This window comes from Micrococcus sp. 140720015-1 (genome assembly GCF_053627595.1).
On record NZ_JBSEYC010000003.1, the window covers coordinates 280,795 to 337,239 of the forward strand.

The window sequence follows — 56,445 nt, forward strand, 5'->3', positions numbered from 1 at the left end:
CGGGCGTCGGCTCTCGGTGGACCGGGAGACGTACGAGTCCGAGATGGCGGTCTCGGACCGCAACCTCTCCCTGGGGCACATGCTCCGCAGCTACGGGGTGCTGCAGGACTCCGCCGAGGAGATCGTGGCCGGGTACGTGGCGCAGTGCGCCGTGCTCGTCACCGCCAAGGACCTCGCCGTGATGGGCGCGTGCCTGGCCACCGGGGGCATCCACCCGATGACGGGCGAGCGCGTGCTGCCGTCCATCGTGGCGCGGCGCGTGGTGTCCGTGATGACCTCCTCCGGCATGTACGACGCCGCCGGCCAGTGGCTCGCCGACGTCGGGATCCCGGCCAAGTCCGGCGTGGCGGGCGGCGTGCTCGGCGCGCTGCCGGGCCGCGTGGGGATCGGCGTGTTCTCGCCGCGCCTGGACGAGGTGGGCAACTCGGCGCGCGGCGTGCTGGCGTGTCGCCGCCTCTCCGAGGACTTCCGGCTGCACCTCATGGACGGCGACAGCCTGGGCGGCACCGCCGTGCGCTTCGTGGAGCGCGAGGGGGACCGCGTGTTCCTGCACCTGCAGGGCGTGATCCGGTTCGGCGGTGCGGAGGCGGTGCTGGACGCGCTCACGGACCTGCACACCGGTGCGGAGAAGCCCGGCACCGGGTGGGACGCCGCCGTCTACCCGCGGTGGCAGGAGGCCGCGGCGGACAGCGCGGCGCTCTCGGCCGCGACCGGCGGTGGGGCGGTGCACGAGGCCGCCGCCGTGGCCGCCCGAGACGAGAACGACGGGCCCATCCGCACCGTGGTGCTCAACCTCGCGCGGGTGGACCGGATCGAGGATGTCGGCCGGCGGCTGATCGCCGAGGGCGTGCGCCGGCTGCAGGCCGACGGCGTGCGCGTGGAGGTCGAGGATCCGGAGCGCATCCTGCCGCTGGAGGAGGCCGCCGCCCCCTGAGGCGGCGGGGCGGGCAGGAGGGGACGCGGCGGTGTTCTCCGTCTCGCCCCCTTTCGTTCATCTGCTGTTCATGTGAGAATGGGCGGTCTGATCCCTTGACCCCCGTTCGAGGACGACCCCCATGCCCCTTTCCACCCTCCGCGTCAGCCTGCCCTCCGTCCGCCGCACCCGCCCCGCCCCGCAGGGGGTCCGGGGGCGGATCGTGCACGCCGTCGTGTCCCGGCTGCGCCCGCGTCCCGTGCCGCCGGTGGACCGTCGGACCCGTCTGGCGTGGCATGTCTCGGGGGCTCTGCCGCTGATCGGGTGCCTGACCTCGTTCCCCATCGGGATGTCCAAGGACTCCATGGTGATCCCGGGCGTCGGCTATCAGGGCGGTTTCCCCGCGGGCTGGTCGCACGCCCTCAACCAGCCGGCGTACTTCACGTGGCTGTCCAACGCGCTGGTCGCGGGCACGTCGCTGACGCTGGCCGCGCGTCGGGAGGCGCCCACGTCGGACACGTTCTGGGCCGTGCGCACCGCCGGCCTCGGCTCGGTGATGGTCACGGGGATCGTCTACAACGCGGTGCTGCGCGGCCGCGAACAGGACACCTTCCTCTACCGGTTCAACGACACGCTGCAGCACATCGTCAACCCCGTGCTCGCCCCAGCGGTGTGGGCGCTGTTCGACCCGCGCGGGCAGATCACGCCGCGGCGCGCCGGCCTGGCCGCGGTCATCCCGCTGATGTGGGCGGCGGTGACCATGGCGCGCGGGCCCCGCATCGACTGGTACCCGTACCCGTTCCTCGACGTGCCGCGGCTCGGCCGCCGCAGCGTGGGCGTCGTGCTCGCCGGGATCCTGGCCGGCTTCACCGGGCTCATGGGCGTGCTCGGCACCGTGGACCGCCGCCTCGGCCTGGCCTGAGCAGGGACGGCGCCCGGCGCTGGTAGCTGGCGCCCGGCGCTTTCGAACGTGAGAGAGGGCCTATCTCACGTTCGAAAGCCCCCATTCGCCCCCTTTCACGTTCGAAAGCGCGGGTGGGGAGGGCCGGCGACGACGGCGGCGCGTCAGTCGCCGCGGACGGCCTCGGCCACGGGCACGTCGCCGTCCACGAAGTCGATCTTCCGGCCCACCGTGCCCGGCTCGTTGAGCACGGCCACGATCGCCCGGGCGACGTTGCCGCGGCTGACCTCACGCTGCGGGGCGTCGGAGCCGGAGAGGTCCGGGTCCACGGTGATGCGGCCCGACGGCTCCTCCTCGGTCAGGGCGCCGGGGCCGAGGATGGTCCAGGCCAGCCCGGAGTCCCGCAGCGCCTCGTCCGCCTCGGCCTTGGCCTGCGCGTAGGTGTAGAAGGGGTCGTCCTCGGGCACGTCGTGGTGCAGGGACGCGCCGAGGTAGGACACCATCACGTAGCGCCGCACGCCCGCGGCCTCGGCGGCGCGCATGCTGGCGACGGCGGCGTCGTGGTCCACGGCCCGGGTGCGCTGGGCGTCTCCGCCGCCCGCGCCCGCGGAGAACACGACGTTGTCCGCGTCGCGCAGCGCGTGGAGCAGCTCCTCCTGGTCTGCCTTCTCGATGTCCAGGACGAGCGGTTCGGCGCCGGCGGCGCGGACGTCCTCGGCGTGGTCGGGGTTGCGGATGAGGGAGACGACGTCGTGGCCGGCCTCCGCCAGCAGGGGTGCGGCGAGCAGGGCCACCTTGCCGTGGCCGCCGATGATCACGGTGCGGGTCATGGGATCTCTCCTTCGGTTCGATCGGGTGCTGGACTTCCACAGTAGGGAGAGCCCGACGCCGGTGCGAGGGTGGAGCGGCGCGCGACCGCCGCCCCACTCCTCAGCTCTCCGCCTGGCCCTCCCGCCAGTAGCCCATGAAGGAGACGTGCTTCTTCGGCACGCCGCCGGGGCCCACGCTGAGCCGGCGCAGGGCGCGCACCATCGCGGACTCCCCGGCGAGGAACACGTAGGCCTCGGGCCGTTCGTCGGCCTCGAGGGCGGCGACGGTCCACTCGCGCTCGACGGAGGCCGCGGGCGGCGCGACCGGCCCGCCGGCGTCGTCGGGGTCCACGCCCAGCAGGGCGGCGAGGCGGGCGTGCGCCCAGGACCCCGACGGCGCCCCCGGCGCCCGGCGGCCGACGTGCAGGCGCACGCGGCCCCGGTCCGCCAGCTCCGTCACGGCCCGCCAGTCCCACGGCTCGGGGACGGCCAGGCGCTCGGCGATGAGGTCGGCGGCCTGCCCGTCGTGGGGCAGCTCGAGCACGAGGTCCGCCTCGCCGTCGAACCCGCCGAACGGGTCGGCGAGCTCCTCCGCCACGGACACCAGGGCGGGGACGGCGGTCTCGTCGCCCACGGCCAGCACACGGCGCGCCCCCGTCTGCCGCCACCCGGACCACGCCGGCGCCTCCGCCGAGGGCACCAGCACGTTCACCGCGTCCCCCGCCTGGACGGCGCGCGCCCAGCGCAGGCCCGGCCCCTGATGCGGGTCGGCGGGGTCGTCCGGGTCGCCGTGCAGCACCACGTCCACGGTCAGCGAGGGCACCTGCCGCCCGTCGAGCCGCACGAGCCCGGCTAAGCGCACCGTGTACGTCCGCATCCAGCCGCGCTCCTCCTCGGGGATGGCCAGGAACCCGGCGCGGAACCCGGCGGACAGGTCCGGGTCCGCCGACGTCCCGCCCGGCGGGGGGATCAGCAGCTTCACATAGGCGTCCCGGCGCGGCCGCGCGCCCCGGTACAGGGCATGCAGGTCGGCGACGCCGGGCGGCAGCAGTCCCAGCAGGTCCCCGCTGGCGGCCTCCAGGTCCGGCCCCGCCAAAACGATCCGCCGGAACCCGCGGCACGGCTGCTCCACGGACACCACGCGCGTGTGCGCCACGAACATGCCGTCGGCGCTCATCGGCGGTCCTCGTTCCCGCGCGGCAGCACCACGGGGTGGCCCAGCAGCGGGTCGGCCACCACGTCCGCGTCCAGGCCGAACACCTCGGCCAGCACCTCCGGCACGATCACCTCGCCCGGCGTGCCCTGCGCCACCACCCGGCCCGCGGCCATCGCCACGATGTGGTCCGCGCTGCGCGCCGCCAGGTTCAGCTCGTGCAGCACCGCGACGACGGTCGCCCGGCCCCCGCCACGCGGGTCCGGGAGCGCCCGCACCAGGTCGAGCACCTCCACCTGATGGCTGAGGTCGAGGTAGCTCGTGGGCTCGTCGAGGAGCACCACCGGGGTCTGCTGGGCGAGCACGAGGGCGAGCCACGCCCGCTGCCTCTGCCCGCCGGAGAGCGTGCCGGCCTCGCGCTCGGCGAGCTCCACGAGGTCGGTGCGCTCGAGCGCCGAGGCGATCGCGGCGCCGTCGCCGGCGGCCCGGCCGCCCAGGAGCCTGCGGTGCGGGTGACGGCCGCGCGCCACGAGCTGCGCCACCGTCATGCCCTCGGGCGCCACGGGATGCTGGGGCAGCAGCGCCACGGTGCGGGCGTAGTCGCGCGCGGACACGCGCGCGGCGTCCCGGCCGAGCACCTCGATGCTCCCGGCGCGCGGGGCGAGCTGGCGGGTCAGGCCGCGCAGCAGTGTGGACTTGCCGCAGCCGTTGGCGCCGATGATCGCGGTGACGCGCTCGGCGGGCACGTCCAGGTCGAGGTCCTCGACGATCGGCGGTGCCGAGGCCGGGCCGTAGCCGAGCGTCAGGCCGCGCAGGCGGATCGCGACGTCGTCGGCGGCCCCGGCGCGCGGTGCGGCGGGGGACGGGACGGTGAGCGGGGGAGCGGTCATGCGGAGCGCACGCCTCCTGGGGTCCGGCCCTGGCGCAGCAGCAGCCAGAGCATGAGCGGGGCGCCGGCGGCGCCGGTGAGCACACCGGTGGGCAGGGCGGCGCCGGTGAGCAGGGGGACGGCCTCGCCGGCCACGAGGTCCGCGAGCAGCACGAGCGCGGCGCCCGTGAGCGCCGCCGCGGGCAGGGAGGGCAGGCCGCGGGTGAGCCCGCGCGCCACCGGGGTGGCCAGCAGCGCCACGAACGCCAGCGGCCCCACGACGGCGGTCGCCACGGCGGCCAGCACCGCGCCGAGCCCCAGCGCCGCGGCCGAGGTGGGGCGCGGCCGGGCGCCGAGGGCGTGTGCGAGGTCCGGGCCGACGTCGGCGGGAGCCAGCCGCGCGTGGAGCACCCCCGCCAGCGGCAGGGCGGCCACGAGCACGCCCGCGAGCAGCGCGATGCGGCCCCACGTGACGCCGTTGAGCGAGCCGGCGATCCAGACGGTGGCCGACTGCAGGTCGTGCTGGGCCAGCGAGAGCATGGCCCCGGCCACCACGGCCTGGCCCGCCGCCGCCACCGCGATGCCGGCCACCACGAACCGTTCGCCGCCCACCGAGCGGGCCGTGGCGAACACGGCGACCACCGCCGCGAGGCCGCCGATCAGTGCCGTGGCGGCGCGCGTCAGGTCCGATCCGCCGCCGGTCTGCCCGGCGGTCGCCAGCATCCCCAGCACGACCGCCGCCGCGGCGCCCTGGGTGACGCCCAGGATGTCCGGCGAGGCCAGGGGGTTGCGCAGGGTGCGCCGGTAGAGCGCGCCGGCCGCGCCCAAGGCGGCGCCGGTGAGCACCGCGGCCACGGCGCGGGGCAGCTTCTCCTCCAGCACAATGAAGCTCGCTCCCGGGATCGTCTCTCCGCCCAGGATCCGCACGAGGTCCGGGACGGTCACCTGGTACGTGCCCCACACCACGCGCAGCAGGGCGAGGACCAGCACGGCCACGGCGAGGCCCGCGCAGGCCCCTCCGAGGCGGCGCCGGTCGGAACGGCGCAGGCGGGCGACGACGTCGTCCGAGGCGGTGCGCTGGAGGCTCATGCGGCCACCCCCGGGCGGCGCAGCAGCGCCAGCAGCACGGGCACGCCGAGCAGGACGGTGGTCACCCCGAGGTGGATCTCCCCGGGCGCCACGACGAGCCGCCCGGCGAGGTCCGCGAGGATCACGAGGACGGCGCCCCACAGGGCGCAGCCGACCATCAGGGCCCGCGTGCTCGGCGGTCGCAGACGGCGCAGCGCGTGGGGCACGAGCAGCCCCACGAACCCGACCGGCCCGGCCAGCGCCACCGCCGCGGCCGTGAGCAGCACGACCGCGCCCAGCAGCACCGCGCGCACCCGCTCCGGGCGCCCGCCCAGGCCGTGCGCGAGGTCGTCGCCGAGGGCGAGGGCGTCGAGCCCGGAGGCCACCGCGACGGCGGCGAGCAGCCCGACGGCGATCACGGGCGCCAGGGCGAGCGCCTCGCCGAGGTCGGCGCGGGCCACCGTGCCCACGGCCCAGAACCGCAGTCGGTCCTGGACCGTGGGGGAGAGCACGAGCAGCGCCGTGGTGCCGGCGGTGGCGCCGGCGGTGAGCGCCGCGCCGGCCAGCACGAGCGCCATGGGGGAGGGGGCGCCGGGCGTCCGGCCCCTCCGCGTGGCGGCCGCCGCCACCGCGTAGCCGAGCGCCGCCGCGACCAGCGTCCCGACGGCGGCCAGCGCCAGCACCCCGAACGTGGAGCCGGCGACGCCGAGCGCCATGCCCGCCGCCACGGCCAGCCCCGCGCCGGCGGAGAGCCCGAGCAGTCCCGGGTCGCCGAGCGGGTTGCGGGTGGCCCCCTGCAGGGCGGCACCGGCCACGGCCAGCGCCGCCCCCACCAGCGCCCCCGTCACCACGCGGGGCACGCGGGAGGCCACGGCCGCCGCCTCGATGCCCTCCGGCACGGGGTGCCCGGTGAGGACCGCGCCCAGGGTGTCGAGCGCCGTCGTCGTCGGCACGGTGCGCGCGCCGAGGGCGACGCCGGCCACGAGCGCCGCCAGCAGCAGCGCCGCGGGCAGGGCGCCCATCAGCACACCCGCGCGAGCGCGGGCCGGGGAGGAGAGGGCCGTGGACGGCATGGGGAGGGATCAGCCCTGAGCGGTCTTCGCGGCCTCGGCGATCGGCGGGACGACCTTCTCGAGCGCGAACGGGATGGACAGCGGAGAGATCGCGGAGACGGAGAGGACCTCCTGCTCGTCCGACTGCAGGACGAGGGCGCCGGCCTCCACGGCCGGGATCGAGCCCAGCAGGGGGTCGGACTCGATGGCCTCGCGGACCGAGTCCTGGGCGGCCCAGGAGACGAACACGTCCGACTCCAGCTCGTCCGCGCGCTCGGGCGACCACGTGAAGAAGAACGCCTGGTCCTCCGGGGAGTTCTCCGTCACCACCGGCGCCTGCTCCATGCCGAGCAGCTCGAGGAACTTCGGGCGGTTATCCACGTCCGTGTAGATGCTGATCTGGTCTGCGGCGGCGGGGTCGATGGTGCCGTAGATGAAGGAGGCGCCCTGGAGGCCCGCGTGCTTCTCGCCGGCGTCCTTGATCTGCTGCTCGAGGTCCGCGATGAGCTCCTCCGCCTCCTGCTCCTTGCCGAGCACGCGGCCGATGACCTCCGTGGACTGCTGCCACGAGGTGCCGTAGGCGGGGACGTCCTTCGGGTAGGCCACGGTGGGGGCGATCTTCGAGAGGCGGTCGTAGTCCTCCTGCGTGATGCCGGAGTAGACGGCGAGGATGACGTCCGGCTTCACGGCGGCGATCGCCTCGGCGTCGATGCCGGAGGCCTCGGACCACTGCACGGGCTTCTGGGCGCCCTCGGTCTCGGCGAGCTTCGCGTCGAACCAGTCGGTGGACTTCTCCGCGTTCCCGCCGAACTCCACGGCGGCCATGCCCACCGGCACCACCCCGAGGGCGAGGGCCACGTCCTGGTTCACCCAGGACACGGTGGCCACGCGGGTCGGGCGCTGCGGGATCTCGGTGGTGCCGTAGACGTGCTCGATGCTGCGGGGGAACGCGGCGTCCGCGCCCGCGGCGTCCGACGACGACGCACCGGCCGACGAGGACGAGGCCGAGCCGCCGGCAGGGCCGGTGGAGCACGCGGCGAGCAGGAGGGTGAGGCCGACTCCCCCGCCGGCGAGGAGGGAGCGGCGGGACAGGGAGGACGGTGCCATGGTGGTGGCCTTTCACGGTCGCGACGCGCGGGCGCCGGGCGGAGGGGGTCGGGTCTGCGGTCGGGGGATGCGTCGGCCCTGCCGGGCCGGCATTAGCAAACACCGACGTGAGGTAACTCCGGAAGGTTAGGGCAACCTAACGCTCCTGTGCAATCCCGGTGAGGGGCGTCGTCGGGGGAGGTGGGCGGGATACGGTGGCCTGGTGAGCCAGAACCCCCTCCCCGCCCCGCGTGGCGACGCGCAGCGCGGCGCCGCCGACCACCACGACCGGGTCTCCGCGATGTTCGACGCCATCGCCAGCCGCTACGACCTGATGAACGCTGTCATGACGTGGGGTCAGGAGCCGCGTCTGGTGCGCCACACGGTGGCGCGGGCCAACATCCCCGCGCAGGCCCGCGTGCTCGACCTGGCCACCGGCACCGGCGACCTCGCGTTCGAGGTGCTCAAGCAGCACCCCGACGCGCAGGTGGTGGGCGCCGACATCGCCGCCGAGATGATGGAGGTCGGCCGTGCCCGCGCGGGCGGGGACCGCATCGAGTGGGTCGTCGCAGACGCGACGGACCTGCCGTTCGAGGCCGGCTCGTTCGACTCCGTGACCCACGGTTACCTGCTGCGCAACGTCGCGGACATCCCGGCGACCCTCGCCGAGCAGTTCCGCGTGCTGCGCCCCGGCGGCTGGGTCGCGGCCCTCGAGACGTCGCCGGCGCCGGACAACGTGCTCAAGCCGTTCTCCTCCTTCTACATCCACCGGGTGATGCCGCAGCTCGCGAAGCTGATCGCCGACCGGCCCGAGGCCTACGCGTACCTGTCCTCCTCGACGAAGGCGTTCCACACGCCGGACGAGGTCGCGGACCTCTTCGCCGAGGCCGGCTTCGTGAACATCGGCCATGAGACCCACATGTTCGGCACCCTGGCCACGCACTGGGCCATGAAGCCGGTCGACTGACGCGGGACACACGGCGCGGTGTCGGCGCAGGGCGGCCCCGGTGGCGCCGCCGGTTGTGTCAGGGCTGTGAGGTGTCACGCTGATGTCCGCAATCCGAGAAGACTCTGGGCCGACCCAGCTGATCCGCGTAGCATGGGGCCCCGTCGAGGGGGGCATCCGCGCACCCCCCGGCCTCCGGTCGCCGCCCGTCCGCCATCCCCCGGAACGGCGTCGCCCCTCCGTCGCGAGGCGCTCGTCCCCCGCAGCCCGCGACGTCCGCGTGGGCACCGTGAACCGTCTCCCGAACGTAGAGGAACTTTGTGAGCCCCATCCAGAGCACCACCGGCCCGTCATCCATGGCAGAGCTGAAGGAGGTCCTGCCCGAGCTCTCGCACCCGGACGGCGCACCGGTGCGGGTGCTCATCGTGGACGACGAACCGATGATCGCCGACCTGCTCTCCATGGGCTTCACCCTCTGCGGCTGGGAGGTGATCGTGGCCCACGACGGCGCGACCGCCGTCGAGCTGGGCACGGCCGGCCGGCCGGACCTGGCGATCCTCGACGTCATGCTCCCGGACCTGGGCGGCGTGGAGGTCCTGGAGCGCCTGCGCGCCCACTGGTCGGAGATGCCCGCCATGTTCCTCACCGCCAAGGACGCGACCGAGGACCGCGTGGCGGGCCTGGCCGCCGGCGGCGACGACTACGTGACCAAGCCCTTCTCCATGGAAGAGGTGCTCATCCGCGCGCACCGGCTCGTGCAGCGCTCCGGCGTGGTCTCGGGCGGCTCCGAGGTGCTCGTGGTCGGTGACCTGGTGATGAACACCCGCACCCACGAGGTGACCCGCGGCGGCGACGAGATCGAGCTGACGGCCACGCAGTACAACCTGCTGAAGTTCCTCATGGTCAACGTCCGCACGGTGCTCTCCAAGGAGCGCATCCTGCAGGACGTCTGGGGCTACGACTTCGGCGGCCGCGCGAACATCGTCGAGCTGTACATCTCCTACCTGCGGAAGAAGATCGACGCGGATCGGGATCCCATGATCCACACCATCCGCGGCGCCGGATATGTCATCCGCCCTGCCTGAGACCGTCGCGGTCCCGTCGGGGCACGGCAGCACCCGCCGCAGGCGGCCCACGTCGCTGGCCCGACGCATCGGCGCCGGCGTCCTTCTGATCCTGATGGCCACCATCCTGGCCTACTCGTTCTACGCGGCCGGCATCACGAAGGCCCTGCTGACCGAATCCGCCACCCGGGACGCCTCCGAAGCGTGGCTCCGCGCCTCGGAGCAGCTGACGGTCCCCTCGCCGGGCGGAGGGGGCGCCGCCGGCCCGGGGGAGGGGGACCTGCGCGCGCCGGGCACCCTCGGCCAGCCCGAGGGCACGGTGGTCGCGCTCGTCCCGCTCTCCGGTCTGGAGACGCATCAGCAGGGCGCCCTCACCGGGCACCGGGTCGGTGACGCCGGGGAGTCGGTGCCGCTCACGGCGCAGGAGGCCCACGACCTCCTCCACGCCCTCCGGGACCGGCCGGGCGGGCCGATCATGGACGCCGTTGTCGACGACGTCTCCTATCGCGTCCAGGCGCAGACCCTGACCGCGCCGGGCCCCTGGGTGGCCGCTGACCAGGTGCTCGTGGTGGGGGCGCCGACGGGTGCCATGTCCGACGTCGCGCGCCAGGCGCTGGTCGCGGTCGCCGTCGGGCTGTCCGTCACCGTCCTCACCACCGCGATCCTGGTGACCCTGTGGCTGCGTCGGGGCCTGGCCCCGCTGCGCGAGGTCGCCGCCGTCGCCGAGCGGGTCGCCCAGGTGGACATGGCCCGGGCCGGGCTCGATCCGGAGGACTCCCGCATGCCGCCTCGGCTCCTGCAGGGGCCGGACGAGGTGGCCGTCGTCGCCCAGGCGCTCGACCGGTTCACCGGCTCGGTCGAGGCGGCCCTGGAGCAGCGCCGCGTGCAGGAGCGGCAGATGCGCCGGTTCATGGCGGACGCCTCCCACGAGCTGCGCACGCCGCTCGCCTCGGTGCGCGGCTACGCCGAGATGATCGCGATGACGGAGGAGCTCTCCGCGACCGGCCGGCGGTCGCTCGGCCGGGTGCTGTTCCAGGCCGACCGGATGGCCGCCCTCGTGGACGACATGCTCCTGCTCGAACGGCTCGAATCCGTCTCGCGCGGCCGGGCCATGGGCCTGAAGCCCTCCGGGGAGGTGGCGCTGGCCGAACAGGTGGACCTGTCCGAGGTGGTCCTCGAGGGCGTGATGGACGCCCGCGCGGCGTGGCCGGACCACACATGGGTGGTGGACCTGCCCGAAGGGGTGGAGCCGGGCACCCAGCGGTCCGTCACCGGCGACCGGTCGCAGCTGGCCCGCGTGGTCGGCAACCTGCTCTCCAACGCGGCCAAGCACACCCCCGTCGGGACCACCGTCACGGCCTCCGTGCGGCCGGACCAGCCCCGGCCCGGCTTCATGCTCGTCAGCGTCCACGACGACGGCGGCGGCATCCCGGCCGACCGACACGCCACCCTCTTCCACCGCTTCGTCCGCGGCCCCGGGAAGGGCCGGACGGACATCCCGGGCACGGAGCCGTCCACGGGTCTGGGCCTGGCCATCGTGCGCTCGATCGCGCGCAGCCACGGCGGGGACGTGACCGTGGCGTCCGAGGACGGGTGGACGCGCTTCGACGTCGTCGTGCCCTGCACCCCGGGGCGCGCCGGGCCGGGGGCTGCGGGCTCCTGCTGCGGCTCCGCCCGGGGCGGCCGGCCCTGACCCCGGGTCGGCAACCGTTGACGGACCCCCACCCTCCTGTGCGTACGGTGCTCGTGCATGACCCAGAAAGGGTCGTCCGGGACCGCCGGGCGATCCCCCCGACGCCGGTCGGCGCAGGCCGCCGGTGAGAGGAGCACGATCATGACTGACATCCGCCGCACCGCCACCGCCCTGACCCTCGGCGCCGCCGTCGTCACCGGCCTCGGTGCCCCCGCCGCCGTCGCGCAGACCACGGCACCGGCCACCGAGACCGCCACCACGGCACCGGCCTCCCAGTCGCCCGCCCCTCAGGAGGAGGAGAAGGACGACAACGGCAACTGGGGCCTGTGGGGCCTGGCCGGTCTGCTGGGCCTGGCGGGCCTGGCCGGTCGCCGCAAGCGTGAGGTGCACGCCGAGCCCGTGCGCCGCGACCACCACGTGGCCGGCGCGCACCGTGACCATGACGTGCACCGCGTGGACGACCGCGCCGGCGACGTGCGCACCGAGGGCGTGGACGCCCGCCGCCGCGAGGCCGACGGCACCCTGGGCGACGCCACCCGCCGCCCGGGCACCGGCGACGGCCGCTGACCCGACCCCGGCCGCCCCGAGCGGCCCGTGACCGCGACCCCCGCCCCTGAGGCGGGGGTCGCGGCGCGTCCGGGGCGGGTCTCGAATGCGCCCGTCAGTCCGCGGTGTCCCCCGCCGAGGGCGCGGCGCGCAGCACCGCGTCCGTGAGGCGGTCCAGAGCCGCGGTCCCGGCCGTCCAGCGTTGCCAATGCAGGTGCACGTCGGCCGCGCCGAGGGCCGGGATCGGCTCGAGGTCGGGGTGCCGGCCCTCGAGCACGCCCGGCGGGATCTGCACCGAGGGGAGCATGCCCCAGCCCAGCCCGAGCTCCACCGCCCGCAGATATGCGTGCACGGAGGGCACGAGGTGGGTCGGCGGGTCGGCCACGGGCCGGCCGCGGGTGACGCGGCGCAGCACCGTGTGCTGCAGGCCGTCGCGGGGGCCGTAGTCCACGATCGGCAGCGTGCCGAAGTCCACCCGGCCCCGCGCGTCGCGATGCAGCTCCAGCAGGAAGGACGCGCACACCGCGTGATAGCGCATCGTGCCCAGCGGGGTGGAGGTGCACCCGGCCACGGGCGTGGGGTCGTCCGTCACGGCGGCCACCACCGCGCCGTCCCGCAGCAGGACGGCGGTGTGCTCCTGGTCCTCGGACTGCATCTGCAGGACGACGTCGTCCCACGTCGCCGCCTCGCGCAGCACGGGCTCCCACCACGTGTCGAGGGAGTCCGCGTTGAGGGCCACGCGCAGCGGCACGCGGCCGCCGTCGCCCCGGCCGAGCGCGGCGAGCGCCTCGTCCTCGAGCGCGAGGGCCTGCCGGGCGAGACGGAGCATGCGCTCTCCGGCCGCGGTCGGCCGGACGGGGACGGTGCGGGCCACGAGCACCTGGCCCACCTGCCGCTCGAGGGCCTTGATCCGCTGCGAGAAGGCCGAGCCGGAGATCCGCAGGGAGTCCGCGGCGGCGTCGAAGGTGCCGTGGTCGACGGCCGCGACGAGGGCGCGCAGGTGGTCGGAGTTCATGCGGTCCAGGGTAGGGGCGGCCATGAAGGATGTCTTCAGATCCTGAAGAAGATCGCGATGGCACGGACGTGGGGCGACTCCTATCCTCGCTCGGTGACCATCTTCGCCACCGGATTCCTGACCTACCTCGCCCTCATCGTCGCCATCGGCGCGCAGACCCTGTTCCTGCTGCGTCAGATCGTCCGACGCGACCGCGTGTGGACCGTCCTGACCGTGTGCTTCGTGGCCGATGTGGCGCTGCTCGTGCTCGGCGCCGGCGGCGTGGGCGTGGTGGCCGAACGCTGGCCGTGGCTCGTGCCCGCGCTGACCGTGGCCGGCGTGGTCTACCTCCTCGCGTTCGCCGTGGGCGCGCTGCGCTCCGCCTGGCGCGGGGACCGGACCCTCACCACCGCGGCCGCGGACGTCGAGGGGACCGGGCACGGCCCCGACCGCATCGACCTGGCGGTCCTCACCGGCGAGCTGCCGCTGATCGACCCGTCGACAGGGCGCCTGGCCGAGCGCGACCGCGAGCCGGCCAGGGCCGGCGTCGGGCAGCACGACGACGGCGCGCCCGGTGTCGGCGCCCCCTCGGGCGGCGGGTCGGTGGTGGTGCGGCAGCGCGTGCAGCCGCGCCGCGTGGCGCTGGACCGCCCGCAGACGCCGCTGCCGCGGATCATCCTGCTGGCGCTGTCCGTCTCCCTGGTGAACCCGCACGCCATCCTCGACACCGTGGTCATGATGGGCACCTTCGCGCAGACGTTCGGGGCGGCGAAGTGGGCGTACGTGGGCGGCGCGGTGGCGGCCTCGCTCGTGTGGTTCACCGCGCTCGGCTGGGGCGGCACGAAGCTCGCCCCGTCCATGGACTCGGCGCGGACGTGGCGGATCGTGGACGCCGTGGTGGGCGTGCTCATGCTGGGAATCGCCGTGAAGGTGGGGCTCACGCTCCTCTGAGCCGCCCGGGGGAGGATGATGGGGGCATGAGTCCTTCCCCCTCCGACTCCGCCCGCACGCCGACCGTCGCGGCCGGGGAGGTCATCCGCGTCTCCGCCGTCGTGCTGGCCCGCCCGGACCGCCGGGTGCTGACCGTCCGCAAGGCCGGCACCGCCATGTTCATGTTCCCCGGCGGCAAGCACCTGCCCGGCGAGGCCCCCGTGGACACCGCCGTCCGCGAGGTGGCCGAGGAGACCGGGCTGCGCCTGCGCCCGGACGAGCTGACCCGCCTGGGCGCGTGGGACACCGCCGCCGCCAACGAGCCCGGCGCCGCCCTGCACTCGGAGGTGTTCGCGCTGTGGCGGCCCGTCGCCCGGCACGAGGTCCCCGAGCCGACGGACGAGATCGTCGAGCTGCACTGGATGGACCCCGCCGCCCCGGCCGCACCCGGCGGGCACGGCGTGGCCCCGCTGCTGCACCCCGTGCTGGCCGCCGTCGCCGCAGCGCCCCCGTTCTGACCTCCTGGCGGGCCGGCCGGCCGCGCTGATGTCCGCCCCGGCCACTAGCCTGGCCCGGTGACGTCGCTGCTCCGCATCCTGCGCTTCGCGCCCCAGCTCCACCGCCTCTACCTCGGCATCGCCGTCAGCTCCGTGCTGGCCGCGGTGCTGGCCCTGGCCACCCCGTTCCTCATCGGCGCGGCCACGGACCGGATCGTCGCCGCCGTCGCGGGGGAGACCGACGTGGCCGAGGCCGTCACCGCGGTGACCTGGCTGGCGGTCGCGTTCCTCGCCGTCGAGGTGGCGATCACCGTGGTGGTGAGCGTGGGCGGCTACTGGGGCGACGTGATGGCCGCGCGCATGCGCACCATCCTCTCCACGCGGTACTTCGAGCAGCTGCTGCACCTGCCCCAGCGGTACTTCGACACCGCGATCACCGGGCGGGTCGTCAACCGGTTGAACCGCACCATCAACGAGCTCACCCAGTTCCTGCAGTTCTTCGCGAACAACGCGTTCACCATGCTCATCACCACCGCCGCGGTGCTCGTGATCACGGCGTTCTACTGGTGGCCGCTGGCGATCCTGCTGGCCGTCGTCTTCCCCGTGTACATGTGGCTGACCGCGCGGACCTCCGCGAAGTGGCAGGTGTGGGAGGGGGAGAAGAACACGGAGGTGGACATCGCCTCGGGGCGGTTCGCCGAGGTGGTCTCGCAGATGCCCGTGGTGCGGGCCTACAACCGGCAGGACCACGAGCTCACCGGGTTCCGCGACCGGTTCCTGCGGACCGTGGGGATCACCCGGCAGCAGTCCCGGTTCTGGCACGGCATGGACGCCGGGCGCCGGCTCGCCCTGAACGTGGCCTTCGGCGCGATGTACCTGATCGTGTTCGTCCGCACCGCGCAGGGCCTGTTCTCCGTGGGCGACATGGTGATCCTCCTGCAGCTGATGAACATGGCCCGGCAGCCGATCTTCTCCATGAGCTTCCTCGTGGACTCCGCCCAGCGGGCCGTCGCCGGGTCGAAGGACTACTTCGAGGTGCTCGCCGAGGAGCGCGAGCGGGCCGGCGGGGCGGCACTCGCGGTGGCGAGTGCGGAGGCGCCGCGCGCGCCGGCGGAGCCGCGGGCCGACGTCGTTCCGGGTGCGCCGGACCTCCCCGCGGACGTGCCGGCCGTGCGCTTCGACGAGGTCTCCTTCGCCTACGACGCCGCCGCCTCCCGCCCCGTGCTGGACCGCGTGTCCTTCGACATCCCGCGGGGCGCCAGGGTGGCGCTCGTGGGCGAGTCGGGCGGCGGGAAGTCGACCATCGCGCACCTGCTGCTGGGTCTGTACCCGGTGACGAGCGGACGCATCGAGGTGTTCGGACAGGACGTCGCCGGGCTGGACCTGGCCGCGCTGCGCGGGCGGATCGCCACCGTGTTCCAGGAGCCGAGCCTGTTCTCCGGGACGGTGCGCGAGAACATCGCCTACGCGGACCCCGACGCCTCCGACGAACGCGTCCGGGCCGCCGCCGAGGCCGCGTACGCGCACCGGTTCGTGGCGGCGTTCGACGACGGCTACGACCAGGTGATCGGCGAGCGCGGGCTGCGGCTGTCCGGCGGGCAGAAGCAGCGGATCGCGGTGGCGCGGGCCGTGCTGAAGGACGCGCCGATCCTCGTGCTGGACGAGGCCACCTCCGCGCTGGACACGAAGTCCGAACGGCTCGTGCAGGCGGCCCTCGAGGACCTCATGGTGGGGCGGTCGAGCCTGATCGTGGCGCACCGGCTGAGCACGATCGCGTCCGTCGACCGGATCGTCACGCTGCGCGGCGGGCAGGTGCAGGAGATCGGGACCCCGGCCGAGCTGGCCGAGTCCGGCGGGATCTACGCGCAGCTGCTCGAGCTGCAGAGGGCCGGCACCCAGGAGGCCCGGAAGATGCTGAAGGAGTACGGGCTGAGCGGCTGATCCCGGAATCTTCTGCGGATCCGACCCTTCTGGATGCATCGCGGTGGCCCATAAGGGTCGGATCCGCAACGGATTCCCCGCGCCGCCGCCCGCAGGACAAGGAGGTGCGGTCAGCGGGCTGTGAGGGCCTCCCGCCACGTCATCGCGCGGCCCGTGTGCAGGATGGAGCGTTCGTAGATCCGCGCGGCGAACGCGATCACCAGGGCGGTCGCCGCCAGCAGGATCCCGAAGCTCAGGACGTGCTCCCACAGCTCGCCCTGCCCGAGGTACACGCGCAGCGGCACGGCCACCGGCGCGGAGAACGGGATCCAGGACATGATCCGCAAGGCCTCCGGGTTGTCGTTGAGGAAGATCACCGCGAAGTACGGGAGCATGATCAGCATCATCACGGGCATGGACGTCGAGCCGATGTCCTCCTGCCGCGACACCAGCGAGGCCGCCGCCGCGTACAGCGCCGCGACAATCACGAACCCCACCGCGAACAGCACCACGAACCACAGGATCGGCACGCCCAGGCCGTCCAGCGGCAGCACGGCGCCGTTGATCTGCATGCCCAGCAGCAGTGCCGTGGCGATCAGCGCCACCTGGAACAGCGCCATCGCGGAGTTGCCGAGCACCTTGCCGGCCATCATGGCCTTCGCGGGCACGGCCGCCAGCAGGATCTCCACCACGCGGGACTGCTTCTCCTCGATCACCGACACCGCGATCTGCTGCCCGTACGTGATCGCCACCATGAAGAACACCAGGCCGAAGCCCAGCGCGATGAAGTACCGCAGCATCGGGTTCGGCGCGTTCGGGTCCAGCAGCTCCACGGCGGGGTTCGTGGACAGCAGGCCCACCAGGTCCTGCGGCGCGTCGTGCATCCCCACGACGGCGATCCCCGCCGGGCTCTCCCCGCTCGGCACGACGGCGGCGCTGGCCGTGCCGGAGCGCACGGCCTCCCGGGCGGCGTCGGCGGAGGCGGCCAGCGTGGGGGCGTAGTCGTCCCCGAGCGCGCGGACGGCCTGCTCGGTCTGTGCGGTGACGGCCACCGTCGTGGCCTCATCGGAGGCGAGCATCTCGCCCAGACGCGGACCCAGCAGCACCGCGGCAACCACGAAGCCCAGGGTGATGAGCGTGGTCACCACGAACGCCTTGGAGCGCATCTTCACGGCCATCTCGCGGCCCGCCACCAGCCCGACGGCGGCCCAGAACGGGGTGCGGCGGCCGGACCGGGGGTGCGGCGTGGGCGCGGGGGGAGCGGGCGGGCGGGCGCCGTCGTCCTCGTGGGTGAGGGGGGTGGGAGCGGCGGTGCTCATCGGGTGACCTCCGTGAAGATCTCGTGCAGGGAATGGCGGACGGGGCCGTAGCTGAGGACGGTGCCGCGGCGCTGGGACTCCGCGAGGACGCGGCCGGCGGCGGCGACGTCGGGGGCCCGGAAGCGCGCGTACCCGCCGTCGAAGGTGGTGACCTCGATGCCGGGTTCGGCACGGACCCAGCCGAGGTCGGTGCCCGCGACGAGCTCCCACTCGGGCTCGGCGTGGGCCGCGAGGATCTGCTCGCGGGTGCCGGAGGCCCGGACCTGACCGTCGGCGAGGATGATCAGTTCGTCGCAGAGACGCTCCACCACGTCGAGCTGATGCGAGGAGAAGAGCACGGGGACGCCGGTGTCCGCGGTCTCGCGCAGGACCTGCAGGGTGGTCTCCACGGCGTGCGGGTCGAGACCGGAGAAGGGCTCGTCCAGCACGAGCGCGACGGGGTCGTGGACGAGGGCCGCCGCGATCTGCGCACGCTGCTGGTTGCCGAGCGAGAGCTCCTCCAGGCGGCTGTCCGCGCGGGCATCGAGCTCGAGGCGGGCGAGCAGGTCCATGGCGCGGGCCCGCGCGTCGGCCGCGGAGAGCGAGCGCAGGCGGCCGAGGTAGACCAGCTGGTCGACGACGGACATCTTCGGGTAGAGCCCGCGCTCCTCGGGCATGTAGCCGATGCCCGCGCGGTAGTCGGCGGTGATGGGGGCACCGTCCACGAGGATCTCGCCGTCGTCCGCTTCGAGCACCCCCAGCAGGATGCGCATCGTGGTGGTCTTGCCGGCGCCGTTGCCGCCGACGAACCCGGTCATCAGGCCCGGGGTGATGTCGAAGTTCAGGCCCTTGAGCACCCGGGCCGTGCCGTAGGACTTGTCGAGGTCTCTGACGCTGATCATGCGCCCAGGCTAGAACGCAGGGGTGGAACGGCGACTCCGTCCGTCGGGGGATCTTCCGGGCCTCCTCCGACAGGGGGACGGCGTGGAGGCGGGTGGGCGACGAGCCGCCGGGCGCGGGGGCACAGCGGCCCAGGCGTCAGCCAGCCAGGCCGTGTTCGAATGCCCAGATCACGGCGTGCACGCGGTCACGGGCCTGCAGCTTCATGAGCACGTTGGACACGTGCGTCTTCACGGTCGACTCGCCCACGAACAGCTCCGCCGCGATCTCCGCGTTCGAGAGCCCGCGGGCCATGAGGGCGAGGATCTCGCTCTCGCGCGGGGTCAGGCCGGCTCCGGCGGCGGCGCTGCTGCCGGCGGTCACGCCGGACCCGGCAGCGTCGTGGGTGGCCGGCGTCGTCGTGGCCCCCGCCTGCCGCGGTTTCGGGTCACTTCCGCCGGACGCACCCATGTCGGGGTCACTTTGCCCGGATTCCGATCCCGCAGATCCAGGCGAAGTGACCTCGAACGGCGGGGCGGCCAGCCGCGCGAGCACGCGACGGGTGACCTGGGGGTCGAGGAGCGCGTCGCCGCGACCGAGCACCCGGACGGCCTCGATGAGCTCTTCCGGGCCGGCCGACTTGAGCAGGAAGCCCGAGGCGCCGGCGGCGAGGGTCTCGAAGAGGAAGTCGTCGCGGTCGAAGGTCGTGAGGATGAGGATCGCCGCCCGGGTGCCTGCCGCCACGAGCGCGCGGGTCGCCTCGATCCCGTCCATGTGCGGCATCTGGACGTCCATGCAGATCACGTCCGGATCCAGTGCGGCAGCGAGCTCGACGGCGGCCCGGCCGTCCGCCGCCTCGCCGACCACCTCGATCTCGTCCTCCGAGCCGAGGATCGCGCCGAAGCCGAGACGGATGAGCGGCTGGTCGTCCACGAGCAGCACGCGGATCATGAGGGAACCCCCGGGGTGGTCGTCGATGTCCTGTCCGTCTCAGCAGTGACATGCTCGGTGCGGGCCGGCGCCTGAGCGGCGGGCACCGTCGTTCGGACGAGCCAGCCGCCGTGCGGCTTCGGACCCACCTCGAGGGTGCCGCCCACGGAGTCGACCCGCTCGCGCATCCCGGTCAGACCCATGCGGGTGCCCAGGGTGCGGGCCGTGCCTGCGGTGCCCCCGGCGGCGCCGGTGCCCGAGCCGCGCCCGTCGTCAGAGACCTCCAGCTCCACCCGGTCCGCCTCGGTCCGCAGCCGCACCTCCACGCGGGCCCGGGGGCCGGCGTGCTTGCGGGCGTTCGTCAGCCCCTCCTGGGCCACGCGGAACAGCACGAGCTCGGTGGCGGGTGGCAGCTTCGGGGCCCCTCCGATCCGCACGAGCTCCACCGTCTGCCCACCCGCCGTTCGGGCCTGCGTCACGAGTGACTCGAGGTCGGCGAGCCGGGGCAGGGAGTCGGCCCCGGCGTCGTCGTCACGGAGGGTGTGCACCAGGGTCTGCAGCTCACGGACCGCCTGCCGCGCGGACTCCTCGACCCCCTTGAGGTGGCCCTCCGCGGCGGTGGGGTCCCGGTGCAGGAGCAGACGGCCGGCGCCGGCCTGCACGCCCATCGCGGTCACGTGGTGGGCGACGACGTCGTGCAGCTCCCGCCCGATCCGCAGGCGCTCTCGGGTGACGGCCTGCTGGGCGAGCTCCTCCTGCTGCGCGCGGATCTCGGCGTGCGCGCGGAGGAGCTCCTCCTGCTCGAGCGCCTGCGCCCACGCGCGATTGCCGAACAGCCACGCCCCCGTGAAGTACGCGGCGTTCACGAGCACCTGGATGATCAGGAACGCGAAGTACGCGTTGACGCCGCGCTCGCCCGTCTCGGGGTCGGTGAACCCCCGCACGGACGCGGCCACCAGCCAGGCCGCCATCGCCACCACGATGATCAGCCGCACATGCCGGGCGCGGCGCCGGTCGGGGGTCCACGCGCCGACCGAGTAGAAGGACATGAAGAGCACCACCTGGGAGGCGTAGAACTCGACCGCGCCCAGGGACCCGAGGGTGATGTAGGACGCGGACACGAGCATCGCCACGACGAGCGGGGCCCGCCGCCGCCACGCCAGCAGTCCGCCGAGGAGCGCCGCCCCGAGGGCCACCAGGTGCACCGGGACGTCGCTCTCCGGGTTCACGCCCGCGAAGTCGCTCAGGTAGGCGAGCTCGACGCCGGCCAGCGCCAGCACCCCCGCGATGATCGCGTCCGTGCGGAACCAGTGCGGCGGCAGCGCGCGACGCAGGGGCTGGCCGCCACTGCCGTGGGGGGTCACGTCGTCCGGACGGACCGGTCCCCGGGCAGGCGACGACGGGCGGTCCTGAGGGTTCATCCCGCCAGACTAAGCGCGCTCCGGCAGCTGCCGGATCCCCCGCGCGGGGGAGATCGCACGCCGGGCTCAGCGGCTGAGGCCGGAATCTTCTGCGGATCCGACCCTTCTGGGCGCTGCGCGGAGGGCCAGAAGGGTCGGATCCGCAACGGATACCCCGCGCGCGGCAGGACGTCCACGACGACGTCGGCCCGACGCCTCCGCAGGGCCTGTGGACAACCGGGCCCGCCGGCGTCGGAAGCGAGCAGGATCGGGGCCATGCGCGTGCCCGGACCCTTCCCCGCCCACCTCCAGGACGCCCCGTTCACGCGAGCGCAGGCGCTGGCCGCAGGCGTGTCCGGGTCGCGGCTGCGCAGCCGGGACGTCGAACGCGTCGCGCACGGCCACTACCGCTGGATCGGCCCCGTCACCGGGGCGACGCCGCCCGCGCGTCCCCTCGCCACCGAGCTGTCCCGGCTGCAGGACCTGGCGGCGATGCGTCCCGACGTCGTGGTGACCGGAGAGTCCGTGGCCCGGCTGCTGGGCTGGCCCCTCCCGGACGACGTCCAGGCCCGGGTGCGCCCCACCGTCCTGCGGTCCCGCACCCGCCGGGTGCTGCGGGAGCCCGGCGTGCGCACCCGGCTCGTGGACCTGGACCGCCTCATCGTGCGGCGGGACCGGCTGCACGGGCTGCGGTGGACCTCGCACGCCGACACCTGGTTCCACCTGGCCACCGTCCTGGACCGAGACGCGCTCGTGGCGGTCGGAGATCGGCTGGCACGGGAGGACGAGCGGCGGGGGAAGGTCGCGCTGGCCACCCGCCGTGAGCTCGGCGCCGCGCTCGAGCGGCACACCGGCGAGGCCGGGATCGTGCGGGCGCGGGAGGCATTGGCGCTCGTGCGCACCGGCTCCGACTCCCCGGCTGAGACCGAGCTGCGCCTGGCGCTGATGGCCGCGGGGCTGCCTGAACCGGACCTGCAGATCGAGCTCTGGGACCCCGACTACTCGCTGTGGCACCCCGCGAGCGCGGACCTCGGCTACCGGCGGTGGCGGATCGCGATCCACTACGAGGGCAAGACCCACGACGGCGCCGCGCAGGTCGGCAAGGACACCCGCCGGGACGCGGTGTTCCTGCGTCAGCGCTGGCTCAACATCCGGGTGGCGGGGACAGACCGGTGGCGGGGATTCGTCGAGACGGCGGCGCTGGTGCGGGCCGCGATAGTGGAGCGAGGCGGTCTCGACGCCGGTGGCGCGGAGGATCGTCTGCGGAACTGACCCTTCTGGGGCGGGAACGGACGCCCAGAAGGGTTGGATGTGCAGCGGATTCCGGAAGGCCGACGACGGCGCCGCGGCCCCGCTCTTACCATGACGGGATGACCGCACCGGATCCCGCCCCCACCGACGCCCGCCGCGCGGAAGACCGCTCCGCGCGCATCGCCGTCACCGTCTTCCCGCTGCTGGTGCTCGCCGCCGCGCTCGTCGGCTTCCTCGCCCCGACCGCCGCGAAGACGCTGCTGCCCCAGGTGAACCTGTTCCTCGGGATCATCATGTTCGGCATGGGCCTGACGCTGACCCTTCCGGACTTCGGCCTCGTCGCCCGCCGGCCGCTGCCCGTGTTGCTGGGCGTGGTGGCGCAGTACGCGATCATGCCGCTGCTGGGGCTCGGCGTCGCCGTCGTGCTCCAGCTGCCACCCGAGCTCGCGGCGGGCGTGATCCTCGTGGGCTCGGCCCCGGGCGGCACGTCCTCGAACGTGGTCAGCTACCTCGCGCGCGCCGACACAGCCCTGTCCGTGGCCATGACCTCCGTGTCCACGCTCCTGGCTCCGCTGCTCACGCCGCTGCTCACCCTGTGGCTGGCAGGCCAGTACATGGCCGTCGACGGCGGCGCCATGGCGAAGTCCATCGTGAACATCGTGCTCCTGCCGGTCCTGGGCGGACTCGTCGTGCGCCTGCTGCTGCGCCGCGTCGTCGACCGCGTGCTGCCCGCCCTGCCGTGGGTCTCGGTGGTGTTCATCGCGCTGGTGGTGGCCGCCGTCGTCGGGAACAGCGCCTCGCGCGTGCTGTCGGCGGGCCTGCTGGTGTTCGCTGCGGTGGTGCTGCACAACGGGCTCGGCTACCTGCTCGGCTACGGTGCGGCGAAGCTGTTCCGGCTGCCCACGCCCGTGGCGCGCACGGTCTCGATCGAGGTCGGCATGCAGAACTCGGGCCTCGCCGCAGGCCTCGCGGCGCAGTACATCTCGCCGGCGGCGGCCCTGCCGGGCGCCGTGTTCTCGATCTGGCACAACCTCTCCGGGGCCGTGCTCGCCATGGCCTACCGCCGTTCCGACGGCCGCAGGGCCGCCGGCGTTCCCGGCTCGGCCCCGGCGAATCGTCCGCGGAACTGACCCTTCCGAGGCGGGACCGGACGTCCAGAAGGGTCAGTTCCGCAGACGATTCCGGACGGTCGACGGTCGACGGTCGACGACGGCGGCCGTCAGCCCTCGGCCGGCGGCTCGTTGATCTGGAACGTGGCCCCGGCGGGGTCCTGCACGGTGGTGACGCGGCCGAACGGGGAGTCCTGGGGGCCGTCCAGAACCGTGCCGCCGTGCTCGCGGATCACCTCGAGCGCGCGGTCCGTGTCCGCCACGGCGATGTACATGCGCCAGTACCCCACGGCGTTCGGCGGCAGCCAGGCCCGAGCGTCGCACAGGCCCGCGGTCGCGCGGTCGAACGGGTGGTTCGTCGCGTAGCGGGGGCCGTCGTGGGCCGCGTCCTCGGCGTCGGCCGCGGTCTGCGTGTCCTCCGGGGCGTCGTCGTCCCCCATCAGGGTGGGCTGCCAGCCGGCCACGGCGCGGTAGAACTCGGCGGACTCGTCGAAGCGGGTGGTCATGAGCTCGAACCACACGGAGGTGCCGGGGGTGAGCGGCAGATCGTGGCCGGGGAAGGTGCCGGACTGCCAGAAGCCCACGACCTCGTGGCCCGGGCCCTCGGCCATGGCCATCACGCCGAGGTCACCGACGGGCATCGCGTCCACGAGCACGGCGCCGCCGTTCTCCCGCACCGCGGTGAGGGTGGCGTCCATGTCCTGCGTGCGCAGGTAGACGGTCCACGCGGCGGGCGGGGCGTCCTCGCCGGTCATCTGCGAAAGCTGGTCGGCGTCCATGGCGCCGCCCACGGAGGCGCCATCCTTGGTGATCATCCGGTAGTGGCCGAACTCCTCGCCGGAGTCGGTGAAGGTCCAACCGAAGAGGGCCTCGTAGAAGGCCCGCTGGCGGGCGAAGTCGGGGGCGGTGTAGTCGATCCAGGCGGGGGACCCGGCGGGGGCGGGCGGGGTGGCGCAGGTGCTCTCGCTCATGCGGCTCAGCGTAGGCCCGGGAGTGGGCGCCGTCACAGGTCGGGGCGTGTCGCGCGTGGGATCCTGGGAGGCGTGCCCACCCCCTCCGCCACGCCCGATCCCGCGTCCGCCCGCAGCGCGTCCGGCGCCCGCCCCGCGGACGCCCTGCCCGACGACGGCGCCCCGGTCCGCGTCCGGCTCGGCGTCCTCCTGGCCCGGCCGGCCGACCCCGCCGTCCTGGACACCGCGGCCCTCGCCGCGCAGCTCGACGCCGCCTACCCCGGCCTGACCTGGGACGTCACCGCCCGGCAGGAGGAGCTCGGCGACGAGGACGACGATGCCCTCGACCTGCTCGAGATCACCCGCGACCGCATGCTGGACGAGGACTGGGACATCGCCGTCGGGGTGACGGGCGAGCCCCTGCAGCAGGGCCGGCACACCCTCACCGAGCAGGTCTCGCCCGTGCACGCGGCCGGCGTGCTCTCCCTCGCGCACCTCGAGGAGGCGCCCGTGGACGCCGTCGCGCGGGTGGTGGGGGAGGTGCTCGGCATCGATCCCGACGACGACGCCCCCTCCGCCGCCGACCGACGCGCCGCCGCCGGCTGGGCCCGCCAGCTCGCGGACGACGTCGAGCACCGGGACCGCGAGGCCCCCGCCGCCTACGCGCTGCGCGTGGCGGGGCGCAACGCCCGCATGCTGCTGGGCACGGTGCGCGCGAACAAGCCGTGGACGCTGGCCGTCTCGCTCACGCGCTCCATGTCCACCGCGCTCGCCACGGGCGCGCTGACCCTGATCACCACGGACCTGTGGATGCTCTCGGCCGAGTACAACGGGGTGCAGATGGCCGTGCTCGGCGCGGTCTCGGTGCTCGCGGTGACGCTGTCCCTGATCGTGGGCGCGCACCTATGGGAGCGGCCGCGCCGGCGGGCCGAGCGGGAGCAGGTGACGCTGTTCAACCTGGCGACGGTCCTGACGGTGCTCATCGGGGTGGTGGTGCTGCACGTGATGCTCATGCTCGCCGCGCTCGCCGGGGCGCTGCTGCTCGTGGACTCGGACGTGTTCCACGTGGTCACCGGGGAGCCCGGCGAGTTCGTGCAGTACGTGAAGCTCGCGTGGTTCGTGGGCGGGCTGGCCACGATCGGCTCCGCGCTCGGCGCCGGCCTCGAGGACGACGACGCCGTCCGCGCCGCGATCTTCACCCGCGGCGCCTCGCGCTGAGCCCCGGACCCGGCCCCCGCGCGTCGTCATGCCCCCACCCAGCAGTTCGGGGTGAGTTGTCGGAGGTCCAGGCGCCCCGGACCTCCGACAACTCACCCCAAACGCCCCCCCCGAGCGCGACCCTCAGCGGGTCACACGGTGGCCAGGCCCGCCACGGGGCTCAGCCGGGCCGCCCGACGCGCGGGCAGCAGCGACGCCGCCAGCCCGGCCAGCGCCGCCACGGCCACCACCAGCCCGAGCTCGAGCCACGGCACGGCCGGACGCACCGCGGTCCCGGCGCCCGCGGTCGCGGAGAGGTCGGCGAGGACCAGCTGCGCCCCCGCCCAGCCGTAGCACACCCCGAGGGCGCAGCCCAGCACGGCGGCCACGGCCGCGATCAGCACGGCCTCGATCGCGATCGCCCCGCGCAGTCCGCACCGCGTCAGGCCGAGGGCCCGCAGCAGCGCGTTCTCGCGCGTCCGCTCGATCACGGACAGGCTCAGCGTGTTCGCCACGCCGATCAGCGCGATCAGCACGGACACCGCCAGCAGCGCCACCACGATCCCGAGCATCGCGTCGATGATCCGGGCGTAGAGCGCGCGCTCGCCGGCCCCGCCGTCGATCACGGTCGCCCCGGCGCCCGCGGCCCGGGTCACGTCCTCGCTCAGGCCCTGCAGGCGCTCGACGGGGACACCGGGGTCGAGCGCGACGAGCAGCTGGCCCGGCACGGCGGCGTCCCCGGCCCCGTCCCACCCGGCCTCGCGCAGCGGCTCGGCCGCCACGTACACACCGGAGCTCAGCGAGCCCGCACGCACCGGGACGAACGTCCGCTCGGCCCCCGCCACCTCAGCGCGGACCTGATCCGCGTCGACCCAGTCGGGCACGAGCGCCGTGCCGGGGTCGCCGAGGCCGGTCACGCCCTCGGGCAGGCGCGCGACGACGGCGCGCAGGTCCGCGGCCGGCGTCGCCAGCACGGGGGATTCGTTCTCCGTGGTGCCCACCGGGGTGGCCAGGGCCACCGCCTCCACGTCGGCCGTCCCCGCGACGGCCTCGGCCGCGCGGGCCGGGTCCGCGTCGGCGGGCAGCTGCACCACGAGGTCCACCGGGTAGGCGGTGTCCAGGGCGAGGGCCGTCTGCTCCTGGGCGGTGCGCCCGCCGGTGAGGAACAGCGCCACGAGGGTGGTGCCCACGAGCAGGGCCGCGGCGGTGGCGGCGGTCCGGGACCGGTGGCGGACCGCGTTCAGCCCGGCCAGGCGGCCGGGGACGCCGGCCGGACGGGCCAGCACCGCCGCCCCCCGCACCGCGGCGGGCACGAACAGCCGCGCCAGCAGCAGCACGCCCACGAAGGACAGCGCGCCGCCGCCGATCGCCGAGACCGGCTCCCGCGTGGACACGCCCCCCAGCATGAGCGCGGTGCCGCCGAGGGCCAGCACCAGCCCGATCGCCGTGCGGACCCGGCCGCCGCGCGATGCGGCGGTCACCTCGTCCTTGGGCCGCAGGGCCTCGAGCGGGGCGACGCGCGTCGCGGCCACCGCGGGGGCCAGCGCGGCCAGGACCGTCACCGCCACACCCACGGCCACCGAGACGGCGAGCCCTGCCGGGTGCAGCCCGAACGTGAGGAACGGCAGGTCCAGCATCTCGCGGGCGGCCGCGGCCACGCCGGCCACGATCGCCACGGCGAGCCCGGCGCCCAGCACGGAGCCCACCACGCCCACGACGGCGGCCTCGGTCAGCACGGAGGCCCGCACCTGGGCCGTCGTCGAGCCGATGGTGCGCAGCAGCGCGAGGTCACGGGTGCGCTGGGCCACGAGCACCTGGAAGGTGTTCGCGATGACCAATGCGGTCACCAGCAGGGCCAGCGCCGCGAAGCCGCCGAGCACCCAGCCCAGCAGGTCGGTGCCGCCGCTCAGCTGCGTCACCGCGGAGCGCACGGCCTCGTCCGGGGTCGCGACGTCGACGTCCACCTCGGCCGCGGTGGCCGCGGCGCGGGCGGCCTCGGCGACGGCGGGGACGTCCGCTCCGTCGGCCAGGCGCAGCAGCAGGTGGGGGGTGAACCCGGCCTCCCCGTCCTGGCCCTGCACCGCGGTCAGCGCCGCGGGCGAGGCCCACACCTGCGCCTGCCCGGAGAGCATCGGGTCGGGGGAGGGCTGGGTCAGGCCCGTGACCACCGCGTCCACCGGCGTGGTGGCCGGGGCGGGCCCGGACTCGCCCGCCAGCGTGACGACGTCGCCCACGGCCACTCCGTGCCGGTCCGCGGTCTGCGTGTCGAGGGTGACGCCGCGGGCGTCGTCGGCGGCGGGCAGGGCGCCGGCGGTCACGGTCAGGCCCGCCAGGGCCGGGTCGCGGGGCAGGGGCATCACCGTGGTGCCGAACTCGGCGTCCGCGGCGCGGGCCGTCGCCCACGCCATCCGCAGGGCGTACGCCTCCTCGACGCCGTCCAGGCGGGCCAGCGGGCCGGGCTCGGCGGGGGTGCCGGCGAGGTCGGAGACGTCCTCGGACCCGCCCGGCAGGACCACGAGGTCGGCGCCGGCGTAGGTGCTGCCGAGCGTGGCGCGCAGGGTGGCCTGCGCCGTCGAGGAGACGAGGAAGGAGGCCGCGAGGAACAGGGTGCCGATCAGGATGGCCAGCACCAGGGAGACGTAGCGGCGCGGCTGGGTGCGCAGCTGGGAGAGGGCGACGGTCCACACGGTCAGCGCACCCCGCCCTCGGCCGGGGCGGACAGGGCGGTCAGGGCCGCGGTGACGGACTCGACCGTGGGGTCCACGAGCTCACCGGCCAGGCGGCCGTCCGCGAGCAGCACGACGCGGTCGGCGGCGGAGGCGGCCACGGGGTCGTGGGTGACCATGATGACGGTCTGGCCCATCTCCCGCGCGGACCGGCGCAGCAGGCCGAGCACCTCGGCGGAGATGGCGGTGTCCAGATTGCCGGTGGGCTCATCCCCGAACACGACGTCCGGCCGGGTGAGCAGGGCGCGGGCGACGGCGACGCGCTGCTGCTGACCGCCCGAGAGCTCGTGCGGGCGGTGGCCCAACCGGTCCGCGAGGCCCAGGGCCCGGGTGATCTCCTCCAGCCACGCACGGTCCGGGGTGCGGCCGGCCAGCTCGAGCGGCAGCACGATGTTCTGCTCGGCCGTGAGCGTGGGCACCAGGTTGAAGGCCTGGAACACGAAGCCCACGCGGTCGCGGCGCAGACGGGTCAGGGCGGTGTCGTCCAATCCGGTGATCTCGGTGCCGCCGATCCTCACGGAGCCCGAGGTCGGCGCGTCCAGCCCGGCCAGGCAGTGCATGAGCGTCGACTTGCCCGAGCCCGAGGGCCCCATGATCGCGGTGAACGCGCCCGAGGCGAAGTCCACGTCCACCCCGCGTAGGGCATGCACCTGCGCGTCACCGCGCCCGTAGGCACGGGTGAGGCCGCGGGCGCAGACGGCGGGCGCCGTCGTCGTGGTGGCGGACGACGACGGCGTGCCCGGCCCCGGCGCGACGGGGCCGGGGGTCGTGGGGGAGGCGGGGTGCGCGGGGGAAGCGGTGTCCATGGAACCCACTCTTCCGTGCGGACCCGGCGGAGCGGATCGGAGGAGGGGACCACCTCCGCGGGCGGCGGGTCATGCCCGGGGATGAGGCGGGCCGGCGAGGCGTGGACCCGAGGGCGTCAGGTCCCCGCCGCCGGGCGGTGCCGGGCGGGGTGGGATGATGGGGACATGAGAGCCGACGTCCGCGCCAACCGCCAGGACCTGCTGGCGGCCGCCGGCCGTCTCATCGCCACCCAGGGGGCGGCGATGTCCCTGCGCGGGGTGGCGCAGGAGGCCGGGGTCGGCGTGGGCACGCTGTACCGGCACTTCCCCACGCGTCGGGATCTGCTGGACGCCGTGCTCGAGGACGTCGTGGCCCGCACCGGGGGGATCCTGCAGGCCTTCCTCGACGGGGCGGGCGGGGACGAGCACGGCGGCGGGACCGAGGCGCGGTGGTGGCGGCTCGCCGAGGACCTGGGGGCCGTGAACCTGGCCTCGCTCGCGGCGGCCCGGGACGACTTCGACCCGGCCGACCGGCCGCCCGAGGCCCTCATCGCCGAGGCCGAGCGTGTGATCCTCGAGCTCGCGGACCAGGTGGTGGCCGAGGCGCGGCGGGCCGGGCTCGTGGGCCCGGACGTGACCGGGGCGGACTACCTGTTCGGCCTGCTCATGGTCACCCGGTCGCCGGAGTGCGAGCTGCTGGGCCACGGCCCGGACCAGCGGGGCTGGCTGCTGGACACGTACCTGCGCGGCCTGCGGCCCTGAGGGCGCGGCCGGGTCAGTCGCCCGGGGCGTCGTCCTCCAGGACGGGGCGGGCGGTGGCCCACGCGACGGCGCCGGCGAGCAGGCCGGCGCCCGCGGTGAGTGCCAGGCGGAGCAGCCCCTCGACCCCCGTGAACAGGCTCAGGCCCAGCATCACGACGGCGGCCGTCACCAGCGCGACGAAGAAGGCCACGCATTCGCTGTCCCGCTGCGCCTGCTCGGCGGCCGCGTCGGAGGCGCGGGACGCCGTCGGGGTGGGGTGGTCCAGGATGCTGCCGGTCATGGTGCCTCTCCTCCAGTGCGCGTCGGGCCGGGGCGGCCGTCGGCGCGTGCACCCCGGCGGCGGACCCGCTGCGGGGCCTGCGTCCAGCATCGCGGAGGGGGTGGGCGCACCGGCAGGGCCATGAGGATGAACCTCGGGGCGTCCGACTCATACCCAGGTATGACCTGTGATTGTGCTGGCAGGTGTCTGGGGAGGGGCTCAGGGAAGGGTCCCGCCGCCGAGACCGACCGCCGAGGCCCGCAGACACGCCGCTACGACGACGGCGTAGCGGCGTGTCTGCGGGCCTCGACGAGGGGCGGGGCCGGGGCTGGAGGGGGCTGGCCGGGGCTGGAGCGGGGGCGTGCCGGAACGGCGGGTCAGAACTGCACGAGGCCCGCGCGGTGGGCGATGAGCACGGCCTGCACGCGGTCGCGGGCGCCGAGCTTGGCCAGCACCCGGCCGACGTGCGTCTTCACCGTGGCCTCGGAGAGCACGAGCTCGGCGGCGATCTCCAGATTCGCGGCGCCCTGCGCCATGAACACCAGCACCTCGCGCTCGCGCGGGGTCAGCGACGCCACCGCCGCCTGCTGCTCCTCGCACTCCGCGCTGCGGACCTGGTCCGAGCGCAGGCGCGGGGCCATGTGCGTCAGGAGTCGGCGCGTCGTGGACGGGGCGATCACGGCGTCGCCCCGGTGCACCGTGCGGATCGCGGCGAGCAGCTCCTCGGGCGGGGCGTCCTTGAGCAGGAAGCCGCTGGCGCCCGCCTCGATCGCGTCGAACGCGTACTCGTCCAGGTCGAAGGTGGTCAGCACCACGACGCGCGGGGCGTCCGGCCGGCGCAGCAGTGCGCGGGTGGCCTCGATGCCGTCCATCTCCGGCATGCGCACGTCCATCAGCACGACGTCGGCGCCCGCCACGGACACCGACGCCACCGCCTCGCGCCCGCTGCCCGCCTCCGCCACGACCGTCAGGTCCGGCTGCGAGTCCACGAGCATGGCCAGCCCGGAGCGGATCAGTGCCTGGTCGTCCACCAGGGCCACGCGGACGAGGGCGGTCTCCTCGGAGCTCATGGGGTCATCCTCTCAAGTCGGGCGGGGCGAGCGGGCGGGGCATGGTGGTGGGGCTGGCAGTCGTCCCGCACCTCACACCGCCGAGTACGGCAGGTGGGCGGACACGCGGTACCCGGCCCCGACGCGCGGCCCCGTCTCGAGCGTCCCGCCGAACAGGGCCGCGCGCTCGGCGGCCCCCCGCAGACCCTGACCGCTGCCCCGGGTGGCGGGGTCGGCGGCGGCGCCGCAGCCGTCGTCGTCGATCTGCAGGTCCAGGCCGCGCGCCGTCCAGGCGAGCGTGACGAACGCGTCCGCGTCCGGCCCGCCGTGGCGCAGCGTGTTGGTCAGCGCCTCCTGCACGATCCGGTACGCGGCCAGCTCGCCGCCCGCCGGCAGCGCACGGCGGGGCGTGCCGGTCTCCAGCAGGGACACCTCGAGTCCGGACAGGCGCATCGTCTCCACGAGCGCGGGCAGGTCCGCGAGCCGCGGCTGGGGCCGGCGGCCCGGGGGTAGGCGGGTGCCGCGGCCGTCGGGGGAGGCGACGACGTCGGGACGCGTCCCGGCGGGGTCCGCGGGGTCCGCGGGGTCCGGCGCGGGGTCGGCGGGCCGCCGGGTGTCGTCGTCCGTCACGCCGGGCACCCCGGCCACGGTCTCACCGGTCTCGCGGAGCACGCCGAGCAGCTGGCGCATGTCCGCGAGCGCGGAGCGGCCGGTCTGGCCGATGGTCTCGAGCGCGGTGACCGCGAGCGCGGGCTTGGCGGCGGCGGCGTACCGGGCGCCGTCGGCCTGGGAGATGATCACCTGCAGGGAGTGGGCGACGATGTCGTGCATCTCGCGGGCGATGTGGCTGCGCTCGTCGGCGGCGGCGAGCTCGCGCTCCTGCCGGGACTGCACCTCGAGGCGATGGGCGCGGTCCTCGAGGGCGCGCACGGTGAGGCGGCGGTTGCGCACGACGTCGCCGAACGCCCACGCGGTGAGCACCATGAGCCCGCAGCCGATCGCCATGATGACCATGGCCAGCGGCTCCGCGGGGGAGCGGACGGTGAGGCCGTCGGGGGTGACGAACTGCGCCGGGAACAGCCACACCTTCACCCCGTTGGCCACGCCCCCGACCAGCCCCGTGAGGAGCCCGGCCACGGAGATGCTCCGGGGCGCGTTCGCGGCGAGGTTGTAGACGGTGAGCGGCACCATCAGCAGGGAGAGGCTGAACTCGGGCCCGGCGAGCAGGTGCAGGACGGCCGCGGCCGTCACGACGGCGGCCGAGGCCACCGGGCGCACCCGACGCACGGCCCACGGCAGGACCATGCCGGCCCCGGCCAGGAGGGAGACGGCCGTCTGCCGGCCCTGGGGGTCGGGGGCGACCATCGGCCCGAGCGCGATCCACGGCAGCGCCACGAGCACGGTGAACAGGGCCGCGGCGGCCATCACGTCCGTGCGCACGGGGTGCAGGCGCGTCCACTGGTCGAGGCGGCGCAGGGGGTTCACGCGGGCCAGCCTAGGCCGCAGGCCGAGGAGCCGGCGTCAGTCCGCGGGATGATCCGGGGCGGTCCTCAGGGCGCGAGGGAGGCGAGGACGTCGGCGGCCGGCGCCTCGCGGACCCGGTGCGCCTCGGTGCCGGCCCACAGGTGGACGCGCTCGAGGTCGCCGGCGGCCGCGGCGGCGGCGCGCAGCCCCTTGGTCAGGACGTTGACCTCGGGGTAGGCGGCAGGGGCGTCCGGGTGCTCCGCCATGAACGCGGTGGCCAGCGACCGCGCCCACCGGCCCGTGTAGGCGCGGGTCAGGGCGGTGCTGGCCCGGCCGTCGTCGGCGGAGAAGCGTGTCCCGGCCGCACACGCCGCGACGGCGGCCCGGTGCGCCACCGAGGTGCCTGCCTCCGGGGTGAGGAGGAACGCGGTGCCGGCCGCGACGGCGTCCGCACCGGCGGTCAGCAGGGCGCGCACGTCCTCGGCGGTGCCCACGCCGCCCGCGGCCACCACAGGCACGGCGCTCGCGGCCCCCGTCCCGACGACGTCGCGCACCGCCGCCAGCACCGCCGGCAGCTCGGCGCGGGTCGGCTCCGCGGCCGGGTCCGATGTGCCCCGGTGCCCGCCCGCGCGGTGCCCCTGCACCACGAGGAACGCGGCCCCGTACTCGAGGGCGGCCCGCGCCTCGGACGCGTCCGTCACGGTGGCCCCGGCCGGGATGCCTGCGGCGGACAGCCGGGCGAACACGTCCGCGGCCGGCAGGCCGAACGTGAAGGAGACCAGCGGCCAGGCCTGTTCCTCGGCGGCGGTGAGCAGGGCGTCGAAGTCGGCCCGTTCGGCGTCCGGGTCCGGGACCACGTCCTCGGCGATGGGCAGGTCGGCGGCGCCGTCGGCCGTCAGGTCCGCCCGGTACGCGGCGACCGCCGCCGCCCGCGCCGACCGTGCCGCCTCCGTGCGCGCGGCGGCCGGGATGGCCGTGTTCACGGCGTCCGGGACGAACAGGTTCACGCCCCAGCGGTCCGGCCCCTCCGCGCCCAGCAGCGCACGCAGCGCCTCCACCTGCGCGCGCATCTGCGCGGCCGTCCGCATGCCGCCGGCGAGGAACCCGCCGCCACCGGCGCCCACGACGGCGGCCACCAGCTCCGGGGTCGAGGGGCCGCCGGCCATCGGGGCCACCGCCACGGGCACGGGCGGGATCAGGCGGGCGCGGGTGACGTCGTCGCGAGGGGAGGGCTGCGTCATGACCTCCAGAGTAAGGGGAGGGGTGTCGGCCCCACCCCGCGCCTACAGTGGAGCGCAGTACACGAGGAGAGGGGGCGCGCCGTGGAGGTTCTGCTCGCGCTCGCGCCCATCCTGCTCACCCTCGCGCTGCTGCTCACCCGGCTGCCCGGGTGGGTCGCTCCGGCCGCCGGCACGGCCGTGGCCGTGCTGCTGGCCCTCACGGCCTTCGGCGTGGCCCCGGGCGACCTGGGCGGCGCGGTCGGCGCCGGCGTGCCCACGCTGCTCGAGATCCTGGCGATCATCGCCGGCGGCATCACCCTGTCCCGTGTCATGGAGTACTCCGGCGGGCACGCGCGCCTGGCTGCGTGGCTGTCGGCGGGCAACGGCCCCACGATCGCGACCGCGCTGCTCATGGTGCACGGCGTCATCCCGTTCCTCGAGACCGTGACCGGGTTCGGCGTCTCCCTGATCGTAGGCGTGCCGCTGCTGCTGGGCCTGGGCTACACGGCGTTCCGGTCCGCGCTGATCTCCGTCCTCGCGCTCACGATCGGCCCGTGGGGGTCCATGGCGCCGGGCACGCTCATGGGTGCGCGCCTGTTCGGCCTGGACTTCCGGGAGATCGGGGTCACCGCCGCGGTGTTCAACCTGCCGGCCTGCCTGGTGGCGGGCGTGGCCACGGTGCTGCTGCTGCGCGGGGCGCGCGGCATGCGAGTCGACGCCGGCCCGGCCCGCACGCTGCCCTGGCTCGGCGTCGCCGTGCTCTCCGGGGTCGCCCAGTGGGCGCTGATCCTGGGGGCGAACCTCGTGGTCGGCACCGCGCCGGCGGGCGCAGTCGCCACGTTCGTGCTCACCGTGGCCTGGTTGCTCGTCATCCGCGGCGGCCGGCTGCTGCCCGGACCGGGGCGGGACGTGGTGCCGTACCTGACGCTCATGGCCGGCACCGTGCTGGGCACCACCGTGAAGGGAGCCTTCGGACTCGAGGGGGCGGCGGCCCTCGTGGGGACGCCGGCGCTGTGGGCGTTCGTGGCGGTGGGCGTGGGCGTATGGCTGCTCCACCTCGACGACGCCGCCCGCCGCCGCGTCCCCCGCGAGGCCGGGAAGCTGTGGGTGGGCACCGCCATCCCCAATGCGCTCTACGTGGCGTTCGGGCTCATCCTCTCCGCCGGCGGGGTCTCGCAGGCGCTCGCGGGCGCGCTCAGCGGGATGGGGGAGTCCTACCTGGTGGCGATGCCGTTCCTCGGCGCGTTCGCCGGCTTCATCACGGCTTCCAACACCGGGGCCATGGCCCTGATCGGCCCCCTGCAGATGGACACGGGCGCCGCGCTGGGCGTCCCCCCGCCCTGGTCCAACGGCCTGCACAACGCGGCCGCCGGCTGGGGCATCGTCGCCGGGCCTGCCCGCATCCAGGTGGCCCACGGCATGGCCGCGGGGGCGCAGTCGCCGCAGATGCCCGGCTGGACCGCGACGCGGCGGAACCTGTTCGTGGTGCTGCTGCCCGCCATGCTCGCCGGCATCCTCGGCATGGCCGTGATGGGCTGGTTCCTGCTGCCGCGGTGACGCGCGGGGTCCCGTGGCCGGCTCACCCCCGTCGGCGCAGGGCGGCCTGCAGCGTCGCGAGCGCCGTGGCCGTCACCGCGCCCATGCCCGCGGCCAGCAGAATCCGCCACACGTCCGCGAGCTCGGTGTGCCGGGACGTGAGCATCAGCGTCGCGACCGTCGCGAGCATGGCTCCGAGGGTCACGAGGAAGCCGGGGCGTTCCTCGGCGGGGGCGGCGGAGCAGGTGGGGCAGGGGGCGTGCTGGGCGGTCAAGGCGGTCTCCTCGGCAGGGTGAACGGACGATCGGGCCGGCGCCGGCCGGCTGCCTTCATCCTCGGCCGCCGGGCCGGCCCGCCGACACCGTCTCCGGTCGCCCTCCGCCCCGCCCCCGGGAGCCGGCCCGGTCCGCCCCGAGGCGGGGGCCGACGTCGACCTTCGGCGGACGCGCGGCGGCCTGTGCGCCGCCTAGGCTGGGCGCCATGATCCGAGTAGTCGTGGCCGACGACCAGGCGTTGATGCGCACCGCCCTCGAGCACTTCGTGGCCCAGGCGGAGGACCTCGAGGTGGCCGGCTCCGCCGAGGACGGGGTCCAGGCCCTCGAGGCGGCCCGCACGCTGGCCCCCGACGTCGTGCTGATGGACATGCAGATGCCCCGCATGGACGGCGTCGAGGCCACCGCGCGCATCTCCGCCGAGGCCCCGGGCGTGCGCGTCCTGGCGATCACCACCTTCTCCTCCGAGCAGTACCTCGTGCCCGCCCTGCGCGCCGGCGCCGCCGGCTACCTCGTGAAGGACGCCCCGCCGGCCGAGGTGGTGGACGCCATCCGCCGCGTCCACGCCGGGGACGCCGTGTTCTCCGCCCGCGTGGCCGCGGACTTGGTGGAGGCCGTCACCGCGGCCCCCGAACACGCCGACCCGGGCCCGGCCGAGCCGCTCGCCCCGCACGAGCGCCTCACCGAGCGCGAGCTGGACGTGGTCCGCGAGCTCGCCAAGGGCGCCTCCAACGCGGAGATCGCCGGCGCCCTGTTCCTCGCCGAGGCCACGGTCAAGTCCCACATCGGCAAGGTTCTGGACAAGTGGCAGGTCCGCGACCGCGTGCAGATCCTCATCCGCGCCGCCCGCGCGGGCCTCGTGGACATCGGATGAGCACCGCGGCGCCCGCCCCGGCTCGGACGACGACGGCGACGTCGCCCCCGCCCGCCGAGTCGCCCCTGGGCTCCCGCCTGCCGGCGATCCTGCGCACGGAACCCGTCTCCCGGCACACGCGGATCGTCCTCTACGTGATCGTCGGGCTCATGGTGCTGGGGGAGATCCTCACCCTGGTGCTGGGGCCCATGGTGGCGGCCGGGCTGAGCGCCGATCCCGAACTCGCGGCCCTCCTCGAGGAGGACGGCGGGCTGACGGGTGAGGGGCGGGACCCGCTCCTCCGCTGGGTCCTCTTCCTGACGAGCGTGCTGGTCACGCTGCTGTTCGGGTGGCAGCCCACCCTCGCGGCGGTGTTCGTGCTGCTCGGGAGCGCGTTCGGTCTGGTGGGCCTCGTGGAGGCGGACCACGCGCACCTCACCCCGCACGCGTTCAGCGGCGGGGTCATCCTCGGCGCCGCCATGGTGACGCGGTACTCGCACCGGGCGTTCGTCTGGTCCGCCCTGGGCGCCCTCATCCTGCTCACCGTCGCGGGCGAGGTCCTCACGGATGGCACGTGGGCGGACGAGTACAGCGCCAAGGGCGTCATGGTCGTCACGCTCATCCTCGCGTTGTGCGTGGCGGTGCCGGCCTTCATGATCCGCCGGTCCCGGCATCGGGCCCGGGACCGCGAGGCGGCCCTGCGCCGGGCCGAGGAGGCCGCCGCCTGCGCGGCGGAGGCCGAGCGGCAGCGGATCGCGGCGGAGCTGCACGACGTCGTCGCGCACGGGCTCACCGTGATCTCGATGCAGGCCGCCATGCTGCCCACCCAGAAGGACCCGGAGAAGCGGGCCGCCGCGGAGAAGGCCATCGAGCAGGCCGCCCGGCAGTCCCTCGTGGACCTGCGCCGCATGCTCACCGCGCTGCGCGGCTCCTCCCGCAACGCGCAGACGGCGGAGGGGGACGCCGTCGTGGACCTGCCGGCCCGCCTCGACGAGTTCGAGGCCCGCCTGCACGCGGCCGGGTTCGCGGTGGAGCGCTCGCTGACCGAGCTGGACGAGCTGCCGCGCTCCCTGGAGCTGACCGTGCTGCGCGTGGTGCAGGAGTCGGTGACGAACATCCTCAAGCACGCCCCGCGCCGCGGCACCGTGCACCTGGCCTCGGAGCTCGAGGGCGCGGACCGCCTCGTGCTGCGCATCGCCAGCCCGATGGATGAGGGCGAGCCCCGCCGGGACCGCGTGGTGGTCGCGATGGCCAGCGGCTTCGGCCTGGCCGGCATGCGCGAGCGGGTGGCCGTGTTCGGCGGCACCCTCACGGCCGGGCCGCTGGGCGGCTGCTGGGTGGTCCGGGCCGAGCTGCCGCTGCGCTGAGCCGGGGCGGCGGCCGCGTCCCCCCGCGTCCTCCCGCGTCCGGGGGCGAAAGTGGGCGGTATCCGCGCGGGATACCGCCCACTTTCGCCCCCAAAGGGACGGGGCGGGGCCGACGACGGCGCCCCTCAGTCCAGCGGGACCGTCAGCTTCTCGCCGGGGGACAGGGTGTGCTCGCGGCCGGCGATGACCATCGGCACGTCGTGCCACATGCCCTCGCCCGCGGCCACCGTCACCTCCTGCTGGGTCATGTGGATGACCACGGGCTGCTGGCGGAACCGGATGGTGAACCGGGCGCCGGGCAGTTGGGCGGGCATGCGGGGGTGCAGCCGGACGACGTCGTCGCGCGTCTCAAGGCCCGCGTAGCAGCGGATCACCGTGTCCACGGTGCCCGCCATCAGGCCCAGGTGGATGCCCTCCCTGGTGGTGCCGCCCTGCGTGTCCGAGAGATCCGACTCGAGGGCCTCTGTGAACAGGTCCCAGGACCGGTCCGGGTCCGTGCGGGCCGCCACCCACGCGTGCACCAGACGGGAGAGCGTGGAGCCGTGCGTCGAGCGGGCCTCGTAGTACGTGACCATCCGCTCGAACGCCTCCTGCGGCAGCTCGTAGCCCATGCGGCGCAGGATCCGGTCCAGCTCCTCGGCGGAGAACAGGTAGCCGAGCATGAGGGTGTCGGCCTGCTTGGAGAGCTTGTACCGGTTGGTGGCGTCGCCCTCGGCCTGCAGGATCAGGTCCATGCGGCCGATGTTCCCGTACTTGGCGCGGTAGGCCTCCCAGTCGAACTCGAGCAGGTCCTGGTAGCCCTCGAACTGGGCGAGGATGCCGGCCTCCTCGCCCTCCTCGAAGAACGGCACGGTCAGACGGGTGCTGACCTCCTCCCAGCGCTCGATCTCCTCCTCGGAGATCTCCATGAGCTCGGGCAGGCCGTCGTCGATCGTGTCCAGCCAGCGGACCAGGCGGGCGGTCTCCGCGAGCACCCACGAGGTCAGCACGTTCGTGTACGCGTTGTTGCGCAGGCCGGAGCCGGGGGTCTCCGGGTAGCCGTCGTGGAACTCGTCCGGGCCCATGACGCCGTGGATCTCGTAGCGGTCCGTGACGGCGTTGTGCAGGGTCATGGACATGAAGAACCGGGAGATCTCCACGAGCATCTCCGCGCCGTAGTCCGAGATGAAGGACGTGTCCTTCGTGATCTCGATGTACCGCAGCACCGAGTAGGCGATGTCCAGGGAGACGTGCCGCTGGTTGTGGGAGTTGTCCGGCATCCACATGCGCGAGCGCGGGTTCCACAGCTCGGTGGGCGTCTCCTCGGAGCCGTCCGCCCCGGACTGCCACGGGTACATGGCGCCGGCCCAGCCCTCGGCCTGGGCGTTGGCGCGGGCCTCGTTGAGACGCCGGTAGCGGTACATCAGCAGGCCCCGGGTGATCTCGGGGCGGCGCAGCGTGAGCATCGGGTAGACGTAGATCTCGTCCCAGAAGATGTGGCCGCGGTAGCCCTCGCCGTGCAGGCCACGCGCCCCCACGGAGGCGTCCAGGTCCCGGCGGCGGCCATAGGCCGTCTGGAGCACGTGGAACGTGTGCAGGTTCAGGGCGAGCTGCTGGCGCAGCGACGCGCCGTCCTTGCCCATCGGGACCGCGGAACCCACCGGGGCCGAGTGGCCGGCGTCGACGACGGGCGGCGCGTATTCGCCGCCGGCCTCCGCCGCCGTGGAGCGGCGCTGATGCCGGTACGGCTCGGCCAGGTCGATGCGCACGGAGAACCGGTCCCAGTTGGTGCCCCAGCGCTGCTCGTGCAGGGTCAGCAGGTTGCGGAAGTTCTGGGCGCGCTGGACGTCCTTCACCGCCGACTCCCACACGGAGGCGTTGGCGTGGTCGTGGCTCGTGGCGACGGCGGCGATCTTCTCCAGCACGAGCGGCACGCCCTCGTCCACGTGGAGGAGGATGTCCTGGCCGACCACCAGGTCCGAGCCGTCCACGGGGCGGCGGATGGGCTCGTGGTGGCCCACCGGCGCCACCTGGCGGGTGCGGGTGGCCATGGCCACGTGGATGCCGGACTGGTTGGTGGCGGTCTCGAGCAGGACGGTCTCGCCGTCGATCTCCCGGGCCTGGACCGGCTCGAGGTGCTGGTTGGCGAGGGTGCGGTCGTCGGAGACGTTGAGGTTGGCCACGCGGCCCTCGATCTTCGAGCGCACCGTGAGGTCCCCGGACCAGTTCTCCGCCACCACGGTCAGCTCGATCGCGGCGAGGTGCCGGTTGGCCAGCGAGGTGAACTGCCGGGTGTGGACCGTGGTGCGCCGGCCCCGCTCGTCCTCGAAGGTCATGGTGCGGGAGAGCACGCCGCGGCGCAGGTCCATCTCCTGGCCGTACTCCACGAGGTTCTCCTCGCCCGGCAGCAGCGGGCGGCCGTGGCGCGGGGTCACCACGAGCGGGGTCCAGTCCTGGATGTTGACCATGTGCTCGGTCTCCACGACCCGGCCCTGGACCATCGAGGTCAGCCGGTTGAACACCCCGGCCATGTAGGTGCCGGGGTAGTGGACGGAGGAGATGCGCGTGCCGGGCACGGCGCCGCGGGTGCCCCAGTACCCGTTGGCCAGGGTGCACAGCACCTCTCGGGTGCCCTCGGCGGCCGGGTCGAAGCGGTCCCAGCGCAGCACCCATGCAGGGTCGAACGGGGTGGTGGTGCGGTCCTCCAGATGCAGGGTCCCGTAGTCCTGGACCACCAGGTGGGCGCCGGCCGCCTTGAGTCGGCCCTTGCCGAGCTCGGGCTCGCGGTCCACGCCGATCACGAGGCCGAAGCGGCCGTCCGAGGCGGCCTTCACGCCGGAGACGGCGTCCTCGAGGACCATCGCGTCCGCGACGTCGACGCCCAGCTCGCGGGCGGCCTCCCAGAACATCGCCGGGTCCGGCTTGCCCGGCAGCCCGCGCTCGACGGCGGTGTTCCCGTCCACGATCACGGGGAAGAAGTCCAGCACGCCGCCGGCCGTGAGCACGGCGCGGGAGTTCTTGGAGCTGGTGACCAGCGCGACCGGCACACCCTTGGCCCGCAGCCGCTCGAGGAGGTCCTGGGCCTCCGGGAACACGCGGACGCCGTCGCGCTCGAGGACCTGCTCGAAGTAGCCTTGCTTGCGCTCGGCGAGGGCGAGGACCGTCAGCTCCGGGGCCGCGTCCGCCTCGGGGGCGTCGGCCTCCGGGACCTGCAGGCCGCGGGAGGCGAAGAACGTGCGGACCCCGTCCTCGCGGGGGCGCCCGTCCACGTGGTGCAGGTAGTCGGCGGCGGCGTCGAAGGGACGCAGCACGTCCGGGTCCGCGGCGACGACGGCGGCGTTGGCGGGCAGCGCGCCCACGGCGGGCAGCGCCCCGTCGAAGAGCTCCTTCCACGCCTGCGCGTGCACGCCGGCGGTGTCCGTGATGACCCCGTCCATGTCGAAGATGACGGCGCGGTAGCGGCGGAGCCGGTGGCGGCGGGCGTTCAGGTCCTGCGGAGCGGCGGGGGTGAGCGTCTGCGACATGGGAACCAGCCTACGGGCGGGGAAGTGGGGCCGCACGGGGAGTGCCGCGGCGATGTTCACCGCAGCGAGCGCGCCGTCGTTCCGGTCGACCGCACCGCAGCGACATCACAGCGGTTCTGAGCTGCGGTGATGTCGTTCCGGCGCGGTGGGTCCGGGAATAGGGTCGTGCCGACGGGGGGCGGAGGTGCGTCCCCCCGCGCGCCGGAAGCGTGGCCCGGGAACGAGCAGGACACACTCGGCGGAGATGGCTGGGGGGCGAAGGGCTCATGAACTGGATGAGGAGCAAGTGATGGATGCGAAGCCGACGCGGTTGCGGAAGAAGGCGACGCAGGAGGAGATCCTGGCGAGTCTGCCGGTGCAGGCGCGGGTGCGTCCGGCGCGGTGGCTGTTCCTGTGGCTGATCGTCGTGGTGTGCATCGCGGTGTTCGTGTGGGTGATCTTCTGGCCTCCCGAGGACGTTTCGGCGGGGTTCGTGGTGTGGCGGGGGCTGTCCTTCATCGCTCTGCCGCTGTGTCTGGTGCTGCTGCCGGCGGCGACCATGAGCGTGTTCCGGCCGCGGCATGTGACGTTCGATGAGACGCGGGTGTGGACGCGGGATTGGTCGGTGGACTGGGCGGACGTGAAGTCAGTCGGCGGCGCTGGGGCGCAGGCGGAGCACACGTTCCAGGTGTGTCTGTTCGTTGGCAAGCGGCTGTGGAATGAGGGGGGTCTCCGGAAGGCCAACCGGTGGGATTCGGGGCGGCCCCTCCAGGCCGGTGGCCTCACGAACCCGCAGCCGTGTGTGCGGACGCAGGCGGCTCTGGCGCCCTCGGCCAACACGCTGTTCGAGGTGTTCGACGAGTTGAAGAAGCGGAACCGTCGGGCGGGGAGCCCGCGGTGACGCGCCCCGGCCCCCGTCACCGCCGGGTCAGCAGCGTGAGCACCTCCGCGTGCCGGGTCTGCGGGAACATGTCGAACACCTGCACCCGCGCCACCCGATAGCTCGGCATCCGGGCCAGGTCCTGCGCGAGCGTCGCCGGGTTGCAGCTCGAGTACAGCACGGTGGGCACGCCCGAGTCCTCCAGCGCGTCGGCCAGCTCGGCGCCGATGCCCCGCCGCGGCGGATTCACGACGACGGCGTCCGGGCGGGCCCGCCGTTTCTCGAACGAAAGCGCTTCCGGAGCCCGCCGTTTCTCGAACGAAAGCGCGGAGGTGGCGTCGCCGGCGGAGAAGCGCACCCGGTCGGCCAGGCCGAGCTCCGCGGCCGTCTCCTGGGCCGCGGCCACCGCCTCGGCGGAGGACTCCATGCCCCACACATCCCGCACGCCGGCCCGGGCCAGGTGGAACGCGAACCCGCCCACGCCGCAGTACAGGTCCCACGCCGACGCCGGCACGCCGCCCTGGGCGACCCACGCCGCCGCCGTCGCGTACAGCCCCTCGGTCACCGCGGTGTTCGTCTGGAAGAACCCCTGCGGGCGCAGCCGCAGGCCCACCCCGTTGAGCCGCATGGTGAGCGTCGGCCCGCCGGCGAGCACGATCTCCTCGTCGCCCTCGGGCAGGGCCACGTGCTCCGGCAGCAGGTTCGCGCTCACCACGGCGGCGGGTGTCCCGCGCGCCGCGAGGTCATCCAGCAGCCCCGGCACCGCCGCGCGCAACGCGTCCAGCCGGTCGGCGGAGCGCAGCACGAACCGGACCATCGCCTCCCGGTCGGGGGAGAGCGTCACGATCACGTTCTTCAGCTCACCCGTGCGGCCGGCGACGTCGTAGGGCTCCAGCCCGGCCACCGTCACCGCCGCCGCGCACGCCTCGAACACGCCCTCCATGCCGGCCTCGTACAGGCCGCAGTCGCGCAGGTCCACGCCGGCGCCGTCGTGATGGCGGGGGTGCTGCCGCGGGTCCAGGATGCCCAGCCGCGGCGCCGCCGCCGACCCGGTCACCACGAGCTTCGCCTTGTTCCGGAACCCGGCCTCCGCGGAGGCGAACGGCTCGGCCACGACCGTGTCTGCATCGACCGCGTCCACCAGCGCGGCCAGGACCGCGGCCTGCTTGTCCGCGAGCTGCCGGGCGTACGGCACGCCCATCAGCGGGCAGGAACGGCACTCGCCGACGTCGAAGTGGGGGCACTGCACGCGCGTCGCCTCAGCCCTCGAGGCTGACCCGCAGGCCGGGCCGGTCCAGGCGGATCGCGAGCTGCTCGAGGGCCAGCTCGGCGGCCGCGGCCAGGTCCGCGTCCACGTCCATCACCATGCCGGTGAGCACGGGCAGGGCGGACTCGAGGTCCTCGGGGCGGGCGAGGGCGCCCAGCGCGGACGCGGCCGACGCGCGGACCTCCGGGTCCGGGTCGGCACAGCCGGCCCGCACCGCGTCCACGAGGGCGCGGTCGACGGCGGCGTCGCGGCGCAGCGAACCGGCCCGGGAGGCGAGCACGAGGTGGGCCGCCGAGCGGACGTCCGCCTCGGGGGCGGTGAGCGCCCCGGTCAGGGCGGGCAGCGCGCTGCGGTGCCACGCGTGCATCAGGGCCAGGGCGCCGGTCGCGGCGGGGCTGAGGTCACCGTCGTCGCCGGTGAGGGCGCGGGCGGCTCCCGAGGTGACGTCCTCCGGGGTGGCCGCTCCGGTCATCAGGCGCACCGCCAGCCCGGCGACGGCGGCCTCCCCGCGCTCGGCGACGGCGGCCTCGGTGCGGCGGCGCAGGCGGTCGTGCGGGGTCTGGGGCTCCGCGGGCAGGGGGAGACGGTCGAAGGCGGTCATGGGTCCATTGTCCCCCGTGCGCGGACCCGCCTGGGGCGCGGCCGGGAGGTTCCCCGCAGACTCCTGGACGGGGCGTGACCGGCCGCACAGGGCCCGGACTCGGGTGATACGTTCGACGGCATGAGACCCCCCGGAGCCCTCGCCCTCGAATTCCGGGCGGACAGCTTCGACCATCCCACCGGCCTGGTGGACGCCGGCACCGTCATCTCCTGGATCGAGAAGGCCGGCTACGCCGTCGCGGCGAGCTGGGCCGGGACGTTCGTGCGTGCCCGCTACATGGGGCACACCCAGTTCCGGCACCCCGTGCCGGTGGACCGCCGTGCCGTGGTGCAGGCGCGCGTGGTCCACACGGACGGCGCCGAGGTGCACGTCCAGACCCGCCTGCTGCTGCCGGAGATCCGCGACGACGACGGCGACCCCGTGGTCGCCACCTCGTCCCTCGTGGTCTACGCCGCGGAGGAGGACGGGGTCCGCGTGACCGTGCCGGTCTGGGAACCCTCGACCCCCGGCCAGATCGAGCGCGACGAACAGGCCCGCCGCTCCACCGTGGCCCGCCGCGCCGTCGAGCGTGGCATGGCCCGACTGCCGTTCCCCGCACCCGGGGAGGCCCCCGAGGAGATGAGCACCCTCGCGTTCCTGGCCCCCAACACGGAGGCCACCGTGGGCGGCACCATCAATGCGGGTGCGATCCTGCGCTGGGTGGACGAGGCGGCCGCCGTCTGCGCCGCCCGCTGGACCGGCCATGAATCCGTGGTCGCGGTGTTCGGCGGCGGTGTGCGCTTCGTGCGGAACATCCACGTGGGCGACCTCGTGCGCGTGGAGGCCCTCCTGGTGAACACCACGGAGCGGTCCATGCACGTGGCGCTGCGCGTCTACGCGAGCCGACGCACCGGGGCGGAATCCCGCCTGGTGGCGCACTCGATCGCCGTCATGGTGGACGTCTCCGCGGAGGACCAGGCCCAGCGGGTCCGGCAGTACGTCCCCGAGAGCGAGAGCGCCCGGCGGCTGCAGGAGACGGCGATCGAACTCGTGCGCATGCGCTCCGAGGTGAGCGCGGCCTGGACCGAGATGCGCCGCGCGACCCATCCGCGCTGACGGGGCCCTCAGTAGACTGAGCGAATGCACCGTCCGTCCCTGCCGTCCCTGTCCCGCCTGCCGGTCCGGCGTCTCCTCCGGGGAGCGGCCGTGGCCGCGGGCGTCGGTCTCGTAGGACTGCCCCTGACGGTCGCCGCCGGGCTCACCGGGGTGGACATGGTCAAGCGCAGGGGCCGAGTGCGCCGGCCGGCGCAGAACCCCGGCGTGTTCGACGCCCACGTGAAGGGCTCCGAGCTGCGCATCTTCACCTCGGGCGAGGACCTCTACGAGGAGATGATCGCCGCGATCGACGGAGCGCAGCGGATCATCAAGTTCGAGACCTTCATCTGGAAGGCCGACCCCACGGGCCAGCGGTTCATGGACGCCTTCAACCGGGCGGCCGCGCGCGGCGTGGAGATCTACGTCTCCTACGACGGGTTCGGGAACCTCGTGGTCCCGCCCCGCTTCTACCGTCAGCTGGACCCGCGCATCCACGTGTTCCGGCTGCCGGCCTTCGCCCGCCCGATCTGGCGAGGCGTGGTCCGGCACAGCGGGTTCAACCACTCGAAGATCATGGTGGTGGACGAGGAGGTCGGCTTCGCCGGCGGCTTCAACATCGGCGACGACTACGCCCGCCTGTGGCGGGACACCCACGTGCGTGAGCGCGGCCCGGCGGTGTGGGCGTTGGACCAGTCGATCTCCATCAAGTGGAACGCCCACCACCGCGCGGGCGAGCAGATGTCCTGGCGCCCCCCGGACACGTGGGACCCGCGCGTCACCGTGGCCGCGAACCAGCCGCCGCTGCTGGTCTACCCGATCCGGCTGAGCTACCTCGACGCCATCCAGCGGGCGCAGCACCGCATCCTCATCAACACGCCGTACTTCGTCCCGGACCAGCAGGTCCTCGAGGCGCTGCTGCACGCGGCCCGACGCGGGGTGGACGTGCAGGTGATGGTGCCGGAGGACTCCAACCACATCGTGGCGGACTGGGCCTCGCGCGGCTTCTTCGGGCAGATGCTCGAGGCCGGCATCACGATCCTGCTGTACAAGGCCAGCATGATCCACGCGAAGACCGCCACCGTGGACGGCGTCTGGTCGACCGTGGGCTCGGCCAACATCGACCGCCTCTCCCTGGGCTACAACTACGAGTCCAACGTGGTGGTCGTGGACCGCGACTTCGCCGCCCGGATGGAGGAGATCTTCGCCCTCGACGCCCAGCAGGCCGTCCGGATCGACACCCCGCGCTGGGAGGACCGTCACGGCCTCGCCCGCGTGGTCGAGGCACTGCTGGTCCCGCTGCGTCCCCTGCTCTGAGGCGGGGCGGGCGGGCGCGAGCCGGGCGCTTCGGGGGCGCCCTCAGCCCTCCAGGGTCTCCGCCAGGGCCAGGATCAGGGCGTGGAGCGCCTCGCCGGTCCGCGTGGCCTCGTCCGGCCACGGCGCCGGGTGGACCCGCCAGGCGAGGGGCAGGCCCGGGATGTGGACGACGTCGGCGAGCGTCCACTCCTGCTCGGTGCTCCCGTCCACCACCACGAACTCCGTGACCCCCTCGCCCGCGCGGTGGGCCACGTGCAGCTCCGTGTGCCACGGGTCCTCCACGGCGGGCCCGTGCCACGTGGCGGTCAGCCGCACGACGTCGCCGTCGGTCCCCTCCGTCCCGCGGTGCTGCTGCCACAGCCGCACCTCCAGGCCCAGGTGGGGGGCGTCGTCGAGGGTCACGGACCACGCTCCGCCGAGCGCGCGCTGCACCTCCGCCGGCTCGGCGCCCTCCGGGAGGCCGCCGGGGCGGCCGTCCGGGGCGACGACGTCGGCCCACTCCGCCGTCCGCGTCACGCGGGCGCGCGGGGCGGGGACGGCGGGGGCGAGCACGGCGGTCGGCAGGGTCGGCGCCGCGAGCGCCTCCGCGATGCCGGCCAGGATCCGTCCGGCGTCCGAGCGCTCGGCCGCGCGCGGCCACCGGACCGGGCCGCCGTCGTCGGGGAGGAGGGCCAGCCCGGCGGAGGCCTCGTCGCCGAAGAGCGCGGTCCGCAGGACCTCCACCTCGAGGCCCGCCGCGGTCCGGCGCGTGCGCAGCGCCAGGCCGAAAGTGTTGCCGCGCTCGGTGAGCGTGAGGGCGGGCGGCGCGTCGCCTCCGCCCGCTGCCACGCTCACCTCGGCGACGCCGTCCTGCAGGGCGATGCGCACCACGCCCGCCCCCTGCCGCGCGCTCACCGCTCGCCCGACCGCGCCAGCAGGTGGTTCGGCAGCCGGTTGCCGGGGGCGCGCCCGCGGATCTCCAGCAGGTCGCGTGCGTGCTGCCACAGGGCCCGGTCCTCCTGGGAGACGGGCTCCCAGGCGGGCACCGGGACCGCGTCGCCGTCGTCGTCCCGGGCCACCATCACGGTCAGGCAGTAGGTGGTGAGCGCGAGCTCGCCGCCCTTGGGGTCCCCGGAGCGCACGTGCACGGCCACGTGCATGCCCTTCTCGCCCGTGTAGATCAGCCGCGCCTCGACCTCCACGAGGTCACCGATGTGCAGCGGCCGGTAGAAGCGCACGCCGCCGGAGAACACGGCCACGGTGTCCCGGCCGGCCCAGCGGGTGGCGCACAGGTAGGCGGCGGTGTCGATCCACTCCATCACGATCCCGCCGTGCACCTTCCCGCCCCAGTTCACGTCCGTGGGGGCGGCGAGGAACCGCAGCACCGTGGGCTCGGCGGTGCCGGCCGCGGTGTAGACCTGGCCCTGCATCGCGGCCTCGATCTCCTCGCGCACCGCGATCCGGGAGACCGCGTACTCGCGGGCCAGCTCCTGCTCGAGGCTGCGCGGCACGAACTCCGGCACCGGCGTGGACCTCCCGTCCTTCACCGCCACGAAGATCACGAGGCAGCGGGCGGCCTCGGTCAGCTCGCCGGTCTGCGGGTCGCCCGAGCGCACCACCGTGTTGATGTGCATGGACGTGCGGCCCGTGTAGAGCACGGTGCCGGTCACCTCCACCATCTGCCCCACGAGCACCGGCTGCCGGAAGTGGATGTTGCCCACGTACGCGGTCACGCAGTACGTGCCCGACCACGCGGTGGCCGCGGCGAACGCCGCCTTGTCCACCCACTCGAGGACGCGGCCGGCGTCGACGGTCCCGGAATGCCCCTGGTCCGTGGGGGCGGCGAGGAAGCGCAGGGTCACCTCGTGGCGGCGGTGCTCGGTCATGGGGTCATGATGGCAGGCCGGCGGCGGGCGCCGGGGGCGTCCGACGGCGACGCGCGGGCCCGGCTTGACCCTGACGCGGCGTGAGGGGGTCCACTGGTGTCATGGAGAAGGAGATGACGGTCGGCGAGGTCGCCGCCCTGACGGGCGTGACGGTGCGGACCCTGCACCACTATGACGCGGTCGGGCTGGTCAGCCCCGCCGCCCGCTCGGCGGCCGGCTACCGGCTGTACACGCCCGACGACGTCGCCCGGCTGCAGGAGGTCGTCGCCTACCGGCGCCTCGGCTTCGGGCTGGAGGACATCCCCGCGCCGAGCGGGGACCGCCGGGGCGCGCTGATCCGTCAGCGCGAGCTGGTGACGGCCCGCATCGCGGAGCTGACCCGCCTCGGGCGCGCGCTGGACGCCGCGCTCGCGGACCACACGAAGGACGGAGAGGACACCATGGAGAACGACGAGACCACCCGCCGCCCCGGCACCCGGCCGGACCTGGACCTGACGGACGCCGAGCTGCGCGAGCTGTTCGGCGACGAGTACGCCGAGGAGTTCGACGACCACCAGGCCGAGGCCGAGCAGCGCTGGGGCGTCACGGACGCGTGGGCCGAGTCCGGCCGACGCACCAAGGCCTACACCAAGGCGGACTGGGAGCGCATCAAGGCCGGCCAGGACGAGGCGAACGCCGCGATCGCCGCGGCGATGCGGGCGGGCGAGCCGCCGTCGTCGCCGGCCGCGATGGACGCCGCCGAGGCGGCCCGCGCCCACCTGGGCCGCTGGTTCTTCGAGGCGAGCCCGGCCATGCACCGGGACCTGGGGGACATGTACGTGGCCGACCCGCGGTTCGCGAAGACCTACGACGACGTCGCCCCGGGCCTCGCCGCCTACCTGCGGGACGCGATCCACGCGAACGCGGACCGGCTCGAGCGGGAGGGGTGAGCCCGGGCGGGCACCGGAAGCCGCGTGCCGCCGTCGTCCGCCGGACCGGCCTCCGTCCGACGCCCACGGACATGCCGGGGGAGGGGTCGGCAGGGCGACGCGCTCCCCACTCGTCCGTACACCGCAGTCTGTTGGCCTGGCGTGAGGAGCCTGATACCGTGGCTTCCAAGTCAGATGTAATGGACGGGAATTTCTCGGCGATGCCTAGGGGGGCCATCGTGACGACTTCGGAGTTGAGTCGCGAAGAATCGGGGGCGGTCACGTCGGGGAGCGGCTCGACGGCCGACGCACTGTTCGGCGTGGACGATGCCAGGGATTCGAGTGGGACTCACGGATGGGTGTACTGGCGCGGGTACAGCCTCGCACCCGAGGACGTGACGAGGGGTGTCAGCGCGGTGGCCGGCCGGCTGCGCGCGGAGGGGGTCGTCCGAGGCGTCGAGGTCGAGCTCATCATGTCTGACGGCGCTCCTTCCGTGCTGGCCTTCTGGGCATTGATCGAGTGCGATGCCCGAATTCTGCTGACTCAGGCCGAGGAATGGCAGGGCGCCACGGATCCGGCCCGCCTCACCGTCGTGGCGGAAGGTGGCGGATTCAACCTCTTCACCCTCGCGCAGGTCGTGGACCTGAGGCCGACGATCGACGAACTGCTCCAGCGCGCGGAACCCCGCACCGGACCCGGCACGTCAGTGGGGCAGGCAGCAGCCGGCCCGTCCTTCCAGGGCCAGTGGTTCGAGCGCATGGACGCGTTGGGGATGCGCACGACCGGGACCTCCGGGGCGCCCGCGGTCGTCTGGAAGAGCGGCCCCTTCCTGCGAGCGAACTCCATCGCCACGGCCGAGTCCTTGGGCTACTCCGGCGCCGACGTCATGTTGCCTCTGCTGCCGCTGGGGCACCAGTACGGTGCGAGCGTCCTGTTGATCAGCCTGGTGCAGGGCTCCTCCCTGGCCCTCTGCGATCGGCGCCGTGTCAGCGAGATCACCCGCACGATCCAGCGTCACGGTGTCACGGCCGTGGACGCCGTGCCCCGCCTCTACGCTGCGCTCTGTGACCATGTGGCCGGCTCGCCGAGCGCCCGCGACCATGTGGAGCACGTCCGGGTGTGGGGTGTGGGCGGAGGTCCGCTGCACCGGGGCCTCCGACAGCGGTTCGCGGAGACGGTCGGCACTCCGCTGTCCGACGGTTACGGCTCCACCGAGTTCGGGAACGTGGCCGTGTCCCGCGCCGGCGACGACTCGGTGTGGCTGACGGCGCTCTCCTGCCACCGGCTTCGGGTGGTGGACGTGAACACCGGTGACGTGCTCTCGCCCGGATCGCGAGGCCTGCTCGAGGTCCTCCCACAGGTCGTGATCCGGGCGGACGACGGGAGATCCTGGCTGCCCACGGGCGATCTGGCCGAGCAGGATGAGGCCGGGCGGATCCGCGTCGTCGGGCGGGCTGGAGCGATCAATCGCAATGGATACACGATCTCGCCCGCCTCCCTGGCCAGGCGTCTGGACGAGGCGGGCGTGTGCGGTGAGGTCGTCGCCGTGGAGGGCGACGCGAACGGAGCGTTCTGGCTGGTCGTCCACGACGAGCTCAAGCGGCCGGCCTCCTGGTGGCGGCAACGCATCGCCGGGGTCCTGCACGAGCATGAGATGCCCAATCACATCGAGGTACTGCGATCGCTGCCCATGCGCCTCGACCAGAAGGTCGATCAGGGCGCCCTGCGTCGGATGGTGTCGGCACTCCACCAGTCGAGGCATGGCGGCGGCGGTGCGCACCCGGCGCTGCGCATGGCGTCGCGCATCGAGGAGCATGCGGACGCCGTCATCCGAGTCGTGGCCGAGACGACCGGGACGGCCGTGGCCCGGGACGACCTGGCCGCGATGCTCGCGGTGCTGAGGCACGCCCCCGCGGAGATGGAGCTCCATCAGCCGGATCTCGACCCGCCGGTCTACGTCTGCATGCCCGCCAACGCGTGCCTCGAATCCCTGGCTCTCTACGCCCTCGTCCCGTCTCTCTGGTCGCGGCGCGTGGTCGTCCGGCCCGCCCGTGGCACGGAACGGATGATCTCCGAGGTCCTCGCGCTCCTGGATGACCTGGTGCGGAACCGGGTCACCCCATGGCTCGGAGACCAGGCCGCCTTCGTGCACGAGGCGGCACGCACACCGGGCGTCTTCGTCTTCTGCGGACGCCGGACCAACCTCCAGAGCATCCAGAGCCGTCTGACGAAACGCCACCTGGTCATCTTCTTCGGGCGTGGGTTCAACCCGTGCCTGGTGGCGGCGGGGGCCGACGTCGAGACCGCGGCGTTGGCCACGGCGGTGGATCGCATGTACGCGGGCGGCCAGGACTGCCTGGCCCCGAACATCTCCTTCGTCCACGCGTCCGTGTGGGATGAGTTCCGCCTCCGGCTCGAGCATCACGTGGGCAGGCTGGCGGAGGGCCACCCGGAGTGGCCGGCCTCCACCGTCCTGCCCGCGCAGCGGCCCCGAAGCCTGGAGGAGACCCAGACGTACCTGCTCACGCACAGGCGGCACATCGTGTCCGGGGGTGTGTTGGACGCGGCGCGGCTGACCATCACCCCCACGGTCCTCACCTTCGACCTGGACGAGCGGCCGGAACCCACGGAGTGCTTCGGCCCGGTCTTCACGCTCGTCCGCTTCGAGGACGACGACGACGTGTTCGAGCTGCTGGGCTCCGACCTCTACCTCCGCAATGCGCTGGGCCTGACGGCCTGGGGCGTGTCTGAGGACAGGCTGCGGCCCCTGGCGAAGGACTACATGGTCGGGGTCGAGCGCAGTCTGTTCGGCGTCTCCACCTCGTACGAGCCGTTCGGCGGATCCGGTCCGGAGGCGGGGTATGTGCGCTACGGGGGCCGGCAGTGGACGGGGCCGTGCGGAGTGTCGAAGACCGTCAAGGAGCATTGGCGCGATGGCGGATGACGCGCCGGGGGCCGCGGGGCGGCGACGCCTCCAGGGCGACCCAGCGGTCGGGACGGTCGGCGGCGCCCGCGCCGGGACTCACGTCGTCCGCTTCCATGAACCGCCGAGCCCGCCACCGCTGAGGCATGGCCCACGGCCCGCGCGGATCACGGCCGCGGGCCCGTCGAACTGCAGACCCGAAACGTGAGGTGTGAATTGATGACGTCGATCAGAACGAAGACCCCCGGCGAGGGCGCGACCCCCGTCCTCGAGGCGCGGTCGATCAGCAAGGTGTATGGGAGCGGGTCTGCCGCATTCCAGGCGCTGGACCGGGTGTCGATGTCGATCGACGCAGGGGAGTCCGTGGCGATCGTCGGGAAGAGCGGCTCGGGGAAGTCGACCCTGATGCACCTGATCGGACTGCTCGACGATCCGGACGAGGGCGAGGTCCTCGTCGACGGGCAGCGTACCGGCGGAATGAGCGTGGCGGAACTGGACATCCTCCGCAACCGACGCTTCGGTTTCATCTTCCAGCAGTTCTTCCTCAGCCCGACGCAGACGGTGCTGCAGAACGTCGTGACGCCCATGAAGATCGCCGGCATCGGGGCGAAGGAACGGAACGCCCGCGGACGGGAGCTGCTGGAGCAGGTCGGCCTGGCGGACAAGGCGGACAACAAGGCCACGGACATCTCCGGCGGGCAGAAGCAGCGGGTCGCGGTCGCGCGCGCCCTCGCGATGTCTCCGGCGGTCATCTTCGCGGACGAGCCGACCGGCAACCTCGACTCGGAGAGCGGTGCCCTGATCACGGATCTGCTGTTCGGCCTGAACGAGGGCGAGGGGATCACGCTCGTCGTCGTGACCCACGACGGTGACCTGGCGGACCGATGCGGGAGGCGGTTGCGCATGACGGACGGCCGGCTCGGGGATGAGGCCGGGACGACGCGAGAAGGAGGGATGGCATGAAACCATGGGAGGTGCTGGGGGATTCCCTGAGGAGCCTGGGCCGACGCCGACTGCGGACGCTGTTCAGTGTGATCGCCGTATTCGTGGGCGCGTTCACGCTGGCGCTCACGATGGGCATCGGAACGGGTGTGAGGTCATACATCGGGGACCAGCTGGAGATGATGGGCGGCGAGAATTCGCTCTTCGTCTCGGCGGACCAAGGGACCTCGGACGGGGATCTCGAGACGTATGCGGAGAACCAGTCGGACGGCTTCGTCACGGTCGGCGCGGAGGACGAGGAACGGCTGAAGGGCCTGGACGGTGTCGAGTCCGTGACGGCGGCGCCGGTGCTGAACGTCGAGTACGTCCAGCGTCCGGGTGAGGACCGGTTCAGGACGACGATGGGCGACTCCCTCCCCGGCGTGCAGTTCGACCTCGCCGTGGGGCGGCAGGTGGCCGACGACGCGTCACGCAGCGAAGTGCTGCTCCCCGAGTCCTACGTCGACGACCTGGGCTTCGCGTCGGACGAGGACGCGCTGGGCTCCACCCTCGTCTTCGGGTTGCGGGATGCGGCCCATGAGATGGCCACCGTGGAAGCAGAGGTGGTGGGTGTCACGCGGGCAGGCCTGCTCGACGCCGGGCCGCGGGGCAATCTCGCGCTCTCCTCCGCGATGCATGAGGCGCAGACGGCCGAGCTCCCGCCGGAGCTGTCCGACGTCTATCCCGGATTCGTGGTGCACGCGCCCGACCCGGAGGTCGCCCGGGAGGCCATCGAGGGCGCCGGCTACTCCGTGTCCTCGTTGAGCGACCAGCTCGGCTCGTTTCAGAGTGCCGTCGACGGGGTCGTCCTCATCCTCAACATCTTCGCGGTCCTCGCGCTGGTCGCCGCCGCGTTCGGCATCGTCAACTCCCTGTTGATGTCCGTACAGGAGAGGACCCGTGAGATCGGCCTGCTGCGGGCGCTCGGCATGAAGCGGTCGACCATCTTCAGCCTGTTCAGCATGGAAGCGGTCTGGATCGGCCTCCTGGGGGCCCTGACGGCGGTCGCGGCCGCCGTCGTCGTGGGCACGGCGATCCGCGGGCCGATCGCCGAGGCGCTCGACATCGACCTGCCCGGCCTGCAGCTGGTCGCGTTCGACCCTGTGGCCATCGTGATCGAGGTCGGCGTCATCCTGGCCCTGGCCTTCCTCGCGGCGCTCCTCCCCGCCTACCGGGCTGCAAAGCTGAACCCGATCGACGCACTGCGCCATGAGTGAGCTCATGGCGTCGGCACCGGATGGACAGGGCTCGTGCTGGGACGACGTGGTCGATCTCCTGGTCAGTGAGGGCATCGACCAGGTGGTCGGCCTCCCGGGGGACGATCTCGAGGCGGTGTCCGCCTTCGCGGACTCACCCATCACGCCCCGGTGGGTGCGTGACCAGCGGGTGGCCGTCGGGATGGCCGCCGGGGCGGCGCTCAGCACCGGACGGGCCGCCGTGTGCGTGGTCGGACGGGGTCCTGGGGCGGCGGCGGCGGTTCCCTGGACGATGGAGGCGCACAGCGCCGGCGCGCCGGTGCTCGTGATCTCCGGCGGTGTGCCGGCGGGGTCGGAGGGGCGCGCGGCCTTCCAGGACGCGCCTCTGGTCGAGCTCTTCGCGCCGGTCACGAAGCGCGCCGTGCGTGTGACGCACGCGGACTCCACGGTTCCGGAGCTCGTCCGGTCATTGGCCGTCGCGACGGACGCCGCCCCCGGACCCGTGTTCGTCGAGTTGGCCGACGGGCTCGGCCGGGGCCGACGTCGCCGGTCGACGGTGATGTCTGTGGCGCCGGGACCGGGCGAGCATGCGGCGGCCGGACTCATACGGGACGCCGTACGCCCCGTGCTCCTGGTCGGCGGTGGCTGCGCCCCGTCCGAGGGGCGTCTGGCCCAGTCGCTGGCGGAACGGTGGGACGTGCCCGTCTTCTGCTCGGCCAGCGGGCGCGGCGCCGTGGACGAGCGGCACCCCTGCTTCCTGGGCCTGGGGGGTCTCTACGCACGCGGGCAGGCCCGAGCGGTCATCGCGGAGGCGGACCTCGTCATCGCGCTGGGCAGCAGGCTCGAGGAGACGGTCACGATGGGATGGCCGGAGGGGCTCGCGGTGGTGCAGGTGACCACTGAGCCGGCTCACCTCGCGACGCACCGACCCGGCGTGGGCGTCGTGGCGTCCGCGCGACGGTCTCTCGAGGCTTGGCTGGACGATCCGTCGATCGTGCCCGCCGGTGGCCCGGCGGGCGCGGCGGGCCGCCGCCGTCGGATCGTCGAGGCCCGCGCCGAAGGGGAGCGATGGGCGGCTGAGGTCTCGGACTCGTCCCGGGGGCCGGACGGCGGCGTGGGCATCCCCGGCCTCCTGCGGGCCCTCGCGGCCCGGTTGCCCGAGAACAGTGTCGTGGTGCATGAGAACGGTCTGGCCGACATCTGGACCTACCACTTCCCGGTCTTCACGCTTCCCTGCGGCGCGCTGGACCTGTGCCCGTCCGAGCAGACGACCCTGGGGTTCGGGGCGGTCGCAGCCCTCGGTGCGTCGAGGGCCCATCCGGACCGCTTCGTGGTGTCCGTCGTGGGGGACGGGGCCCTCGCCGGCGTGGTGCGCGACACCCGGGCGTTCGCGGACCCGGACGCACGGGTGTTGTGGATCGTGCTCGACAACGGCGGGTACGGCTGGCTCCAGTTCGCCGGCGAGCCCCGATGGCCGGGTCTCTTCGCGTCGGACGACGACAGGATGTCGTGCCCTCCGAATGCGGGGGGAGTCGAGGTGCGGATGGCCGGCGCGGAGGAGCCGGTCGACCAGGTCGTGGCGGAGGCTGTCGACCACGTCCGGTCACGCGGCTCGTTGATCCTCGCGGTGCCGGTGTCCTTGGAAGACCGGCCCCCCGCTGCGACGGACCCGCCCGCAGGCCCGTGACATACCCTCCGGGCGGGCGTCCTGGACGGACCCGCCCGGAGGGGACCGGGGCGGACGGGACCGGGGCGGCGCGCCGGCGTCGTGAGACGCGGATGGACCTGCCCCGTCACGACCGGGGATGATGGGGTCATGCGTGACCCCCTGACCAGAGATCGGATCGTCGACGAGTTGATCGTCGCGGCGGGTGAACTCGACGTGCGTTCGGCGAGCACCCGGGTGATCGCTCGGCGGCTGGGCGTCTCCATCGGGGCGGTGCAGCACCACTACCCGGCGCGAGCGGACCTGTTGCTGGACGCCTTCGCCGAGGTGTCGCGTCGTGTGGCCGGCCGCGTGCTCGACGCGGAGTTCGCCCGCCGCGACGCCGGGGACTGGGTGGCGGCGCTGACGCAGCTCCTGCCACTGGACGCGGAGCGGCGTGCTGAATCACACGTGTACATGGAGCTCAGCTCGGTTCCGGATCCCACCGGACGCATCGGGGTGGCTCGCCGGATGGCGCGGCGGAGCATGATGCGCACGATC

General features: G+C 74.3%; 49 protein-coding genes (2 of these 49 cut by a window edge). 25 read left to right on the top strand and 24 right to left on the bottom strand.

What is annotated here, in order from left to right:
- Both glsA and ACUXPL_RS06850 read left to right on the top strand, forming a co-directional pair.
- Window positions 1-934, top strand: the 3' portion of a protein-coding gene (gene glsA / locus ACUXPL_RS06845; RefSeq protein WP_454182781.1) for a glutaminase A. The gene continues 437 nt to the left of window position 1, outside the view; the window shows 934 of its 1,371 coding nt (coding positions 438-1,371); the start codon falls outside the window, past its left edge; the stop codon is at window positions 932-934.
- 121 nt (window positions 935-1,055) lie between these two features.
- Complete coding sequence (locus ACUXPL_RS06850; protein ID WP_454182783.1) at window positions 1,056-1,835, top strand: Pr6Pr family membrane protein; 780 nt, start codon at window positions 1,056-1,058, stop codon at window positions 1,833-1,835.
- A 143-nt stretch (window positions 1,836-1,978) separates the two neighbouring features.
- On the opposite strand, the gene ACUXPL_RS06855 is transcribed toward ACUXPL_RS06850, so the two are convergent.
- The 6 genes from ACUXPL_RS06855 to ACUXPL_RS06880 form a co-directional block, all read right to left on the bottom strand.
- Entirely contained in the window at window positions 1,979-2,644 is a 666-nt protein-coding gene (locus tag ACUXPL_RS06855; RefSeq protein ID WP_454182785.1) for an SDR family oxidoreductase, read from the bottom strand.
- A gap of 100 nt (window positions 2,645-2,744) precedes the next feature.
- Complete coding sequence (locus ACUXPL_RS06860; RefSeq protein WP_454182787.1) at window positions 2,745-3,800, bottom strand: siderophore-interacting protein; 1,056 nt, start codon at window positions 3,798-3,800, stop codon at window positions 2,745-2,747.
- Window positions 3,797-4,666 (bottom strand): ABC transporter ATP-binding protein, encoded by an 870-nt coding sequence (locus ACUXPL_RS06865; RefSeq protein WP_454182789.1) that lies wholly within the window; start codon window positions 4,664-4,666, stop codon window positions 3,797-3,799. Before ACUXPL_RS06865 ends, ACUXPL_RS06860 begins: the two co-directional genes overlap by 4 nt.
- Window positions 4,663-5,733, bottom strand: coding sequence for a FecCD family ABC transporter permease (locus ACUXPL_RS06870; RefSeq protein ID WP_454182791.1), 1,071 nt, complete (start codon window positions 5,731-5,733; stop codon window positions 4,663-4,665). Before ACUXPL_RS06870 ends, ACUXPL_RS06865 begins: the two co-directional genes overlap by 4 nt.
- Window positions 5,730-6,785, bottom strand: coding sequence for a FecCD family ABC transporter permease (locus ACUXPL_RS06875; protein ID WP_454182793.1), 1,056 nt, complete (start codon window positions 6,783-6,785; stop codon window positions 5,730-5,732). Before ACUXPL_RS06875 ends, ACUXPL_RS06870 begins: the two co-directional genes overlap by 4 nt.
- A 9-nt stretch (window positions 6,786-6,794) precedes the next feature.
- On the bottom strand, window positions 6,795-7,871 hold the full coding sequence (locus tag ACUXPL_RS06880) for an iron-siderophore ABC transporter substrate-binding protein (RefSeq protein WP_454182794.1): 1,077 nt from the start codon (window positions 7,869-7,871) through the stop codon (window positions 6,795-6,797).
- A 202-nt stretch (window positions 7,872-8,073) separates the two neighbouring features.
- On the opposite strand from ACUXPL_RS06880, the gene ACUXPL_RS06885 reads away from it, so the two are divergent.
- From ACUXPL_RS06885 to ACUXPL_RS06900, 4 genes are all read left to right on the top strand, one after another.
- Window positions 8,074-8,817: a ubiquinone/menaquinone biosynthesis methyltransferase gene (locus tag ACUXPL_RS06885; protein ID WP_454182796.1), complete on the top strand. Its 744-nt coding sequence runs from the start codon at window positions 8,074-8,076 to the stop codon at window positions 8,815-8,817.
- 335 nt (window positions 8,818-9,152) lie between these two features.
- Complete coding sequence (locus tag ACUXPL_RS06890) at window positions 9,153-9,881, top strand: response regulator transcription factor (RefSeq protein WP_180537598.1); 729 nt, start codon at window positions 9,153-9,155, stop codon at window positions 9,879-9,881.
- 94 nt (window positions 9,882-9,975) lie between these two features.
- On the top strand, window positions 9,976-11,553 hold the full coding sequence (locus ACUXPL_RS06895) for a HAMP domain-containing sensor histidine kinase (protein ID WP_454182798.1): 1,578 nt from the start codon (window positions 9,976-9,978) through the stop codon (window positions 11,551-11,553).
- A 141-nt stretch (window positions 11,554-11,694) separates the two neighbouring features.
- Complete coding sequence (locus ACUXPL_RS06900; RefSeq protein WP_145033318.1) at window positions 11,695-12,120, top strand: WGxxGxxG family protein; 426 nt, start codon at window positions 11,695-11,697, stop codon at window positions 12,118-12,120.
- Window positions 12,121-12,214: 94 nt separating this feature from the next.
- Here the strand turns inward: ACUXPL_RS06900 and ACUXPL_RS06905 are convergent, their stop codons facing one another.
- Complete coding sequence (locus tag ACUXPL_RS06905; RefSeq protein ID WP_454182800.1) at window positions 12,215-13,114, bottom strand: ArgP/LysG family DNA-binding transcriptional regulator; 900 nt, start codon at window positions 13,112-13,114, stop codon at window positions 12,215-12,217.
- A gap of 93 nt (window positions 13,115-13,207) precedes the next feature.
- Between ACUXPL_RS06905 and ACUXPL_RS06910 the strand changes: the two genes are divergently transcribed.
- From ACUXPL_RS06910 to ACUXPL_RS06920, 3 genes are read left to right on the top strand one after another with little or no spacing between them, the layout of a single operon-like run.
- Window positions 13,208-14,044 (top strand): LysE/ArgO family amino acid transporter, encoded by an 837-nt coding sequence (locus ACUXPL_RS06910; protein WP_454182801.1) that lies wholly within the window; start codon window positions 13,208-13,210, stop codon window positions 14,042-14,044.
- Between the two features lie 26 nt (window positions 14,045-14,070).
- Complete coding sequence (locus ACUXPL_RS06915; RefSeq protein WP_060775137.1) at window positions 14,071-14,541, top strand: NUDIX hydrolase; 471 nt, start codon at window positions 14,071-14,073, stop codon at window positions 14,539-14,541.
- A gap of 57 nt (window positions 14,542-14,598) precedes the next feature.
- A complete protein-coding gene (locus ACUXPL_RS06920; protein ID WP_454182803.1) occupies window positions 14,599-16,461 on the top strand; it encodes an ABC transporter ATP-binding protein in 1,863 nt (620 codons plus the stop codon).
- A gap of 110 nt (window positions 16,462-16,571) precedes the next feature.
- On the opposite strand, the gene ACUXPL_RS06925 is transcribed toward ACUXPL_RS06920, so the two are convergent.
- From ACUXPL_RS06925 to ACUXPL_RS06940, 4 genes are all read right to left on the bottom strand, one after another.
- On the bottom strand, window positions 16,572-17,759 hold the full coding sequence (locus ACUXPL_RS06925; protein ID WP_454182805.1) for an ABC transporter permease: 1,188 nt from the start codon (window positions 17,757-17,759) through the stop codon (window positions 16,572-16,574).
- Window positions 17,756-18,640, bottom strand: coding sequence for an ABC transporter ATP-binding protein (locus ACUXPL_RS06930; protein WP_180536386.1), 885 nt, complete (start codon window positions 18,638-18,640; stop codon window positions 17,756-17,758). The genes ACUXPL_RS06925 and ACUXPL_RS06930 overlap by 4 nt, the downstream gene beginning before the upstream one ends.
- Before the next feature lie 136 nt (window positions 18,641-18,776).
- A complete protein-coding gene (locus ACUXPL_RS06935; protein WP_454182807.1) occupies window positions 18,777-19,568 on the bottom strand; it encodes a response regulator in 792 nt (263 codons plus the stop codon).
- Window positions 19,565-20,968 carry a sensor histidine kinase gene (locus ACUXPL_RS06940; RefSeq protein WP_180536382.1) on the bottom strand — a complete coding sequence of 468 codons (1,404 nt, stop codon included), beginning with the start codon at window positions 20,966-20,968 and terminating at the stop codon, window positions 19,565-19,567. Before ACUXPL_RS06940 ends, ACUXPL_RS06935 begins: the two co-directional genes overlap by 4 nt.
- A 255-nt stretch (window positions 20,969-21,223) precedes the next feature.
- On the opposite strand from ACUXPL_RS06940, the gene ACUXPL_RS06945 reads away from it, so the two are divergent.
- Window positions 21,224-22,219 carry a hypothetical protein gene (locus ACUXPL_RS06945; RefSeq protein ID WP_454182809.1) on the top strand — a complete coding sequence of 332 codons (996 nt, stop codon included), beginning with the start codon at window positions 21,224-21,226 and terminating at the stop codon, window positions 22,217-22,219.
- Window positions 22,220-22,317: 98 nt separating this feature from the next.
- Window positions 22,318-23,328, top strand: coding sequence for a bile acid:sodium symporter family protein (locus ACUXPL_RS06950; RefSeq protein WP_454182811.1), 1,011 nt, complete (start codon window positions 22,318-22,320; stop codon window positions 23,326-23,328).
- An 89-nt stretch (window positions 23,329-23,417) separates the two neighbouring features.
- On the opposite strand, the gene ACUXPL_RS06955 is transcribed toward ACUXPL_RS06950, so the two are convergent.
- Window positions 23,418-24,278: a VOC family protein gene (locus ACUXPL_RS06955; RefSeq protein ID WP_454182813.1), complete on the bottom strand. Its 861-nt coding sequence runs from the start codon at window positions 24,276-24,278 to the stop codon at window positions 23,418-23,420.
- A gap of 72 nt (window positions 24,279-24,350) precedes the next feature.
- Here ACUXPL_RS06955 and ACUXPL_RS06960 point away from each other — a divergent pair, with 72 nt between their 5' ends.
- A complete protein-coding gene (locus ACUXPL_RS06960) occupies window positions 24,351-25,475 on the top strand; it encodes a hypothetical protein (RefSeq protein WP_454182815.1) in 1,125 nt (374 codons plus the stop codon).
- Window positions 25,476-25,606: 131 nt separating this feature from the next.
- Here ACUXPL_RS06960 and ACUXPL_RS06965 read toward each other — a convergent pair whose 3' ends face one another.
- Together ACUXPL_RS06965 and ACUXPL_RS06970 are read right to left on the bottom strand one after the other, a co-directional pair.
- Window positions 25,607-28,141 (bottom strand): FtsX-like permease family protein, encoded by a 2,535-nt coding sequence (locus tag ACUXPL_RS06965; protein ID WP_454182816.1) that lies wholly within the window; start codon window positions 28,139-28,141, stop codon window positions 25,607-25,609.
- A gap of 2 nt (window positions 28,142-28,143) precedes the next feature.
- On the bottom strand, window positions 28,144-28,986 hold the full coding sequence (locus ACUXPL_RS06970) for an ABC transporter ATP-binding protein (RefSeq protein ID WP_454182818.1): 843 nt from the start codon (window positions 28,984-28,986) through the stop codon (window positions 28,144-28,146).
- 165 nt (window positions 28,987-29,151) lie between these two features.
- Here ACUXPL_RS06970 and ACUXPL_RS06975 point away from each other — a divergent pair, with 165 nt between their 5' ends.
- Complete coding sequence (locus tag ACUXPL_RS06975) at window positions 29,152-29,727, top strand: TetR/AcrR family transcriptional regulator (protein ID WP_454182820.1); 576 nt, start codon at window positions 29,152-29,154, stop codon at window positions 29,725-29,727.
- A 13-nt stretch (window positions 29,728-29,740) separates the two neighbouring features.
- On the opposite strand, the gene ACUXPL_RS06980 is transcribed toward ACUXPL_RS06975, so the two are convergent.
- The 4 genes from ACUXPL_RS06980 to ACUXPL_RS06995 form a co-directional block, all read right to left on the bottom strand.
- Entirely contained in the window at window positions 29,741-30,007 is a 267-nt protein-coding gene (locus tag ACUXPL_RS06980; RefSeq protein WP_406890639.1) for a hypothetical protein, read from the bottom strand.
- A 356-nt stretch (window positions 30,008-30,363) separates the two neighbouring features.
- Window positions 30,364-31,056, bottom strand: a complete 693-nt coding sequence (locus tag ACUXPL_RS06985) for a response regulator (RefSeq protein WP_454182822.1) — start codon at window positions 31,054-31,056, stop codon at window positions 30,364-30,366.
- A 72-nt stretch (window positions 31,057-31,128) separates the two neighbouring features.
- Complete coding sequence (locus ACUXPL_RS06990) at window positions 31,129-32,520, bottom strand: sensor histidine kinase (RefSeq protein ID WP_454182824.1); 1,392 nt, start codon at window positions 32,518-32,520, stop codon at window positions 31,129-31,131.
- A 65-nt stretch (window positions 32,521-32,585) separates the two neighbouring features.
- On the bottom strand, window positions 32,586-33,740 hold the full coding sequence (locus ACUXPL_RS06995) for a nitronate monooxygenase (RefSeq protein WP_454182825.1): 1,155 nt from the start codon (window positions 33,738-33,740) through the stop codon (window positions 32,586-32,588).
- A gap of 81 nt (window positions 33,741-33,821) precedes the next feature.
- On the opposite strand from ACUXPL_RS06995, the gene ACUXPL_RS07000 reads away from it, so the two are divergent.
- Complete coding sequence (locus ACUXPL_RS07000; RefSeq protein WP_454182827.1) at window positions 33,822-35,276, top strand: L-lactate permease; 1,455 nt, start codon at window positions 33,822-33,824, stop codon at window positions 35,274-35,276.
- 22 nt (window positions 35,277-35,298) lie between these two features.
- On the opposite strand, the gene ACUXPL_RS07005 is transcribed toward ACUXPL_RS07000, so the two are convergent.
- On the bottom strand, window positions 35,299-35,529 hold the full coding sequence (locus ACUXPL_RS07005) for a hypothetical protein (protein WP_454182829.1): 231 nt from the start codon (window positions 35,527-35,529) through the stop codon (window positions 35,299-35,301).
- A gap of 206 nt (window positions 35,530-35,735) precedes the next feature.
- On the opposite strand from ACUXPL_RS07005, the gene ACUXPL_RS07010 reads away from it, so the two are divergent.
- Window positions 35,736-36,401, top strand: a complete 666-nt coding sequence (locus ACUXPL_RS07010; RefSeq protein ID WP_454182831.1) for a response regulator — start codon at window positions 35,736-35,738, stop codon at window positions 36,399-36,401.
- Complete coding sequence (locus ACUXPL_RS07015) at window positions 36,398-37,747, top strand: sensor histidine kinase (RefSeq protein ID WP_454182833.1); 1,350 nt, start codon at window positions 36,398-36,400, stop codon at window positions 37,745-37,747. The genes ACUXPL_RS07010 and ACUXPL_RS07015 overlap by 4 nt, the downstream gene beginning before the upstream one ends.
- Window positions 37,748-37,872: 125 nt before the next feature.
- Here ACUXPL_RS07015 and ACUXPL_RS07020 read toward each other — a convergent pair whose 3' ends face one another.
- Window positions 37,873-41,250: a beta-phosphoglucomutase family hydrolase gene (locus ACUXPL_RS07020; RefSeq protein ID WP_454182834.1), complete on the bottom strand. Its 3,378-nt coding sequence runs from the start codon at window positions 41,248-41,250 to the stop codon at window positions 37,873-37,875.
- Window positions 41,251-41,539: 289 nt separating this feature from the next.
- Here ACUXPL_RS07020 and ACUXPL_RS07025 point away from each other — a divergent pair, with 289 nt between their 5' ends.
- Window positions 41,540-42,130, top strand: a complete 591-nt coding sequence (locus ACUXPL_RS07025; protein WP_454182836.1) for a hypothetical protein — start codon at window positions 41,540-41,542, stop codon at window positions 42,128-42,130.
- Between the two features lie 16 nt (window positions 42,131-42,146).
- On the opposite strand, the gene rlmC is transcribed toward ACUXPL_RS07025, so the two are convergent.
- A complete protein-coding gene (gene rlmC, locus ACUXPL_RS07030; protein WP_454182838.1) occupies window positions 42,147-43,358 on the bottom strand; it encodes a 23S rRNA (uracil(747)-C(5))-methyltransferase RlmC in 1,212 nt (403 codons plus the stop codon).
- A gap of 10 nt (window positions 43,359-43,368) precedes the next feature.
- Window positions 43,369-43,977 (bottom strand): HEAT repeat domain-containing protein, encoded by a 609-nt coding sequence (locus tag ACUXPL_RS07035; RefSeq protein ID WP_115165687.1) that lies wholly within the window; start codon window positions 43,975-43,977, stop codon window positions 43,369-43,371.
- 120 nt (window positions 43,978-44,097) lie between these two features.
- Between ACUXPL_RS07035 and ACUXPL_RS07040 the strand changes: the two genes are divergently transcribed.
- Window positions 44,098-45,072, top strand: coding sequence for a hotdog domain-containing protein (locus tag ACUXPL_RS07040; RefSeq protein ID WP_454182840.1), 975 nt, complete (start codon window positions 44,098-44,100; stop codon window positions 45,070-45,072).
- Between the two features lie 24 nt (window positions 45,073-45,096).
- Window positions 45,097-46,365 (top strand): phospholipase D-like domain-containing protein, encoded by a 1,269-nt coding sequence (locus ACUXPL_RS07045; RefSeq protein WP_454182842.1) that lies wholly within the window; start codon window positions 45,097-45,099, stop codon window positions 46,363-46,365.
- Window positions 46,366-46,407: 42 nt separating this feature from the next.
- Here the strand turns inward: ACUXPL_RS07045 and ACUXPL_RS07050 are convergent, their stop codons facing one another.
- A complete protein-coding gene (locus tag ACUXPL_RS07050; protein ID WP_454182844.1) occupies window positions 46,408-47,235 on the bottom strand; it encodes a hypothetical protein in 828 nt (275 codons plus the stop codon).
- A 20-nt stretch (window positions 47,236-47,255) separates the two neighbouring features.
- A complete protein-coding gene (locus ACUXPL_RS07055) occupies window positions 47,256-48,230 on the bottom strand; it encodes an acyl-CoA thioesterase (protein WP_454182846.1) in 975 nt (324 codons plus the stop codon).
- A 101-nt stretch (window positions 48,231-48,331) separates the two neighbouring features.
- Here ACUXPL_RS07055 and ACUXPL_RS07060 point away from each other — a divergent pair, with 101 nt between their 5' ends.
- From ACUXPL_RS07060 to ACUXPL_RS07085, 6 genes are all read left to right on the top strand, one after another.
- Complete coding sequence (locus ACUXPL_RS07060; RefSeq protein WP_454182848.1) at window positions 48,332-49,159, top strand: MerR family transcriptional regulator; 828 nt, start codon at window positions 48,332-48,334, stop codon at window positions 49,157-49,159.
- Window positions 49,160-49,533: 374 nt separating this feature from the next.
- Window positions 49,534-52,083 (top strand): aldehyde dehydrogenase family protein, encoded by a 2,550-nt coding sequence (locus ACUXPL_RS07065; protein WP_454182850.1) that lies wholly within the window; start codon window positions 49,534-49,536, stop codon window positions 52,081-52,083.
- 198 nt (window positions 52,084-52,281) lie between these two features.
- A complete protein-coding gene (locus tag ACUXPL_RS07070; protein WP_454182852.1) occupies window positions 52,282-53,025 on the top strand; it encodes an ABC transporter ATP-binding protein in 744 nt (247 codons plus the stop codon).
- The gene (locus ACUXPL_RS07075) at window positions 53,022-54,260 is read left to right on the top strand and encodes an ABC transporter permease (RefSeq protein WP_454182854.1); all 1,239 of its coding nucleotides are present in this window, start codon (window positions 53,022-53,024) and stop codon (window positions 54,258-54,260) included. The genes ACUXPL_RS07070 and ACUXPL_RS07075 overlap by 4 nt, the downstream gene beginning before the upstream one ends.
- Window positions 54,253-55,926: a thiamine pyrophosphate-binding protein gene (locus ACUXPL_RS07080; protein WP_454182856.1), complete on the top strand. Its 1,674-nt coding sequence runs from the start codon at window positions 54,253-54,255 to the stop codon at window positions 55,924-55,926. Before ACUXPL_RS07075 ends, ACUXPL_RS07080 begins: the two co-directional genes overlap by 8 nt.
- 129 nt (window positions 55,927-56,055) lie before the next feature.
- Window positions 56,056-56,445, top strand: the 5' portion of a protein-coding gene (locus ACUXPL_RS07085) for a hypothetical protein (RefSeq protein WP_454182858.1). Its footprint extends 204 nt past the window's final position; only the first 390 of its 594 coding nucleotides appear in the window; the start codon lies at window positions 56,056-56,058; the stop codon falls past the right edge of the window.

What these genes read in the sequence shown, in the direction of transcription:
- ACUXPL_RS06850 (WP_454182783.1), top strand. Translation starts at nt 1,056, where the DNA reads ATGCCCCTTTCCACCCTCCGCGTCAGCCTGCCCTCCGTCCGCCGCACC.
- ACUXPL_RS06855 (WP_454182785.1), bottom strand. Translation starts at nt 2,644, where the DNA reads ATGACCCGCACCGTGATCATCGGCGGCCACGGCAAGGTGGCCCTGCTC.
- ACUXPL_RS06860 (WP_454182787.1), bottom strand. Translation starts at nt 3,800, where the DNA reads ATGAGCGCCGACGGCATGTTCGTGGCGCACACGCGCGTGGTGTCCGTG.
- ACUXPL_RS06865 (WP_454182789.1), bottom strand. Translation starts at nt 4,666, where the DNA reads ATGACCGCTCCCCCGCTCACCGTCCCGTCCCCCGCCGCACCGCGCGCC.
- ACUXPL_RS06870 (WP_454182791.1), bottom strand. Translation starts at nt 5,733, where the DNA reads ATGAGCCTCCAGCGCACCGCCTCGGACGACGTCGTCGCCCGCCTGCGC.
- ACUXPL_RS06875 (WP_454182793.1), bottom strand. Translation starts at nt 6,785, where the DNA reads ATGCCGTCCACGGCCCTCTCCTCCCCGGCCCGCGCTCGCGCGGGTGTG.
- ACUXPL_RS06880 (WP_454182794.1), bottom strand. Translation starts at nt 7,871, where the DNA reads ATGGCACCGTCCTCCCTGTCCCGCCGCTCCCTCCTCGCCGGCGGGGGA.
- ACUXPL_RS06890 (WP_180537598.1), top strand. Translation starts at nt 9,153, where the DNA reads ATGGCAGAGCTGAAGGAGGTCCTGCCCGAGCTCTCGCACCCGGACGGC.
- ACUXPL_RS06895 (WP_454182798.1), top strand. Translation starts at nt 9,976, where the DNA reads ATGGCCACCATCCTGGCCTACTCGTTCTACGCGGCCGGCATCACGAAG.
- ACUXPL_RS06900 (WP_145033318.1), top strand. Translation starts at nt 11,695, where the DNA reads ATGACTGACATCCGCCGCACCGCCACCGCCCTGACCCTCGGCGCCGCC.
- ACUXPL_RS06905 (WP_454182800.1), bottom strand. Translation starts at nt 13,114, where the DNA reads ATGAACTCCGACCACCTGCGCGCCCTCGTCGCGGCCGTCGACCACGGC.
- ACUXPL_RS06915 (WP_060775137.1), top strand. Translation starts at nt 14,071, where the DNA reads ATGAGTCCTTCCCCCTCCGACTCCGCCCGCACGCCGACCGTCGCGGCC.
- ACUXPL_RS06925 (WP_454182805.1), bottom strand. Translation starts at nt 17,759, where the DNA reads ATGAGCACCGCCGCTCCCACCCCCCTCACCCACGAGGACGACGGCGCC.
- ACUXPL_RS06930 (WP_180536386.1), bottom strand. Translation starts at nt 18,640, where the DNA reads ATGATCAGCGTCAGAGACCTCGACAAGTCCTACGGCACGGCCCGGGTG.
- ACUXPL_RS06935 (WP_454182807.1), bottom strand. Translation starts at nt 19,568, where the DNA reads ATGATCCGCGTGCTGCTCGTGGACGACCAGCCGCTCATCCGTCTCGGC.
- ACUXPL_RS06940 (WP_180536382.1), bottom strand. Translation starts at nt 20,968, where the DNA reads ATGAACCCTCAGGACCGCCCGTCGTCGCCTGCCCGGGGACCGGTCCGT.
- ACUXPL_RS06945 (WP_454182809.1), top strand. Translation starts at nt 21,224, where the DNA reads ATGCGCGTGCCCGGACCCTTCCCCGCCCACCTCCAGGACGCCCCGTTC.
- ACUXPL_RS06950 (WP_454182811.1), top strand. Translation starts at nt 22,318, where the DNA reads ATGACCGCACCGGATCCCGCCCCCACCGACGCCCGCCGCGCGGAAGAC.
- ACUXPL_RS06955 (WP_454182813.1), bottom strand. Translation starts at nt 24,278, where the DNA reads ATGAGCGAGAGCACCTGCGCCACCCCGCCCGCCCCCGCCGGGTCCCCC.
- ACUXPL_RS06970 (WP_454182818.1), bottom strand. Translation starts at nt 28,986, where the DNA reads ATGGACACCGCTTCCCCCGCGCACCCCGCCTCCCCCACGACCCCCGGC.
- ACUXPL_RS06975 (WP_454182820.1), top strand. Translation starts at nt 29,152, where the DNA reads ATGAGAGCCGACGTCCGCGCCAACCGCCAGGACCTGCTGGCGGCCGCC.
- ACUXPL_RS06980 (WP_406890639.1), bottom strand. Translation starts at nt 30,007, where the DNA reads ATGACCGGCAGCATCCTGGACCACCCCACCCCGACGGCGTCCCGCGCC.
- ACUXPL_RS06985 (WP_454182822.1), bottom strand. Translation starts at nt 31,056, where the DNA reads ATGAGCTCCGAGGAGACCGCCCTCGTCCGCGTGGCCCTGGTGGACGAC.
- ACUXPL_RS06995 (WP_454182825.1), bottom strand. Translation starts at nt 33,740, where the DNA reads ATGACGCAGCCCTCCCCTCGCGACGACGTCACCCGCGCCCGCCTGATC.
- ACUXPL_RS07010 (WP_454182831.1), top strand. Translation starts at nt 35,736, where the DNA reads ATGATCCGAGTAGTCGTGGCCGACGACCAGGCGTTGATGCGCACCGCC.
- ACUXPL_RS07015 (WP_454182833.1), top strand. Translation starts at nt 36,398, where the DNA reads ATGAGCACCGCGGCGCCCGCCCCGGCTCGGACGACGACGGCGACGTCG.
- ACUXPL_RS07020 (WP_454182834.1), bottom strand. Translation starts at nt 41,250, where the DNA reads ATGTCGCAGACGCTCACCCCCGCCGCTCCGCAGGACCTGAACGCCCGC.
- ACUXPL_RS07025 (WP_454182836.1), top strand. Translation starts at nt 41,540, where the DNA reads ATGGATGCGAAGCCGACGCGGTTGCGGAAGAAGGCGACGCAGGAGGAG.
- ACUXPL_RS07035 (WP_115165687.1), bottom strand. Translation starts at nt 43,977, where the DNA reads ATGACCGCCTTCGACCGTCTCCCCCTGCCCGCGGAGCCCCAGACCCCG.
- ACUXPL_RS07040 (WP_454182840.1), top strand. Translation starts at nt 44,098, where the DNA reads ATGAGACCCCCCGGAGCCCTCGCCCTCGAATTCCGGGCGGACAGCTTC.
- ACUXPL_RS07045 (WP_454182842.1), top strand. Translation starts at nt 45,097, where the DNA reads ATGCACCGTCCGTCCCTGCCGTCCCTGTCCCGCCTGCCGGTCCGGCGT.
- ACUXPL_RS07055 (WP_454182846.1), bottom strand. Translation starts at nt 48,230, where the DNA reads ATGACCGAGCACCGCCGCCACGAGGTGACCCTGCGCTTCCTCGCCGCC.
- ACUXPL_RS07060 (WP_454182848.1), top strand. Translation starts at nt 48,332, where the DNA reads ATGGAGAAGGAGATGACGGTCGGCGAGGTCGCCGCCCTGACGGGCGTG.
- ACUXPL_RS07070 (WP_454182852.1), top strand. Translation starts at nt 52,282, where the DNA reads ATGACGTCGATCAGAACGAAGACCCCCGGCGAGGGCGCGACCCCCGTC.
- ACUXPL_RS07075 (WP_454182854.1), top strand. Translation starts at nt 53,022, where the DNA reads ATGAAACCATGGGAGGTGCTGGGGGATTCCCTGAGGAGCCTGGGCCGA.
- ACUXPL_RS07080 (WP_454182856.1), top strand. Translation starts at nt 54,253, where the DNA reads ATGAGTGAGCTCATGGCGTCGGCACCGGATGGACAGGGCTCGTGCTGG.